At 64.1% G+C, this 47,581-nt stretch carries 50 protein-coding genes, 1 tRNA gene and 2 pseudogenes; 25 read left to right on the top strand and 28 right to left on the bottom strand.

The window, feature by feature from the left end:
• The 3 genes and pseudogenes from J0M27_RS15885 to J0M27_RS15875 form a co-directional block, all read left to right on the top strand.
• Positions 1–224: pseudogene (locus J0M27_RS15885) on the top strand (hypothetical protein); the annotation flags it as partial.
• A 37-nt stretch (positions 225–261) separates the two neighbouring features.
• Positions 262–840, top strand: coding sequence for a c-type cytochrome (locus tag J0M27_RS15880; protein ID WP_294993780.1), 579 nt, complete (start codon positions 262–264; stop codon positions 838–840).
• Positions 841–853: 13 nt separating this feature from the next.
• The gene (locus J0M27_RS15875; RefSeq protein WP_294993774.1) at positions 854–2,134 is read left to right on the top strand and encodes an FAD/NAD(P)-binding oxidoreductase; all 1,281 of its coding nucleotides are present in this window, start codon (positions 854–856) and stop codon (positions 2,132–2,134) included.
• An 86-nt stretch (positions 2,135–2,220) separates the two neighbouring features.
• Here the strand turns inward: J0M27_RS15875 and J0M27_RS15870 are convergent, their stop codons facing one another.
• The 3 genes from J0M27_RS15870 to coaBC are packed head-to-tail and all read right to left on the bottom strand — an operon-like array spanning position 2,221 to position 4,500.
• The gene (locus J0M27_RS15870) at positions 2,221–2,835 is read right to left on the bottom strand and encodes a c-type cytochrome (protein ID WP_294993771.1); all 615 of its coding nucleotides are present in this window, start codon (positions 2,833–2,835) and stop codon (positions 2,221–2,223) included.
• Between the two features lie 17 nt (positions 2,836–2,852).
• Positions 2,853–3,311 (bottom strand): dUTP diphosphatase, encoded by a 459-nt coding sequence (dut, locus tag J0M27_RS15865; protein WP_294993768.1) that lies wholly within the window; start codon positions 3,309–3,311, stop codon positions 2,853–2,855.
• A gap of 1 nt (position 3,312) precedes the next feature.
• Positions 3,313–4,500: a bifunctional phosphopantothenoylcysteine decarboxylase/phosphopantothenate--cysteine ligase CoaBC gene (gene coaBC, locus J0M27_RS15860; RefSeq protein WP_294993766.1), complete on the bottom strand. Its 1,188-nt coding sequence runs from the start codon at positions 4,498–4,500 to the stop codon at positions 3,313–3,315.
• 46 nt (positions 4,501–4,546) lie between these two features.
• Between coaBC and radC the strand changes: the two genes are divergently transcribed.
• From radC to rpmG, 3 genes are all read left to right on the top strand, one after another.
• On the top strand, positions 4,547–5,227 hold the full coding sequence (gene radC / locus J0M27_RS15855; RefSeq protein WP_294993764.1) for a DNA repair protein RadC: 681 nt from the start codon (positions 4,547–4,549) through the stop codon (positions 5,225–5,227).
• Between the two features lie 72 nt (positions 5,228–5,299).
• Positions 5,300–5,536: a 50S ribosomal protein L28 gene (gene rpmB / locus J0M27_RS15850; RefSeq protein ID WP_294993760.1), complete on the top strand. Its 237-nt coding sequence runs from the start codon at positions 5,300–5,302 to the stop codon at positions 5,534–5,536.
• A gap of 14 nt (positions 5,537–5,550) precedes the next feature.
• On the top strand, positions 5,551–5,718 hold the full coding sequence (gene rpmG / locus J0M27_RS15845; RefSeq protein ID WP_294993757.1) for a 50S ribosomal protein L33: 168 nt from the start codon (positions 5,551–5,553) through the stop codon (positions 5,716–5,718).
• Between the two features lie 61 nt (positions 5,719–5,779).
• On the opposite strand, the gene J0M27_RS15840 is transcribed toward rpmG, so the two are convergent.
• Together J0M27_RS15840 and rnr are read right to left on the bottom strand one after the other, a co-directional pair.
• Positions 5,780–6,943 carry a fatty acid desaturase gene (locus tag J0M27_RS15840; protein WP_294993754.1) on the bottom strand — a complete coding sequence of 388 codons (1,164 nt, stop codon included), beginning with the start codon at positions 6,941–6,943 and terminating at the stop codon, positions 5,780–5,782.
• Positions 6,944–6,995: 52 nt separating this feature from the next.
• Positions 6,996–9,194, bottom strand: coding sequence for a ribonuclease R (rnr, locus tag J0M27_RS15835; RefSeq protein WP_294993751.1), 2,199 nt, complete (start codon positions 9,192–9,194; stop codon positions 6,996–6,998).
• 80 nt (positions 9,195–9,274) lie between these two features.
• Between rnr and J0M27_RS15830 the strand changes: the two genes are divergently transcribed.
• Positions 9,275–9,359 (top strand) — tRNA-Leu (locus J0M27_RS15830).
• A 77-nt stretch (positions 9,360–9,436) separates the two neighbouring features.
• Here the strand turns inward: J0M27_RS15830 and J0M27_RS15825 are convergent.
• The 19 genes from J0M27_RS15825 to J0M27_RS15735 all read right to left on the bottom strand — a co-directional run bounded on the left by J0M27_RS15825 (position 9,437) and on the right by J0M27_RS15735 (position 28,098).
• Positions 9,437–10,747, bottom strand: coding sequence for an adenylosuccinate synthase (locus tag J0M27_RS15825; RefSeq protein ID WP_294993748.1), 1,311 nt, complete (start codon positions 10,745–10,747; stop codon positions 9,437–9,439).
• 1 nt (position 10,748) lies between these two features.
• A complete protein-coding gene (locus J0M27_RS15820) occupies positions 10,749–11,912 on the bottom strand; it encodes an ATP phosphoribosyltransferase regulatory subunit (protein ID WP_294993745.1) in 1,164 nt (387 codons plus the stop codon).
• Positions 11,913–11,915: 3 nt separating this feature from the next.
• Positions 11,916–12,101, bottom strand: a complete 186-nt coding sequence (locus J0M27_RS15815; RefSeq protein ID WP_294993743.1) for a DUF2065 domain-containing protein — start codon at positions 12,099–12,101, stop codon at positions 11,916–11,918.
• 21 nt (positions 12,102–12,122) lie between these two features.
• Positions 12,123–12,938 carry a protease modulator HflC gene (gene hflC, locus J0M27_RS15810; protein WP_294993777.1) on the bottom strand — a complete coding sequence of 272 codons (816 nt, stop codon included), beginning with the start codon at positions 12,936–12,938 and terminating at the stop codon, positions 12,123–12,125.
• Positions 12,939–12,997: 59 nt separating this feature from the next.
• Entirely contained in the window at positions 12,998–14,263 is a 1,266-nt protein-coding gene (gene hflK, locus J0M27_RS15805; RefSeq protein ID WP_294993740.1) for an FtsH protease activity modulator HflK, read from the bottom strand.
• Between the two features lie 67 nt (positions 14,264–14,330).
• Positions 14,331–15,446 (bottom strand): ribosome rescue GTPase HflX, encoded by a 1,116-nt coding sequence (gene hflX, locus J0M27_RS15800; protein WP_294993737.1) that lies wholly within the window; start codon positions 15,444–15,446, stop codon positions 14,331–14,333.
• Between the two features lie 45 nt (positions 15,447–15,491).
• Complete coding sequence (hfq, locus tag J0M27_RS15795) at positions 15,492–15,728, bottom strand: RNA chaperone Hfq (protein WP_294993734.1); 237 nt, start codon at positions 15,726–15,728, stop codon at positions 15,492–15,494.
• A gap of 83 nt (positions 15,729–15,811) precedes the next feature.
• Complete coding sequence (gene der / locus J0M27_RS15790) at positions 15,812–17,170, bottom strand: ribosome biogenesis GTPase Der (RefSeq protein WP_294993731.1); 1,359 nt, start codon at positions 17,168–17,170, stop codon at positions 15,812–15,814.
• Positions 17,171–17,218: 48 nt separating this feature from the next.
• On the bottom strand, positions 17,219–18,361 hold the full coding sequence (gene bamB / locus J0M27_RS15785; RefSeq protein ID WP_294993728.1) for an outer membrane protein assembly factor BamB: 1,143 nt from the start codon (positions 18,359–18,361) through the stop codon (positions 17,219–17,221).
• Positions 18,362–18,372: 11 nt separating this feature from the next.
• The gene (locus J0M27_RS15780; RefSeq protein WP_294993725.1) at positions 18,373–19,038 is read right to left on the bottom strand and encodes a tetratricopeptide repeat protein; all 666 of its coding nucleotides are present in this window, start codon (positions 19,036–19,038) and stop codon (positions 18,373–18,375) included.
• Complete coding sequence (hisS, locus tag J0M27_RS15775) at positions 19,025–20,332, bottom strand: histidine--tRNA ligase (RefSeq protein ID WP_294993722.1); 1,308 nt, start codon at positions 20,330–20,332, stop codon at positions 19,025–19,027. Before hisS ends, J0M27_RS15780 begins: the two co-directional genes overlap by 14 nt.
• Positions 20,333–20,377: 45 nt before the next feature.
• Positions 20,378–21,631: a flavodoxin-dependent (E)-4-hydroxy-3-methylbut-2-enyl-diphosphate synthase gene (gene ispG, locus J0M27_RS15770; RefSeq protein WP_294993719.1), complete on the bottom strand. Its 1,254-nt coding sequence runs from the start codon at positions 21,629–21,631 to the stop codon at positions 20,378–20,380.
• On the bottom strand, positions 21,628–22,476 hold the full coding sequence (locus J0M27_RS15765; RefSeq protein WP_294993717.1) for a helix-turn-helix domain-containing protein: 849 nt from the start codon (positions 22,474–22,476) through the stop codon (positions 21,628–21,630). The genes ispG and J0M27_RS15765 overlap by 4 nt, the downstream gene beginning before the upstream one ends.
• Positions 22,469–23,257, bottom strand: coding sequence for a type IV pilus biogenesis/stability protein PilW (gene pilW / locus J0M27_RS15760; RefSeq protein ID WP_294993714.1), 789 nt, complete (start codon positions 23,255–23,257; stop codon positions 22,469–22,471). The genes J0M27_RS15765 and pilW overlap by 8 nt, the downstream gene beginning before the upstream one ends.
• Positions 23,254–24,375, bottom strand: a complete 1,122-nt coding sequence (rlmN, locus tag J0M27_RS15755) for a 23S rRNA (adenine(2503)-C(2))-methyltransferase RlmN (RefSeq protein WP_294993712.1) — start codon at positions 24,373–24,375, stop codon at positions 23,254–23,256. The genes pilW and rlmN overlap by 4 nt, the downstream gene beginning before the upstream one ends.
• A gap of 6 nt (positions 24,376–24,381) precedes the next feature.
• Positions 24,382–24,807, bottom strand: a complete 426-nt coding sequence (gene ndk / locus J0M27_RS15750) for a nucleoside-diphosphate kinase (RefSeq protein ID WP_294993709.1) — start codon at positions 24,805–24,807, stop codon at positions 24,382–24,384.
• 165 nt (positions 24,808–24,972) lie between these two features.
• Complete coding sequence (locus J0M27_RS15745) at positions 24,973–26,256, bottom strand: TRAP transporter large permease subunit (protein ID WP_294993706.1); 1,284 nt, start codon at positions 26,254–26,256, stop codon at positions 24,973–24,975.
• A complete protein-coding gene (locus J0M27_RS15740) occupies positions 26,253–26,993 on the bottom strand; it encodes a TRAP transporter small permease (protein ID WP_294993703.1) in 741 nt (246 codons plus the stop codon). The genes J0M27_RS15745 and J0M27_RS15740 overlap by 4 nt, the downstream gene beginning before the upstream one ends.
• Positions 26,994–27,093: 100 nt before the next feature.
• Positions 27,094–28,098 (bottom strand): TRAP transporter substrate-binding protein, encoded by a 1,005-nt coding sequence (locus J0M27_RS15735; RefSeq protein WP_294993700.1) that lies wholly within the window; start codon positions 28,096–28,098, stop codon positions 27,094–27,096.
• A gap of 151 nt (positions 28,099–28,249) precedes the next feature.
• On the opposite strand from J0M27_RS15735, the gene J0M27_RS15730 reads away from it, so the two are divergent.
• Together J0M27_RS15730 and J0M27_RS15725 are read left to right on the top strand one after the other, a co-directional pair.
• Positions 28,250–30,217, top strand: a complete 1,968-nt coding sequence (locus J0M27_RS15730; RefSeq protein ID WP_294993697.1) for a PAS domain S-box protein — start codon at positions 28,250–28,252, stop codon at positions 30,215–30,217.
• On the top strand, positions 30,214–30,819 hold the full coding sequence (locus tag J0M27_RS15725; RefSeq protein ID WP_294993695.1) for a response regulator: 606 nt from the start codon (positions 30,214–30,216) through the stop codon (positions 30,817–30,819). Before J0M27_RS15730 ends, J0M27_RS15725 begins: the two co-directional genes overlap by 4 nt.
• Before the next feature lie 165 nt (positions 30,820–30,984).
• Here J0M27_RS15725 and crcB read toward each other — a convergent pair whose 3' ends face one another.
• On the bottom strand, positions 30,985–31,368 hold the full coding sequence (gene crcB / locus J0M27_RS15720; protein ID WP_294993692.1) for a fluoride efflux transporter CrcB: 384 nt from the start codon (positions 31,366–31,368) through the stop codon (positions 30,985–30,987).
• Between the two features lie 174 nt (positions 31,369–31,542).
• Here crcB and J0M27_RS15715 point away from each other — a divergent pair, with 174 nt between their 5' ends.
• From J0M27_RS15715 to J0M27_RS15690, 6 genes are all read left to right on the top strand, one after another.
• Complete coding sequence (locus J0M27_RS15715) at positions 31,543–33,336, top strand: glutamine--tRNA ligase/YqeY domain fusion protein (RefSeq protein WP_294993690.1); 1,794 nt, start codon at positions 31,543–31,545, stop codon at positions 33,334–33,336.
• Positions 33,337–33,395: 59 nt separating this feature from the next.
• On the top strand, positions 33,396–34,568 hold the full coding sequence (locus tag J0M27_RS15710) for an MFS transporter (protein WP_294993688.1): 1,173 nt from the start codon (positions 33,396–33,398) through the stop codon (positions 34,566–34,568).
• Positions 34,565–35,383: an orotidine-5'-phosphate decarboxylase gene (pyrF, locus tag J0M27_RS15705; protein ID WP_294993685.1), complete on the top strand. Its 819-nt coding sequence runs from the start codon at positions 34,565–34,567 to the stop codon at positions 35,381–35,383. The genes J0M27_RS15710 and pyrF overlap by 4 nt, the downstream gene beginning before the upstream one ends.
• Before the next feature lie 115 nt (positions 35,384–35,498).
• Positions 35,499–36,452, top strand: a complete 954-nt coding sequence (trxB, locus tag J0M27_RS15700; RefSeq protein WP_294993682.1) for a thioredoxin-disulfide reductase — start codon at positions 35,499–35,501, stop codon at positions 36,450–36,452.
• Between the two features lie 4 nt (positions 36,453–36,456).
• Entirely contained in the window at positions 36,457–37,005 is a 549-nt protein-coding gene (locus tag J0M27_RS15695) for a Smr/MutS family protein (protein ID WP_294993680.1), read from the top strand.
• Between the two features lie 245 nt (positions 37,006–37,250).
• The gene (locus tag J0M27_RS15690; protein ID WP_294993677.1) at positions 37,251–37,817 is read left to right on the top strand and encodes a cyclic nucleotide-binding domain-containing protein; all 567 of its coding nucleotides are present in this window, start codon (positions 37,251–37,253) and stop codon (positions 37,815–37,817) included.
• A 98-nt stretch (positions 37,818–37,915) separates the two neighbouring features.
• Here the strand turns inward: J0M27_RS15690 and J0M27_RS15685 are convergent, their stop codons facing one another.
• The 3 genes from J0M27_RS15685 to ppa form a co-directional block, all read right to left on the bottom strand.
• Positions 37,916–38,254 (bottom strand): P-II family nitrogen regulator, encoded by a 339-nt coding sequence (locus tag J0M27_RS15685; protein WP_294993675.1) that lies wholly within the window; start codon positions 38,252–38,254, stop codon positions 37,916–37,918.
• 151 nt (positions 38,255–38,405) lie between these two features.
• Positions 38,406–40,028, bottom strand: a complete 1,623-nt coding sequence (locus J0M27_RS15680; protein WP_294993673.1) for an NAD+ synthase — start codon at positions 40,026–40,028, stop codon at positions 38,406–38,408.
• Positions 40,029–40,130: 102 nt separating this feature from the next.
• Entirely contained in the window at positions 40,131–40,679 is a 549-nt protein-coding gene (gene ppa, locus J0M27_RS15675; RefSeq protein WP_294993671.1) for an inorganic diphosphatase, read from the bottom strand.
• A gap of 13 nt (positions 40,680–40,692) precedes the next feature.
• Between ppa and J0M27_RS15670 the strand changes: the two genes are divergently transcribed.
• The 10 genes and pseudogenes from J0M27_RS15670 to J0M27_RS15625 form a co-directional block, all read left to right on the top strand.
• Positions 40,693–41,037 carry a hemin uptake protein HemP gene (locus J0M27_RS15670; protein ID WP_294993669.1) on the top strand — a complete coding sequence of 115 codons (345 nt, stop codon included), beginning with the start codon at positions 40,693–40,695 and terminating at the stop codon, positions 41,035–41,037.
• Between the two features lie 13 nt (positions 41,038–41,050).
• Positions 41,051–41,266, top strand: a complete 216-nt coding sequence (locus J0M27_RS15665; protein ID WP_294993666.1) for a bacterioferritin-associated ferredoxin — start codon at positions 41,051–41,053, stop codon at positions 41,264–41,266.
• A gap of 13 nt (positions 41,267–41,279) precedes the next feature.
• Positions 41,280–41,762: a bacterioferritin gene (bfr, locus tag J0M27_RS15660; protein ID WP_294993663.1), complete on the top strand. Its 483-nt coding sequence runs from the start codon at positions 41,280–41,282 to the stop codon at positions 41,760–41,762.
• Positions 41,763–41,889: 127 nt separating this feature from the next.
• The gene (locus J0M27_RS15655; protein WP_294993661.1) at positions 41,890–42,438 is read left to right on the top strand and encodes an iron transporter; all 549 of its coding nucleotides are present in this window, start codon (positions 41,890–41,892) and stop codon (positions 42,436–42,438) included.
• A gap of 2 nt (positions 42,439–42,440) precedes the next feature.
• The gene (locus J0M27_RS15650) at positions 42,441–43,856 is read left to right on the top strand and encodes a carbohydrate porin (protein WP_294993659.1); all 1,416 of its coding nucleotides are present in this window, start codon (positions 42,441–42,443) and stop codon (positions 43,854–43,856) included.
• A gap of 3 nt (positions 43,857–43,859) precedes the next feature.
• Positions 43,860–44,210, top strand: a complete 351-nt coding sequence (locus tag J0M27_RS15645; protein WP_294993657.1) for a cupredoxin domain-containing protein — start codon at positions 43,860–43,862, stop codon at positions 44,208–44,210.
• Between the two features lie 6 nt (positions 44,211–44,216).
• Positions 44,217–45,728, top strand: coding sequence for a 4Fe-4S binding protein (locus J0M27_RS15640; protein ID WP_294993654.1), 1,512 nt, complete (start codon positions 44,217–44,219; stop codon positions 45,726–45,728).
• Positions 45,729–45,738: 10 nt separating this feature from the next.
• Positions 45,739–45,969 carry a hypothetical protein gene (locus J0M27_RS15635; protein WP_294993651.1) on the top strand — a complete coding sequence of 77 codons (231 nt, stop codon included), beginning with the start codon at positions 45,739–45,741 and terminating at the stop codon, positions 45,967–45,969.
• A complete protein-coding gene (locus J0M27_RS15630; RefSeq protein WP_294993648.1) occupies positions 45,966–47,231 on the top strand; it encodes a DUF2325 domain-containing protein in 1,266 nt (421 codons plus the stop codon). The genes J0M27_RS15635 and J0M27_RS15630 overlap by 4 nt, the downstream gene beginning before the upstream one ends.
• Positions 47,228–47,581 (top strand): annotated as a pseudogene (locus tag J0M27_RS15625) (hypothetical protein); the annotation flags it as partial. The gene J0M27_RS15630 and the pseudogene J0M27_RS15625, both read left to right, overlap by 4 nt.

Genomic DNA, 47,581 nt, shown 5'->3' with positions numbered 1-47,581 from the left:
AGAAGGAAGGCAACAAGTGGGTGGTGCTGATGGAACGCACGCTGGCCGCGTCCGGCGGCAAGGGTGACCATGCCATCGGCGCCGACAAGGTATATAACTTCGGCTTCGCCATCCACGAGGATTTCACAAATGCCCGCTATCATTACGTGTCGCTCGGCTATCAGTTCGGCCTTGACAAGGATGACCCGGCGACGAAGAGCTACATCAACGTCCAGAAGCAGTAGGACCGCAGCATCTCTTAAAACCAAGGAGGAAAACTTGATGACGATGAAGTTGAAAGGATGGGCGCTGGCAGGCAGCGTCCTTGCGATGTCCGCAGTAGCACATGCTGCGCCGCCTTCGCCGACGATGCTGGCGAACGCCTGTGCCGGCTGTCACGGCACCAATGGCGGCAGCGCCGGTCCGACCATGCCCAGCCTCTCCAGCCAATCCAAGGCAGCCGTCGTCGACGCGATGAAAAAGTTCAAGAGCGGTGAGCGTCCTTCGACCGTTATGGGACGGCTGGCCAAGGGCTACACCGATTCCGATTTCGAGGCGATGGGCGAGTTTTTCTCCAAACAGAAGCTGCACGTAACCAGCCAGCAAGTCGACGCGGCCAAGGTCAAGAAGGGGGCCAGCCTCCAGGAAGAGCACTGCAATCGCTGCCACAACGAGGACGGGCGCGAAGGCAAGGACGAGACGCCGGTGATGGCCAGTCAATGGCTACCCTATCTGCAAATGCAGATGGAACTCTACCAATCGGGCAAGCGCAAGATGCCGGAGAAGATGGCGGAGAAGGTCAAACCGCTGTCGGCGGGCGACATCGATGCCCTGCTCCACTTCTACGCCAGCGTTAAATAAGGGGGATGACAACATGACACTGGATCGCAGAAGTTTCCTGAAACTGGTCGGCGCAGGCGCCGGCGCCGCGGGGCTGCCGATGATCGGCCGTGCCGCCGAACTGATGCCCAAGGGCGCCAAGCGCGTGGTGGTGGTCGGCGGCGGCTATGGCGGCACCATCGCCGCCAAGTACATTCGCATGATGGACAAGAGCATCGAAGTGGTGATGATCGAACGCAACGATCATTTCATTTCCTGCCCGTTCAGCAACCTGTACATCGGAGGCATCCTCAAGGACCTCAGCCCGCTGACCATCAAGTACGACAAACTGGCCGCCAACCACGGCATCAAGGTCGTCCAGGCCGAAGTCACGGCCATCGACCCGGCGGCCAAGGTGGTCACCACCAGCAAGGGCACCGTCAGCTACGACCGCCTGGTGCTCTCACCCGGCATCGATTTCCGTCTCGAAGACATGAAGGGCTACGACGCCGCCGCCATGGAAATAATGCCCCACGCGTGGAAGGCCGGCCCCCAGACCGTGCTGCTGAGAAAGCAGCTCGAAGCGATGAAGGACGGCGGCACCGTCGTGCTTTCCGTACCGCTCTCGCCCTTCCGCTGCCCGCCCGGCCCCTACGAGCGGACCAGCATGATTGCCCACTACCTGAAGGCCCACAAGCCGAAGTCGAAGATCGTCGTCCTCGACGCCAACCCGGCGATTGCTTCCAAGGGCCCACTGTTCACCAAGGGTTGGAAGGACAACTACGCGGGCATCATCGACTATCGTCCAGCCAAGAAGGTGACCGAAGTGGACGCCGGAAAGATGACGGTTCTGATCGAAGGCCTCGAAGACGTGAAGGGCGATGTGGTGAACGTCATACCGCCGCAGCGTGCCGGGCAAATCGCGGTTGCCGCGGGTCTGGTCGGTGACGACAAGAACTGGTGCCCGGTGAATCCGAACACCTTCGAGTCGACCAAGCAGGCTGGCATTCACGTCATCGGCGATGCATCGAACGCCGGTGCGATGCCGAAGTCGGGCTATTCGGCCAACTCCGAAGCCAAGATTTGCGCGACCAACATCGTTGCACTGATGAATGGCAAGGAACTGACTGACATGTCGGGCATCAACACCTGCTACAGCTACATCACCGACAAGGAGGCTGTCAGCGTCGCTGCGGTGTATGCCGCCAAGGACGGCAAGATCGTCGCCGTGCCGAACTCGGGCGGCGTGTCCCCGGCGGATTTCTCGGCCGCCAAGATGGAGGCGATTTTCGCCGAAAGCTGGCTGAAGAACATCCTTACCGAAATGTCGACCTGATCGAAATGCTTCACACCAAAACAAAACCCCGCTTCGGCGGGGTTTTGTTTTTGCGCGATCGATCTCGGCACAGCGTCGAGGGGATCCTACTGCAAGCCGCCGATGTATACCGCCACGGCCTTGGTTTCCAATTCGGTGAGCTTTGACGCAATCGAGTGCATGATTGAATTGTCGTTGGTGCGCGCGCGACGGTTGAATTCCTTCAACTGCGTTTCGATGTAGGCCGGATGCTGCCCGGCGAGGCGAGGCAATTGCGCCGTGCCGAGACCGCCAGGACCGTGGCAGGAAGCACAAGCCGCCACGCCGGAATAGCCGTTGCCGCGCTGATAGATGTACTTTCCCACTGCGGCAAGGTCTGTATCGCCAGGCTGTCGCGCACCCGCCTTCCTGCCGGCGAAGTACGCCGCCAGTTCCACTATCACATCATCGTTGAGATCCTTGGCCATATCGGTCATCGTCTCGCTCCGGCGACGACCATCGCGAAAATCCCTCAACTGCTTGACCAGGTAGTCCGGATGCTGCGCGGCGATACGCGGATACACGACGCTGGCGCTTTCGCCTTCGGCTCCGTGGCACAAGGCACAGCGCGACTGGATGATTGCTGCAACGCGCGGCGCGGGCGCCGGCGAGGAGGCGGCAGTCGCCGGTAGCGTAACCACGAACAGTGCGACTCCAAGCAGGGATAGGAAAGACCGGATCATTCGGGCTGCCCTGAAAGCTATCCCGCGATCCCGGTGCTGCCAAACCCGCCCGCACCACGCTCGCTCGCCGGAAAATCGTCGACGACATTGAACTTCACCTGAACCACGGGAACGACGACCAGTTGCGCAAGGCGATCCAGCGGATTCAAGGTGAATGTGTCGTGGCTGCGATTCCAGGTCGAAACGAATATCTCCCCCTGGTAATCCGAGTCGATCAGACCGACCAGATTGCCCAGCACGATTCCATGCTTGTGTCCGAGGCCGGAACGCGGAAGGATCATTGCCGCGTAACCCGGGTCGGCCAGGTGCACGGCCATTCCCGTGGGTACCAGTATGGTTTCTCCGGGATGGATCTTGAGCGCCACGTCAATGCACGCCCGCAGGTCAACGCCTGCGGCGCCTGCCGTGGCATAGGCCGGCATGTAGCGTTCATCCTTGAGGCGGGCGTCGAGTATCTTCAGGTCGATCGTTGCCACGTCATTTCTCCAGCAGGGCGGCGATATGCGCAACGATGCCGCGCGCCACCTCGTGCTTGTCCGCCGGCGGCAAGGGGTGCGCACCATGCACATCAAACAGGGTTACCGTGTTGTTGTCGCCGCCCAGGCCGTCTTGTACCAGGTTGCCGACCACGAGCTTGAGGTTCTTCGCCAGGCGCTTGCCTTCGGCATAGGTCGCCAGGTCGCGGCTCTCGGCGGCGAAACCGACGCAAAACGGCGCGTCGGGACGGCTCGCCACTTCGGCCAGGATGTCAGGATTGGCTTCCAGTTCGATCGCCAGACTTTGCGCACCTTTCTTGATCTTGTGCTCCGCCGCCTGGCGCGGGCGGTAATCGGCCACGGCCGCTACAGCGATGAAGACATCCTGCCCCGGCAGTGCCTGCAATACGGCTTCCCGCATCTGCAGCGCATTCTGGACATTTACCCGATGCACGCCGCGCGGCGTCGGAAACACTACCGGACCGGCCACCATGGTGACGTGCGCTCCCGCCTCGGCACAGGCACGGGCAAGCGCAAAACCCATCTTGCCCGAGCTTGAATTGGTCAGGCCGCGCACCGGATCCAGCGCTTCGAAAGTCGGGCCAGCAGTGAGCAGGACGCGCTTTCCGGCCAGCGACTTGACTTGCAGCGCGGCATGGAGATCCTCGAACAGATCCTGTGCTTCCAGCATGCGCCCGTCTCCCACTTCGCCACAGGCCTGGTCGCCGTGCCCTGGACCGAGAACGCTGACACCGTCCGCTCGCAGTTGCGCCACATTGCGGTAGGTGGCAGGGTTGTCCCACATCTGTCGGTTCATCGCCGGTGCCACCAGGAGCGGGCAGGCTCGGGCGAGGCAGAGCGTGGACAACAGATCGTCGGCAAAACCGTGCGCCAACTTGGCGAGAAAATCCGCCGTGGCAGGCGCCACCAGCAATGCCGCAGCGCCTCGGGTCAGGTCGATGTGCGCCATGCCGTTGTCCATCCGCTCATCCCACAAGGCCTGCCACACACGACGACCGGAGAGCGCCTGAAAGGTGGCGGGCCCAACGAACTTGGCCCCGGCGGCGGTCAGTACCACATCCGTCTCGGCGCCGGCCTTGACCAGCAGTCGCACCAGTTCGGCCGATTTGTACGCCGCCACGCCGCCGGTAATACCGAGGACGACACGCTTGCCCTGAAATTCGTTCATGACATTAAAATCCCGCCATTCGGCAACCAGGCAGGGATTCTAAACCATGGCCATACGCGATTGGCCCGAGGCCGAGCGCCCGCGGGAACGACTTGCCAAACAAGGCGCCGCCGCCCTGTCCGATGCCGAACTGCTGGCGATCTTCCTGCGTGTCGGCATTCGCGGCAAGAGCGCTGTGGACCTCGCCCGCGAACTGCTTGCAAGCTTCGATGGAGACCTGGCCACACTGGCTGCGGCGACTCCCAAGGAACTCGCACGACTTCACGGGATCGGCCCGGCCAAGGCCGCCCAGCTTGCCGCCGCTCTGGAACTGGCGCGCCGCGCCCTTGCCTCGCCCATGAAAGCCAAGGATGCCCTTGCCTCGCCCGAGGCGGTGCGAGACTGGCTGCGGCTCTCGCTGTCCAGCTTGCCGCATGAAGTCTTCATTGCACTCTGGCTCGATGCCCAGAACCGCCTGATCGCCAGCGAGGAACTGTTTCGTGGAACCCTTACGCAAACCAGCGTCTATCCGCGCGTCGTGGTCAAAAGCGCATTGGACCACAACGCCGGCGCCGTCATCCTCGCCCACAACCATCCATCGGGTCTGGCCGAGCCATCGCGCGCCGACGAAGTGCTCACTTCGTCGCTGAAACAGGCCCTGGCGATGATCGACGTGAAACTGCTCGACCATTTCATCGTCGCCGGCAGCGCCAGGCCGCTTTCCTTTGCCGAACGCGGATTGATTTAAAAAGGATTGGGCTTTCACGCGATTGTTTGGTAAAATCGCCGACTTTGCGAAATAAGCATTCAGGAGCACATCATGTCTCGCGTATGTCAAGTGACGGGCAAGGCCCCGATGGTTGGGAACAACGTGTCCCACGCCAACAACAAGACCAAGCGTCGCTTTCTGCCTAACCTGCACAGCCGCCGCTTCTGGAGTGAAACCGAAAACCGCTGGGTCAGCCTGCGCGTGTCCAACGCCGGTCTGCGCACCATCGACAAGAAGGGCATCGACGTTGTCCTCGCCGAATTGCGTGAGCGCGGCGAGCGCGTCTAACAGGAGAAACGAACATGGCCAAAGGCGGACGTGAAAAGATCAAGCTGGAATCCACAGCCGGTACCGGTCACTTCTACACGACCACGAAGAACAAGAAAACAACTCCGGGGAAGCTGGAATTCTTGAAGTATGACCCGAAGGCGCGCAAGCATGTCGCCTACAAGGAAGTAAAGCTGAAGTAAGGCAACGCTTCCTTAAAAAAGAACCCGCTGCGGCGGGTTTTTTCTGTTGGACGCGGCAACTTCAGGCCGCATAGCGCCGCAAGCGCAGCGAAAACTCTTCCAGTTGGCGAATCCCGCTCTGCTCGGCGCGCGCCACCCAATCCTGCAACTGCGTAACCAACTGGTCGTGCGATGCGGCCGAGCGAGCCCACAGCGCCTCCAATTCGGCGCGCATGGCGTAGCCGCGGGAAAGCGGTTCGCTTTGGGCAAGCAGTCCCGCCAGACGCTCCCTCTGCGGCGCCGCCAGGACAGCACCGTCCTGACCAAGCAGGCGCTTCATCACGCGCCCTTCGTGCGCATCGATCTTCAGTCGGGAAAACTCCTCGGCCGCCAGTTGGCGCAGCCCCTTTATGTACTTTGCCAGGACGTCGTAGCGGTGTGTGAAAACCGCCTGCAGCAACTCGACGTCTATCGTCGGACGCGCCGCGCCCAGCCGAAGCCGTGGCGCGACCTTCTTCACCCGCGCGAGGCCGAGCTTTTCCATGGCGCAGATGTACATCCAGCCGATGTCGAACTCGTACCACCTGCTGGAAAGCTTGGCCGAGGTTGCGAATGCATGGTGATTGTTGTGCAGTTCCTCGCCGCCGATCAGGATGCCGAGCGGAAAGAAATTGGTCGAGGCATCGGCGCAAGCGAAATTCCGATAGCCCCAGAAGTGCCCAATGCCATTCACCACCCCGGCCGCCCAGAAGGGGATCCAGGCCATCTGCACCCCCCAGATCAAGATGCCCGGCCAGGTGCCGAACAAGCCGACATCGAGGCCCAGCATGAGCACGATTCCGAACTTGAACTTTCGGGCATACACCTTCCGCTCCAGCCAGTCATCGGGTGTCCCGCGCCCGTGGCGCTCCAGCGTATCGGCATTGCGCGATTCCCTGACATATAGAAACACGCCCGTCCACAACACCCGATTGATGCCGAACACCTGCGGGCTGTGCGGATCGGCTGCCGTGTCGCATTTGGCGTGATGCTTGCGGTGGATCGCTACCCATTCCTTGGTGACCATCCCGGTGGTCAGCCATAGCCACAGGCGAAAGAAATGACTGGGAAGCGGGCCGAGGTCCAATGCCCGATGCGCCTGATGCCGATGCAGGAATATGGTGACTGCGGCGATCGTGATGTGCGTAAGCACCGCAGTGACGATCACATAACCCCACCAGGGGAGATCAAGGATTCCGGAGTACATGAAGATCGCCTTCAAGAATTGCGCCCAGTTTGCGCAGCGGACAGTGCCTTTGTCAATGTTTTGCCTTGCGCCGCGCCGGTTCGGCATCAGCAAGGCAAAAGTCGATCTTGTTCGCCTCCATGTCGACCCGGGTCAGCTGCACGCGTACCCGATCGGACAAGCGGAAGCGCTTGCCTGTGCGTTCCCCGACCATGGCGTGCGATTTCTCTTCGAAGTGAAAATAGTCCTGCCCAAGGTCGGAAACATGGACCAGACCTTCGACAAATACGCCGTCCAGGGCGACGAAGATGCCGAAGGGCACCACCGATGAAATGCTGCCTTCGAAGATCTCGCCGACGCGGTCCTTCATGTAGAAGCACTTGAGCCACGCCTCGACGTCGCGCGTCGCGTCGTCGGCGCGGCGCTCGGTCATGGAGCAGTGCAGGCCGATGTCCTCCCACGCATTTGCTCCTCCCGCCGGCTCGAAGCGCCGTACCGCCAGCGCCGACTTTATGGCCCGATGCACCAGCAGATCCGGATAACGGCGGATGGGCGAAGTGAAATGGGTGTAGCTCTCATAGGCCAGGCCGAAGTGGCCGACGTTGTCCGGGCTGTAGATGGCCTGGCGCAAGGATCGCAGCATCACGGTCTGCAATAGCTGCCGGTCCGGGCGCTGGCCGATCTCTTCCAGCAGTTTTGCATAGTCCTGCGCCTTGGGCGCATCACCGCCGGCCAACTGGAAACCGAAGGTGGCAAGGAAATCCCGCAACTTCGTCAATCGCTCCGGCGTCGGGCCTTCATGGATGCGGTAGAGCGACGGATGTCCACGCTCGCGCAGAAACTCCGAGGCGCAAACGTTGGCGGCCAGCATGCACTCTTCGATCAGCTTGTGCGCTTCGTTGCGCTCGTAGGGCTCGATGCGCTCGATCTTGCCGCGGTCATCGAAAACCATACGCGTTTCCGTAGTTTCAAAATCGATCGCACCGCGCTTGACGCGCTCCTTCGCCAACTGCCGGTAGAGTGCGTCCAGCGCCTCGAGATGCGGCAGCAGCGGCGCCAGGCGCTCGCGCGCCGCGGCATCGTTCTCGTAGAGCGCGGCCGCCACTTCGGTATAGGTCAGTCGCGCGTGGGAGAACATCACCGCGGGATAAAAACGGTAGCGCCGGATCGCGCCGTTGCCGGCGATCTCCATGTCACACACCATGCACAGGCGCTCGACCTGCGGATTCAGCGAACACAGGCCATTGGAAATCCTCTCTGGCAGCATCGGGATCACGCGCCGCGGAAAGTACACCGAGTTGCCACGTGCGTAGGCGTCGCCATCCAGCGCGCCACCCGCGGTCACGTAGTGCGATACATCGGCGATCGCCACGACCAGGCGGAAACCCTTGCCCTTGCGCTGGCAATACACGGCATCGTCGAAGTCCCGCGCCGTCTCGCTGTCAATGGTCACCAGCGGCAGGCCGGTGACGTCTTCACGGCCCTTCCAGTCCGATTTGCGTACCGCATCGGGCAGCTTCTTCGCTTCCGCCAGCGCGGCGCTCGAGAACTCATAGGGCAGTTCATGCTTGCGCAGCGCGATCTCGATTTCCATGCCGGGGTCGGCATAGTTCCCCAGCACCTCGACCAAGCGGCCGATGGGCTGTCCATGCTTGCTCGGTTGCTCGATCAGTTCGATCATCACCACCTGGCCCGCTTGCGCCTTGAGCAGCTTGCGGGCGCCCTTCTCAGGCGGTGCCAGCAGGATGTCCTGGCTGATGCGCTTGTTCTCGGCGGCGACAAAACGCACGCCATGCTCTTCGATCACCCGCCCGACCACGAAGCGGTTGGCGCGCTCGGTGACGTCGACGATCTTGCCTTCGGGGCGGCCCTTGCGATCGACGCCGATGACGCGCGCTATGACCTTGTCGCCATGCAGCACCTTGTCCATTTCCTTGGCGGCAAGGAACAGGTCGGTACCGCCATCCTCCGGCGTCAGGAAGCCGAAGCCGTCCGGATGCCCGGTCACGCGCCCGCGCACCAGGTCAGCCTTGTCCGGAATCAGCCAGTCGCCACGGCGGTTCTGCATCAGCTGCGCCTCGCGCGCCATGGCTCCCAACCGGCGCTGGAATGGCTCCAGCTCGTAGGCCTGGATGTCGAGCAGCCCGGCGAGGCGCTCGAATTCCAGCGGCGCGCCCTGGGCATTCAGCGTCTGCAGGATGTACTCGCGACTTGGCAAGGGATGCTCGTACTTGGCCTTTTCGCGCTCGAACTGGGGGTCGGCGCGACGCATTTTGGAAAGTGCTGCGGGCTTATGCGGCTTGTTTGACAATCTGGGTATTTCCTTTAGAATTCGCGCCTCGTTTCGCGCCTGCCCAGGTGGCGGAATTGGTAGACGCACTAGTTTCAGGTACTAGCGCTGCGAGGCGTGGGGGTTCGAGTCCCTTCCTGGGCACCAAGCATGTGATGCGATGACGAAAAAAGCAAGGGCCGCCGGGTTTTTCCCAACGGCCCTTGGCTTTTTCTGCCGTCTGCTCAAAGAAACGGATGCCTCAACACGATGGTCTCCTCCCGGTCCGGTCCGGTCGAAATCATGTCGATCGGCACCCCGCACAGTGCTTCCATGCGCTTGATGTAGTCCTGTGCGGTCTTCGGCAGGCCGTCGAAGGACTTCACGCCCACCGTGCTCTCGTTCCAGCCGGGCATCGACTCGTAGACCGGCTCGCAGCGCTCCAGATCGTCCGCACCCACGGGCAGGATGTCAGTGAATTGGCCGTCAAGCTTGTAGCCGGTGCACAGCTTCATTTCCTCGATGCCGTCCAGCACATCGAGCTTCATCACGCACAGGCCGGAAACACCGTTGATCTGTATCGCGCGCTTCAGGGCCGCCGCGTCGAACCATCCGCAACGGCGTGCACGGCCGGTGGTGGCGCCAAACTCATGGCCCTTGGTCGCCATGTGCTTGCCCACCGGATCCTGCTTGTCGAGCGCATCGTAGAGCTCCGTGGGAAACGGACCGCTGCCGACGCGCGTGGTATAGGCCTTGGTAATGCCAAGGACATAGTGAAGCATTCCCGGCCCGACGCCGGCACCTGTGGACGCACCGCCGGCAACGCAATTCGAAGAGGTGACATAGGGATAAGTACCATGGTCGATGTCGAGCAGGGTACCTTGCGCGCCCTCGAACAAAATGTTCGCGCCACCCTTGTGCGCCTCATAGAGCGAACGCGGCACGTCCGCGATCATTCGCGTCAGCCGCGGCGCCAGGGCCATCGCGCCGTCAAAGACCTGCTGGAAATCGACAGGATCGGCACCAAGGTAATTTTTCAGCGTGAAGTTGTGGTAATCGAGGACTTCCGCGAGCTTTTCGGCGAAGCGCTTCGGTCGCAGCAGATCCTGCACGCGCAGGCCGCGCCGCGCGACCTTATCCTCGTAGGCCGGCCCGATCCCGCGTCCGGTGGTGCCGATCTTCTTCGCTCCCTTGGCCGCCTCGCGCGCCATGTCGAGCGCCTGGTGATAGGGAAGAATGAGCGTGCATGCCTCGGAAATTCGCAGGCGCGCGTCGGCATCCACGCCCGCCGCCTTGAGCTCATCGAGTTCCTTGGTCAGGGCTTCGGGGGACAACACGACACCGTTGCCGATGTAGCAGGTGACGCCGTCGCGCAGAATGCCGGACGGCACCAGGTGCAGCACCGTCTTCTTGCCGCCGATGACCAGGGTATGGCCCGCATTGTGTCCGCCCTGGAAGCGCACCACGGCCTGCGCGTGATCCGTCAGCCAATCGACGATCTTGCCCTTGCCTTCGTCACCCCACTGGGTGCCCACCACTACGACGTTCTTCGCCATTTCAATCTTCCTTCAGGAATTCAATAATCCAGTTGTCGCCGCTGCGCACCAGAATCCGGTCGCAGCCGGCCTCGTGCCATGTGCCTTCGTGCCCCGGCAGGGCCAGCACCACGCGCTCCCCTTGGGCCCGCAAGCGCAAGGCCTCGGCCTGCAGCGCATCATCCTCCGGCCAAGGCGCAAGAATCGCTGCGCGGCCTTGGTCGTGCGGCGCCAGTCGCGCCAGCTCGCGCAAGTCCATGGAAAAGCCCGTGGCCGGCCGCGCCCGACCGAACGCCTTGCCAAAATTGTCGTAGCGGCCACCGAGAGCGAGCGCCCCGGGATTGCCACTGCAATATGCCGCGAACACGACGCCGCTGTGGTAGTCGTAGCCGCGCAGATCGGCCAGGTCAAAACTCAGGGGCAAGTCCGCAAGCGCGTCCGCCAGTCGGCGCAGATCGGACAGAGCCTGGGAAATCTCGGGCAGGTTCGGCAAGATCTTCTCTGCCTGGTCCAGCACATCGCGGTCGCCATAGAGTCCCGGCAATGCCAGAAATGCCTCGCGCAAGGGGCCTGATACGCCCGTGACGAGTTCGCGCACCGTCGGCAGGTCCTTGCCCTGCAATGCGTCGAACAGATCCTCCTCGACCTGCGGCGCCAGTCCGGCATGTCTGGCCAAGGCGCGAAATACCGCGACATGGCCAAGGTCGATTCGCGATGCGGCGATGTTGCAGAGTCCGAGTGCCGCGGCCAGGACGCGGATTACCTCGATGTCCGCCTCCAGCCCTTCATGACCGTAGAGTTCTGCCCCGATCTGCAGGGGTTCGCGCGTTGCGTTGAAGCCGCCCGGCAGGGTATGCAGCGTGCTGCCGCAATAGCAAAGTCGTGCCACGCCACCTCGATTCAGCAAGTGGGCGTCGATGCGCGTCACCTGCGGCGTGATGTCGGCCCGCACGCCCATGCTGCGACCGGACAGTTGGTCCACAAGTTTGAACGTGCGCAGGTCGAGATCGTGGCTGCTGCCGGTCAGCAGGGATTCGACATACTCGAGCAGCGGAGGAATGACGAACTCGTAGCCATGCCGGGAAAACTCGTCGAGCAAACAGCGTCGCAGCGCTTCGATGCGCGCCGCATCGTCTGGCAGCGCGTCTTCGATCGCCTCAGGCAGGAGCCAGCGCCGATTCGCCATGGATCAACGAAAGATGGTGAGCAGAACGACGCCGACCAGCATCGACGTCAGGCCGATGAAGCGGATCTGCCCGTCGCTCAACTCGGTAACCCGCCGGAACATTTCGCGCCAGGCGCGTGGCGCGAGGAATGGCATGAGTCCCTCGATTACAAGCATCAGGGCGAACGCCAGCAACAGAAGATTGAGCATCGCAACCCGGAACCGAAGGGATCACTTGCCCTTGCCGCTGTTCTTCAGGTACTTGAAGAACTCGGAATTGGGTTCGAGAACCATGAGGTCGCTCTTGCTCCGGAAACTGCCGCGATAGGCTTCGAGGCTGCGATAGAAGGCATAGAACTCGGGGTTCTCGCCGAACGCACGACCATAGATCGCCGCACCCTTGGCATCGCCCTCACCCTTGATCTTCTGCGCATCGCGATAGGCCTCGGCCAGGATCACCTCGCGTTGCCGGTCGGCATTTGCGCGAATCTTTTCCGCCTCCGCGGCACCTTCGGCGCGCAACTCGCTGGCCACGCGCTTGCGCTCGGTTTCCATGCGCCGATAAACCGACTCGGAGACTTCCGGCGGCAAATCGACACGCTTCAAGCGAACGTCCACGATTTCCACACCGATAGCACGCATGTCGGCATCGGCTTTCTTCTTTACCACGACCATGATGTCGTCGCGCGCGCCGGAGACCACGTCATGCACTGTGCGCCGGCCGAACTCTTCGCGCAACCCGGCATTGACAGTCTGCGAGAGTCGGGTCCTGGCCAGGGTTTCATCGCCGCCGACCGAAACGTAGTACTGCTTGACATCGTGGATGCGCCATTTGACAAAAGAGTCCACCAGCACCGGCTTTTTCTCGGCGGTCAGGAAGCGCTCTGGCTCGGGGCTATCCATTGTCAGGATGCGCTTGTCGAAAATCCTCACGTTCTGAATCAGCGGCCACTTGAATGCAAGTCCCGGCTCGGAAACGACTTCCTTTATTTCTCCGAGCTGGAAAATGATTGCGAACTGTCGCTGATCGACCGTGAATATCGTCATCGCGAACAGCGCCAGAAGGCCGAAGATGAATGACGCAACGAAAGACAAGTGGCGCTGCATCAACGTTCTCCCCGCTCGCGAGAGCCCAGGTTTCCGCGCGCGCGCGCGTCGCCCGGCGCGGTGCGCTCGGTCTGCGGCGGAGCATCGGGCGTGGCGGTCGCAACGCCGGGCACTACTCGAGGTACAGCTGTTTCGACGGCTACCGGCGTGGCAACTGCAGCACCAGCAGCCTGCATCAGCTTGTCGAGGGGAAGGTAGAGCAGATTGCCAGGACCCTTGGAGTCCAGCATCACCTTGCTGGTATTGGCGTAGACCTGCTGCACGGTTTCCAGATACATGCGACTGCGCGTCACTTCAGGTGCCTTGCTGTATTCCGTCAGGATCTGCTTGAATCGGGATGCATCGCCCTCGGCAGTGACGATGATGCGTTGCCGATATCCAGTAGCCTCCTCCATCAGCCGCGAGGCGGCACCCCGCGCGCGCGGGATCACGTCGTTGGCATAGGCCTGTCCTTCGTTCTTCTGCCGCTCGCGATCCTGCCCTGCCTTGACCGCATCATCGAACGCGGCCTGTACCTGCTCCGGCGGCTGGGTGCTCTGCATATTGACCGAGCGAACCAGGATACCGGTCTTGTAACGATCGAGGATGTCCTGGATCAGCTTCTGCGTATTGGCGGCAATCTGGTCACGCCCCTCGTAGAGCACGAAGTCCATCTTGCTCTTGCCGACCACTTCGCGGATCGCGGTCTCCGCCGCCTGCATGACAGTATCATCAGGATGGCGGTTGTTGAACAGGTAGGCCTGCGGATCCGACAGCAGGTACTGCACGGCAAACTGCACGTTGACGATGTTCTCGTCGTCGGTCAGCATCAGCGCTTCCTTGAGCACCTTGTTCTTGTCCGAACCCCGATAGCCGATTTCCACCGTGCGCACGCCGGTGACATTGACGATCTCGTGGGTCTGGATCGGCCACGGCAGGCGCCAGCGCAAGCCCGGCTCGGTGGCTTCCTTGAAGCGGCCGAACTGCAACACCACGCCGCGCTGAGAGGCATCGACGATGTAGAAGCTGCTGCCCAGCCAGATCGCAACCACCAGCATCACGATGACACCGATGCCACCGCCGAACTGACGGGGGCTGATCGAAGGCATCCGACTTCCCCCATCACCGCCGCCATCACCGCCCCCGCCGGCCTTCCTGCCAAACAGGCCCGACAGGCGCCGATTGAAATCGCGCCAGAGTTCTTCGAGGTCGGGAGGGCCTTGGTTGCCGCCGCCGCGCTTGCCGCCACCGGGTTGATTACCCCAGCCGTGGTCGTTGAGAGACATGAGGATTCCGGCGATCACGTTGTGTTTGTTCAGGAAAGGAAGGATTAGGGATGGATTGCGAATGTCATCAGGCCGCAATAACGCGGAACTCGCCAAGCGGTCCCGCAAATTCGGCGAGGGCCTCCCGCAGCAGCGGTATTCCAGCTCCACTGTGGGCGCTGAGTCGAACGGTCGAAATCTTACCACAGTCGTCCCGCTCGACCCCGGGACTGGCGGCGGTCAGGTCGGTCTTGTTCCAGACCACGATCTGCGGCACATCGAGTGCCCCGATTTCCTTCAGCACTTCAGCCACGGCGTGGATCTGCTGGTCGCGGTCGGGGCTGGAGGAATCGACAACGTGCAGCAGCAAATCGGCCTGCGCGGTCTCTTCGAGGGTGGCATGAAAGGACGCTACCAGGGCGTGCGGCAAATCGCGGATGAAGCCAACGGTATCAGACAACACCATCGGGCAGGAATCGGCCACGAACAAGCGGCGCGAGGTCGTGTCCAGGGTGGCGAAAAGCTGATCGGCGGCATAGGCCCCGGCTTTGGTGAGCGCGTTGAACAAGGTGCTTTTCCCGGCGTTGGTGTAGCCGACCAGGGAGACCGCCAACACTTCGCCGCGCGTGCGTCCGCGTCGTCGGACCGCGCGCTGCCGCTCCAATTGTTTCAGCCGATCCTTGAGCAGCGCGACGCGCTTGCCGAGCAGGCGGCGGTCGGTTTCCAGCTGCTTTTCCCCGGGGCCGCGCAATCCGATGCCGCCCTTCTGCCGCTCCAGGTGGGTCCAGCCACGGACCAGGCGCGTCGCCAGAAACTGCAACTGGGCAAGCTCGACCTGCAACTTGCCTTCGTGGCTCCTCGCGCGCAACGCGAAGATATCGAGGATCAGGCTGCTGCGATCGACGACGCGGCATTCCAGTGCCTGCTCGAGATTGCGCTGCTGCGCCGGCGACAATTCGTGGTTGAAGACCACGACGTCGGCAATATGCAGGCGGACCGCCGCGGCGATTTCCTCGACCTTGCCCTTGCCGGCATACAGCGCCGGGTCGGGCCTTGCGCGCCTGCCGGAAATAACCCCCAGCGCCCGCGCACGGGCACTTCCGACCAGCAGGCGGAACTCCGAGAGGCGCTCTTCATAGTCGCCTTCGCCAAAGTCAAGTTGTACCAGTACCGCATTCTCGCCACTGGCGGGACGTTCGAACATCAGGGCAATCGCCTCATGGCAATCGCCGGAATCCGCGCTGAATCGTCAATCGGTGTCGGCTTCCTGGGCGAAACTCACCGGCCGTCCGGGGACGACAGTCGAGATCGCATGCTTGTAAACCATCTGCGTCACCGTATTCTTGAGTAGAACGACATACTGATCGAAGGATTCGATCTGCCCCTGCAGCTTGATCCCGTTGACCAGGTAAATGGAAACCGGAACGTGCTCGCGACGCAATGTGTTCAAAAACGGGTCTTGTAGCATTTGCCCTTTATTGCTCATGGTGGTGATCCTTTGGGGATTGTTGGTTTTTTGAGTGAATTACTGTAATCGATTTTGCGGTGCCGTGCCACCCGCGCCGACTTTCACTTTTCGCGCCGAAGTTTCGGTTTGACCGGCCGCCCCTCTTGTGAAAAAGGATTCTTGCTGGTCTTGTACTGGATGCGCAATGGAGTGCCCTGCAGTTTGAACGCCTCGAGGAAATAACGTTCCAGATAGCGGGTGTAGGACGTGGGAATGTGTTCGAGCGCATTGCCGTGGATGACGATTACGGGTGGATTGCTGCCGCCCTGGTGGGCATAGCGCAATTTGGGACGAAACGCGCCATGGCGCGGCGGCGCCTGTTTTTCCTGGGCGGCGATCAGCACCCGCGTCAGCTTGGGCGTAGACAATTTGGCCATGGCCGCGGCGTACGCCTTGTCGACCGAGGTCAGGACGCCAGCAATGCCCTGACCTTTGAGCGCCGAGATGTGATGAACCCGGGCGAAACCGAGGAAGTTCAGCTTGCGCGCCACGTCCTGCTTGATCTGCTCGCGCCGGTAGTCGTCCACCACATCCCACTTGTTGACGGCAACGACCAGCGCCCGCCCGGCATCGATCGCGAACCCGGCGATGTGCGCGTCCTGGTCGGAGATTTCCTGGGTGGCATCGACCATCAGCACCACCACGTTGGCCTCCTCCACCGCCTGCAGGGTCTTGATCACCGAAAACTTCTCGATGGTCTCGAACACCCGGCCCTTGCGCCGCAAGCCCGCCGTGTCGATCAGGGTGTAGGCACGGCCATTGCGTTCGAAGGGAACCTCGATCGCATCGCGCGTGGTGCCGGGCATGTCGAAGGCGATCACCCGCTCTTCGCCGAGCAGCGTATTGACCAGCGTGCTCTTGCCGACGTTGGGCCGTCCGGCGATGGCAACACGGGGGCCGGCCGTCGCGTCTTCGGCTTCGCTCTCGCCCGGAAACGGCGCCAGCGCCAGTTCGACCAGCTCGCGCACGCCCTCGCCGTGGGCCGAGGATATGACACAGGGGGCGCCGCAGCCGAGTTCGTAGAATTCGGCTGCAACCACGGCGCGATCCATTCCTTCGCCCTTGTTCGCCGCGAGCAGCACCGGGCGCCCGCTGCGGCGCAGCAGTTCGGCGATGACCCGATCCTGCGGCGCCAGGCCGGTACGCACATCCACCACGAAGACCAGCACGTCGGCCTCGGCGATCGCCGCCTCCGCCTGGCGCGCCATTTCATGGACGATGCCTTCCTTGGCCTGCGGCTCGAAGCCTCCTGTATCGACCACGAGGTAGGGCTTGCTGCCGAGGCGCCCGTGACCGTAATGACGATCGCGGGTCAATCCCGGCTGATCGGCGACCAGCGCATCACGCGAGCGTGTCAGGCGGTTGAACAGGGTCGACTTGCCGACGTTCGGGCGGCCGACGATCACCAGCGTCGGCTTCATCCCGTACCGCCAACCACGGCATTGTGCGTGCGACGAATGCGCACGAAATCAGCGGACTTCAAGCACATGCAGGCCGCCGTTCGCGGTCTGCACCAGCAATCCGCCAGCGAAGCGGACCGGGGCGGCGCGCACCGCGCTGCCATCAGTGCTGGCACGGGCGGCGAACGCGCCATCGTCACCGCGCAGCAGGTGTACCACACCCTGATAGTCGGCGACGGCGACACGGCCATCCAGTGCCAGCGGACGCGTAAGCCCGCGCAGCGCGAGCTTGTCCTGCTTCCAGACGCTTGCCCCGCTGTTGCGATCCAGCGCATGCACGCCGCCCTTGTCATCCACCACATAGACACGGCGGTCGTCGATGTCGACGCCGGCGCTGGACGACATTTCACGCGACCAGAGCGTGTTGCCGGTATTGCTGTCGAAACATGCGACCCGCCCCTGGAAGGCCGCAGCGCAAACGGTGCTGCCGCTGACCACCGGCGCACTGGTGATATCGGCCACACGCTCCAGTTCGGTGGCACCCTTGGGCAGGGCCACCGTGACCTCCCATACCGCCGCACCATTGTTGTTGGCGATCGCCACCAGTTTGCCGCCCGGGAAGCCGGCCAGCGTGAACTTTCCGGCGGGAAGCACGCCGACGTTCGAACGCAGCGACAAGGGCGGCGTACTGCGCTGGTACACCCAGCGCCGTTTGCCATCCACTACATCGAAGCCGAAGATGCGCGAATCCCCGGAACGAACGATGGCCAGTCCTTCCGCCACCGCCGGCGCCGCCAGCACCTCGGAGCTAACCCGTGCCTTCCATGCTTCGCGGCCCGTGGCCGCCTCGAAGGCCAGCACCTCCCCCTTGGGCGTTCCCACCACCACCAGCTTGCCGTCGCTGCCGACGCCGCCGGAGATGGCCTGCCCGGCCGCGATGCGCCAGACCTGGCGGCCGGCGTCGAAACGCGCCACCGAGCCATCGCGCGCCGCTGCATAGACGCTCTCGCCAACCACCGCGGGCGAGAAGGTGAATTCGCCGGCGCTGCCGACACCGGCCTGCCACAAGCCCTTGAGTTCGGCACTGGCCTGGATCGCTGCCAGTTCGGCCGGCTTCACCTTGGGCCCGCTGGAAGCAAAGGGGTTGAGCTTCTCCACGCTCGAGCAGGCGCCCAGGGCAAACGCGCCAGCGACAAGCAGGGAAAACCTCATGGCGGGCAGCCTCACTTGGCCGCCCCGAGCGCGTCGCGTTTGGCTTCGAGCACATCCTTGTAGCCGGCGCGTTGGCTGGCTTCGTCGTCCTTGGCCAGCGCCGCGAGCTTGGTCAGCGCGGAGTCATAGGCGTCCCGCGCCTCGGCGGCTTTCCCCTGGGCGGCAAGGATGTCGCCGCGCAGTTCCGCGAACCGCGGCGCGAACGGCGCCGCCGGTTCCGCTGCAAGCTGCTTCATCGCTTCATCGTAGGACTTTTCGTCGAGCAGCAGTGTCGCCAGGCGTAGCCGGGCCAACTCGCGCAAACCCGGGTCCTTGGCGTTTTCAGCCGCCCACGCAAGCTGCACGCGGGCATTGCGCGCATCGCCAGTATCCACCTGAACCCGCGCCGCGAGCAATGCGCCCATGCCGGCATAAGCCGTCACGGAGTACTTGTCGACCAGTTCTCCGGCCAGTTCGCGGACGCGCTTTGCGTCGCGCTGCATCGCGGCGGCCTGCAAGTTGGCGAACACCGCCGACGCCTCGACGGCCTGCTGGCGCTGCCACCAGTTCCAGCCCTGCCAGCCGGCCATGGCCAGCGCCACGACGAGCAGGAACCCGGTCACCAGGTTGCCGTACATCTTCCACCAGGTCTTCAGCTCGTCGAGCTGTTCCTGTTCTTCCAGGTCATAGGCTGCCATTGTCGTCTTCCATGGGAAAAAGAATATCGCCGAGATGATCGGCCAGTTGGTCAAAACTCACGCGTACCTGCGCCGCCGGATGATCGGCATCCGACCTCAGGGGTTTCACGCTTATCTCGTTTGCGGCCGTCTCGTCATCGCCGACTATCAGCGCAAGCTGCGCGCCAGAGGCGTCGGCCTTTTTCATCTGCGACTTGAAGCTGCCGCCGCCGCAATGCAGGTGGATGGTGAATCCGCCGCTGCGCAGTGCTTCGGCGATGCGAAAGGCAAATCGTCCGGCGGCCTCGCCCTGATGAACAAGATACGCGTCGGGCGCCGGCACTTCATGACGGTGCCCCTGATCCTGCCACAGCGCCAGCAGGCGCTCGACGCCCATGGCGAAACCGCAGGCAGGCTGGGGCTTGCCACCCAGCTGTGCGACCAGTCCGTCGTAGCGGCCTCCGGCGCACACGGTACCCTGCGCCCCGAGCTGGTCCGTCACCCACTCGAACACGGTCAGGTTGTAGTAGTCCAAGCCGCGCACCAGGCGCGGGTTGATCCGGTACGGAATCACCGCATCCTTGAGCAACTGCTGCACGCCTTCGAAATGCTTGAGGGACTCCTCGCCGAGATAATCGATCAGCTTCGGCGCTGCCTCGACCATACCCTGCAGCGCAGGATTCTTGGTATCCAGGATGCGCAACGGATTGCTGTGCAGGCGGCGCTGGGCATCGGCGTCGAGCTGCTCGCGATGCCCTTCGAGATAGGCCTGCAGGTCGGCGCGATGCCGCGCGCGCTCGTCGCTCTGGCCGAGCGAGTTGATTTCAAGGCGGATGCCCTCGAGCCCGAGGTCGTCCCAGAGGCGTGCGCACATGGCGATCTGCTCGGCATCGATGTCGGGTCCGGGAAACCCCAGCGCCTCGACACCGACCTGGTGGAACTGCCGGTAACGGCCCTTCTGTGGCCGTTCGTGGCGGAACATCGGGCCCATGTACCAGAGGCGCTTGGGTCCGTCGTAAAGCAGGTTGTGCTGCAGCACCGCGCGCACGCAGGACGCCGTGCCCTCCGGGCGCAGGGTCAGGCTCTCGCCGTTCAGGGCGTCCTCGAAGGAGTACATCTCCTTCTCGACGATGTCGGTCACCGCGCCGATGGCGCGGGCGAACAGCGGTGTCGGTTCGACCATCGGCATGCGTATCGGACGGTAGCCGTAGGCACGCAGCCAGTCGCGCACGGCCTCCTCGAACTGCTCCCAGAGTTCGGCTTCGACCGGCAGGATGTCGTTCATGCCGCGGATGGCTTGCAATGTCTGGCTCATGTTTTGTCTATTTCGGCAGGCGCGTTGGTACTGCGCCAATCGCGATCAGTGACTCGCTCTTTCCGGATACTTTCTCGAAACGTAGTCGTCAACGATCTGACGGAACTCCGCGGCGATGTTCTCGCCGCGCAGCGTGACGACACGTTCGCCATCGACATATACCGGAGCCACGGGCGCCTCGCCGGTACCGGGCAGCGAGATGCCGATGCTGGCGTGCTTGCTTTCTCCGGGACCGTTCACCACGCAGCCCATCACGGCCAGCGTCATGTTCTCGACGCCGACCCGGGCGAGGCGCCATTCCGGCATGCGCTCGCGCACGTAGTTCTGGATATCCTGCGCCAGCTCCTGGAACACCGTGCTGGTGGTGCGTCCGCAACCGGGGCAGGCCGCCACCAGCGGAGTGAATGCGCGCAGGCCCATGGTCTGCAGGATCTCCTGGGCGACGATCACTTCCCGGGTGCGGTCGCCGTTGGGCTCGGGGGTGAGCGACACGCGGATGGTATCTCCGATGCCTTCCTGCAGCAGCACGCCCAGCGCCGCGGTCGACGCGACGATGCCCTTGCTGCCCATGCCGGCCTCGGTCAGGCCCAGATGCAGTGGGTAGTCGCAGCGCCGCGCGAGTTCGCGATAGATCGCGATCAGGTCCTGCACGCCGGAGACTTTGCATGACAGGATGATTTGGTCGCCGGGCAGGCCCAGTGCTTCGGCCTGGGCCGCCGATTCCAGGGCGGAGGTCACCATCGCTTCGCGCATGATCTCGGTCGCATCCTTGGGCTCCGCACGCGTGGCGTTTTCGTCCATGATGCGGGCCAGCAGCGCCTGGTCGAGGCTGCCCCAGTTCACCCCGATGCGAATCGGCTTGTCGTACCTGCAGGCGATCTCGATCAATTGCGCGAACTGCTCGTCGCGCCGCGCCCCTTTGCCGACATTGCCCGGATTGATGCGCAGCTTGGCCAGCGCCTCGGCACATGCCGGATGCTCGGCGAGGAGCTTGTGCCCGTTGAAATGGAAGTCTCCGATCAGCGGCACGTCGACGTTCATCTGCGCCAGTCGGTCGCGAATCTTCGGCACGGCGGCGGCGGCTTCGCGTGTGTTGACGGTGATGCGCACCAGTTCGGACCCGGCGCGCGCCAGTTGCGCCACCTGCATGGACGTCGTGAATACATCTTCGGTGTCGGTATTGGTCATGGACTGGATGACCACCGGTGATGCGGGCGCCGTACCACCAACGCTGACTTTCGCCACCATGACGCGGCGACTGCTCCGCCGCGCCGCCAAGCCCCGGGAAACGCCGCTCATTCGAGTGTAAACCGCGCGACTTCTTCGCGGGTATGCGGCTTGAGGTCGATGCTGCGCTCACCCATGAACAGTCGCACGCCGGATGCCTTGCCTATCCAGATCTGGAACGGCGCCTTGCCGTCGACGTCCTGCCGGGTTCCGGCCGGGTACTCGCCGACAAATACGATCTTTTGCGTCGCGTCGCGTATTTCGACCCAGGACCGGTCGTCGAATTCAACGCGCAGTCCGCCCGCCGGTGGCGCGACGACCGGCGCGCCCTCGACGGTCGTCGGCGGCGTCGGCACGACCACGGGAGCCACGGGCGGCGAGGTCGGCGGATTCGTTGCCGGCGCCACGATGCCGGAGACGGCGGACGTGCCCGGCGGCTCGTCGGAACCGGACATGACGAGAAACCAATAGGCTCCCAAGGCAAGGAGCACAAGTACCGCGACGATGGCCGGCAGGCTGGCGGAGCTTTTCTCGACAAGGGTCGAATCCTCGGCCTCCCCCATGTTGGCGGGCGGACGGACGTCGGATTCCGGAATCGGTACCGCCGGATCGAGCTGGGCTAGCAGTGGAGTCGGATCGAGCTTGAGGAACTTCGCGTAGTTGCGCACCAGCCCGCGAACAGCGGTGGGACCCGGCAAGGCGGCGTAGTCGTCGCGCTCCAGCGCCTCGATCTGGCGTGCGCTGAACCGGATTACCTGCACCACGTCGGAAATCGACTGGCCGCGCTCTTCCCGCGCGCGATGCAAGACCGCGCCCGGCGTGTTCGACAGCGCCGGTTCGGCCGAATTGTCGGCGGGCGTCGCGCCGGGTTGTTCCGCTTCGGGTACGGCGGATTCCGTCACTGGTGCCTCAGTCATACTGCCCCTGGTTCATCAGGCGCTGTTCCGGCGACCCGGGAAAGCGGCGGCGCAATTGCGATGCGTAGCGCGCTTCCGTATCCCGATTGCCAAGCTTGCGCTCGATGCGCAAGGCCAGCCAAACGAGCTCGGCCGTCGGTTCCATCATTCTTTCGATATCGGTCGCCCACTGGCGGGCTTCCGCAAGGCGGCCCTTGCGATAGGCGATGTCCGCCAGCCAGTACAGAGCCTGCGTATTGGTCGGCGACAAACGCAGCGCCAACAGCAGGTAATCCTCGGCGGCCTTGTCGTCCTTCATGCGCAGGGAACAGATTCCGGCGTTGGTGTAGGGCTTGGTCGGCGTCGGATACAGCGGGTTCTTTGCCGCCGCCGTGAAATAGCCGATCGAATCCTTTTCTCGACCATTGTGGCAAAGGAACCAGCCGTAGTTGTTGTTGATTTCCGGATCGCCGGGAGCCAGACCGAGGGCTTTCCGAAAATTTTCGTCGGCCAGTCCGGGCTCGTTCATCCCCATGTGGGTAAGGCCCAGCAGGTTGTAGGCCGGCGCATAGCCGGAATCGGCCGCGAGCGCGATGCGCGCCTCCTCGAGCGCAATCGCAAAGCGTCCGTCGAGCAGGTAGAGGGAGCCCAGTTCGACATGGACCCTGGCCCGTTGCTGCTGTTCGCTGGCCGCGGGCTGTGCCGAGACCGCCTGCTGCGCGCCCTCGCCGGAACCGGACCCGGACGTGGTGCAGGCCGCCAGCAGGAACGCCATCGAAAGAACCAGGATCGTATTGTTCATGGGTGCAGTTCAACTCCAGCAAGGCTGCCAGCCGTCACGCTGGCCGAAGCGGCAAGACGAACCACACGCCGCGACTTGTCCTGCACCCGTCCCGCCAGCTGTCCGCAAGCGGCATCGATGTCGTCGCCGCGCGTCTTGCGGATCGTGGTAACGATGCCGGCATCGATGAGCAGGGTGGCGAAGCGCCGCACCCGTTCCGCCGGGGAACGACGGAAACCGGAATCTTGGAACGGGTTGAAGGGGATCAGGTTGAACTTGCAGGGTACGTCGCGCACCAGGTGCAGCAGCGCGCGGGCATCGGCGTCGCTGTCATTGACCCCGTCGAGCATCACGTACTCGAAGGTGATGAAATCGCGCGGCGCATGGACCAGGTAGCGCCGGCACGCCGCCATGAGCTCAGCCAGCGGATATTTGCGGTTGATCGGGACGAGCCTGTTGCGCAGGCCGTCGGTCGGCGCGTGCAGCGAAACGGCGAGCGCCACCGGGCAGGCCTCGGCCAGCCTGTCCATGGTCGGCACGATACCCGAGGTGGACACCGTGACGCGCCGCCGCGACAGGCCGTAGGCGTTGTCGTCCAGCATCAGGCGCAGGGCGGGCACCAGGTTGTCGAAGTTGGCCAGGGGTTCGCCCATGCCCATCAGCACCACGTTGCTGATGATGCGTTCGCCCCCGGGGGCAAACCCCAGGGCGCGATTGGCCTGCCACAGTTGGCCGATGATTTCGGCCGTGGTCAGATTCCGGTTGAAGCCCTGGCGCCCGGTGGAGCAGAACGCGCATTCCAGCGCACAGCCCGCCTGCGAGGAAACACACAGCGTGCCGCGGTCATCCTCGGGAATGAACACGGTTTCCACCGCGTTGCGATTGCCGACATCGAACAGGAACTTGCGCGTGCCGTCTTCAGACAGCTTGTCGCTGACAGTCGGCGCCGGCGACACGGCGGCCGAGGCCAGGAGCTTCTCGCGCAGCGACCTGGCAATGTCGGTCATTGCATTGAAATCGCCCTCCCCGCGTTGATGGATCCAGCGCAGCACCTGGCGCGCGCGGAAGGGCTTCTCGCCCTGCCGTGCGAACCAGGCGCTCAGGCCTTCTGCATCGAAATCGAGGAGGTTGACGCTCATTTCTGCTTAGCGCGAGTAGACGTTCAGCGCCGGGAAGAAGTAGGCGATCTCGACCGCGGCGGTTTCCGGCGCATCCGAGCCATGCACGGCATTGGCGTCGATGCTGTCGGCGAAGTCGGCGCGGATGGTGCCGGGAGCCGCCTTCTTCGGGTCGGTGGCGCCCATCAGTTCGCGATTCTTGGCAATGGCGCCCTCGCCTTCGAGCACCTGAACCATCACGGGGCCGGAAATCATGAACTCGACCAGGTCCTTGAAGAAGGGACGGTCCTTGTGCACGGCATAGAAACCCTCGGCATCCTTGCGCGAAAGGTGAATCATGCGGGATGCGGCGATCTTGAGACCGTTGGTCTCGAATCGGGAATAGATCTTGCCGATCACGTTCTTTGCAACTGCATCGGGTTTGATGATCGACAGGGTACGCTCGACAGCCATTACTTTCTCCAGAACAGGTTGAACTACAAGAATAAATTGCGCAAAAAACCTAACTTGATATTTTATCTCAGTTTCCTGCCCATTTTCGGGCATGACGGCCCGCCGGACGCAGAAAAGACAAGGGCCCGGTAATGCCGGGCCCTTGTCGCCGAGGCAGTCGGATTGCTACATCATGCCCAGATACTTCGGGAACCAGATCGACAGGCCGGGCCAGTAAGTCACCACGACCAGGAATCCCAGCATCGAAAGCAGCCAGGGCCAGACCGCAACCGTCAGCTCGGTGATGCCCATCTTGGTGATACCCGAGGCTACATAAAGATTGAGGCCCACCGGCGGATGGCACATGCCGACTTCCATGTTGACTACCATGATGATGCCGAAATGTACCGGATCGATGCCCAGCTTGACCGCCACCGGGAAAAGGATGGGCGCAAAGATCAGCACGATCGATGACGGTTCCATGAAGTTGCCGGCCAAGAGCAGGATGATGTTGCAGGCAAGCAGGAAGGTGATCATGCCCAGGCCGTGGCCCAGCATCCAGTCCGCCAGCGCCTGCGGGATGTTCTCGTTGGTCATGATGAAGGAGAACAGCACGGCGTTGGTAATGATGTAGAGCAGCATCGCCGACATGTTTGCCGAATTGAGCAGCACTCGCGGCACATCCTTCGGGCCGAGATCTTTATACACAAACACGGCCACATAGAAGGCATACACCGCGCTCATGGCCGCCGCCTCTGTCGGCGTAAACATGCCCGAATAGATGCCGCCCATCACGATCACGATCAGCAGCAGGCCCCAGGCAGACTCTTTGAAGGCCTTGAGTTTCTCGGGAAAAGTGGCCTTGGGCAACCGCGGATAGTCGAACTTGCGCGCCCGGTAGTAAGTTACCCCGCCGAGAACCATGGCCAGGCCTATGCCAGGCACCACGCCGGCCATGAAAAGGGCACCGACCGAAGTATTGGTCGCCACCGAGTACATCACCATGACGATGGACGGCGGGATCAGGATTCCCAGCGCGCCCGAGGTGGTGATCACGCCGGCGCCGAACTTGTTCGGGAACCCCGCCTTGACCATCGCCGGCAGCAGGATCGAGCCGATCGCCACCACGGTTGCCGGCGACGAACCGGAAATCGCCGCGAACAAGGCGCAAGCGACCACGCCCGACAGGCCCAAGCCTCCATGCCAGTGTCCGACCATTGACGAAGCGAAGCGGATCATGCGTTTCGCCACCCCGCCATGGGTCAGGAAGTTACCGGCGAGGATGAAGAACGGGATCGCCATGATCTCGAACTTCTCGATGCCGGTGAAAAGCTTCAGTGCAACGGACTCCAGAGGTACCTGGGTGAAGAGGAAGAGAAAACTGAGCACCGTGAGGCCGAGCGAAATCGAAATCGGCATGCCGGTCAGCATCAATCCCAGCAGGATCACAAAAATGATGGTGGCGTTCATTTCGGTTGTCCTCCCAGATCTTCCTTGCGCCGATCCGGGTCGGTCGGAACATTCCGCGAGCGACGGTCGTCGCCCACCATGGTGTGCTTGAGATCCCGCATGTGCAGGTTGTCATCCATTTCGTAAGGATTGACGTCGACCGGCGGTGTTTCCTCCTCGAGACCATCGACGTGGCCATGATCGTGATGTGGCAGATCACCCGTACGGATGAAGCTCACCAACACCTGCAGGAAGCGGAAGCACATCAGGCTGCTGCCGAGCGGAATCGCCGAATACACGATCCACGTCGGCCATTCCAGGTCAGGCGTGGTCGGGCCTTCGGGTACGTCGCCGACCGACATGCCCAGGGTCGTGAATATCGCGTAGTGCGCGCCGTTCTCCCAGACAAAGTGAGCGCCCAGCGTACCGACGATGCCGGTAAACAGTGCGCCGGCAGCCAGGCCGAATATGATGAACTTGCTGCGCATGCTGTCTTCGAGCCGATTGATCAGCACGTCGACGCCGACGTGGATGCCGGTGCGCACGCCGTAGGCGGCGCCGAACTTGGCCATCCAGACGAACATGATGATGCAGAGTTCCTGCGCCCAGCTGAAGTTGAGCGACAGCAGCCAATCCTGCACCCCGGGGATTCCGGCGCTGGCGGCATAGCGATGGACAACCGCGGCGAATATGATCAACGTAGCGGCGCCCATGAGGAATGTGATCAACCACTCCTCAAGATGATCGAGAAATTTCATGGAAATGCTCCCCCGGGATTGACGGTAGCCTGCTTGATGCTCTACGAGTTGAGGCTACCGCCGGCAGCATGGCATGCCGGCGGTTTGATGCCGATCTGTCTTAAAGCTTGTTGGGATCGAACCCGGTTTCCTTGTAGATCGACTGGAGCAGGTCCTTGCCGACACGGTCGGCCATCTTCACGTGCACCGGAGCCATGGCCTTCTTGAACGCCATGCGTTCTTCCTTGGTCGGCACATAGACGGTCGTCTTGCCGCTCTTCTTGACACCTTCGAGCGACATGTCGTTCTCTTCCTGCGCGATCTTGTTGGCGTAGGCCGTAGCCTCCTTCATGGCCGCTTCCAGCTGACCACGAACATCCGCGGGCAAGCCTTCCCAGAACTTCTTGTTGGTGATGACCGCGTAGCCGAGGTAACCGTGATTGGTCAGCGTCAGATGCTTCTGAACTTCATGCATCTTCTGCGTGTAAAGGTTCGAGATCGGATTTTCGGTGCCATCGACGACGCCGGTCTGGAGTGCCTGATAGACCTCGGAAAAGGCCATAACCTGAGGCAGGCCGCCGACCGAGCGAATCTGCTCTTCGAGCACCTTCGATGACTGGATGCGCAGCTTCTTGCCCTTGAGGTCGGCCGGTGCCTTGATCGGTGTATTGGCGGAGAAGGACTTGAAGCCGTTGTCCCAGAAGGCCAGCCCCTTGATACCCTTGGGCTCCAGCTTGGCCAGCATGCCGGCTCCTATCGGTCCCTGCGTGATCTTGTGCAGATCGGCCGTGTCGTCGAAGATGTAGGGGAAATCGAATGCCTCGAATTCCTTGACGCCCAGCGGGCCGAATTTTGCCAAGGATGGTGCCAGCATCTGCACGGCACCGAGTTGCAGCGCCTCCATCTCTTCCTTGTCCTTATACAACGCACTGTTGGCATAGACCTCGACCTTGGCCTTGCCCTTGGTCAGCTCCGCGGCCCTCTTGGCGAAAAATTCCGAGGCCTTGCCCTTGGGCGTATCGGCGGCCACCACGTGACTGAACTTGATGACGATCGGGGCCTGGGCCATGGCGATCATCGAGAACGTGGCGGCAACTAGGCCGACAACCATGGTATGCATTTTCATGTTCCATCCTCCTGTTGGTGTTGTGGTGCGCGAAAGATTACCACTCCGCACGCTGCGGTGAGGCGAATTCTCCATGTCCCCGCTTGGGCTGCCTATTGTGGATTTCCGCAAACGTGCCACCCGGTGCGGCGGGCCGCGCTAATATCGTGGCGTGAACCTTCACTCGCCCAGTCCACCGCCAGAGCGCACCAGCCGACGGAGCTGGCTGTGGATCCTGCCGCGACTGGCCTTTGTCCTGTTCGTCAGCGGCGTCGCCCTGCTGCTCTGGATGTCTGATCGCGCCGACAAAGAGGAAAGGCGCGCGACGCTCATCAGCGACATCCTGTGGCTGGAACAGAATCTTCGCTTTCATCTGACGCGCAACCAGGAAGTCCTCGGACGCATCGACCTGGCGCACACGCTCGACGCCAGGGCCTTCGAGTCCTTCGCCCGTACCGTATTCGGCTTCGAAAGCGGGCTGCGGCAACTGATCTGGCTGGGAACCGACGGCAGCTTGCGACAAGCGCATCCGATCACCATGGATCCCAGTCTGGTAGGCGAAGCCGGGGAAGCCCTTCCGTCCCGACAAAGCTTTCGCCTCGCGCGCTCGCTGGGCAAGCCTGTCTACAGCAAAGCCTATCCCTACTTCACGGACGACTGGCAGTTCGAAGTCCACGTCCCTGTTTCGCGCGAGGGCAAGATCGTCGGCGTGGTCGTAGGCGTCTACCGCATCCGCGAGCTTCTCGGCGACAGCGTGCCATGGTGGCTGGCCGAGCGCTATCGCATCAGCATCGTCGGCGATTCCGGCAAGGTGCTAGGCACACGTTCCAAGATTGAATCCGCGGTGACCGAAGAGGGCTATCAGGTCGCCTTTGATCCTCCCGGCTGGGGCCTGAGCATACACGCCGTGCCCTATCACGCGCCGCGGCCCCTGGCCAGCGTGCTGCTCTCGGTCAGCCTGGTCATCCTGGCGCTGATCGTGCTGTGGAGCCTCTGGATCCTGCGCCGCCACGTCCTGCGTCGCCAGGCCGTGGAGGAGCAGTTGCAGCGGGAACACGCATTCCGCAAGGCGATGGAGGATTCGCTCGATACCGGGATGCGCGCACGCAACCTCGACGGGGAGATCATCTACGTCAACCCGGCCTTCTGCCGCATGGTCGGCTGGTCGGCGGCGGAACTGATCGGCCGCCGTCCGCCGATGCCTTACTGGGCTGACGACTATCTCGACGAAACCCGCGCCATGCATGACCGGGTCCTCGCCGGACAGGGCCCGGAAGAAGGCTTCGAGCTGAAGTTCAAGCGCCGCAACGGCGACGTAATCGATGTGCTGATCCACGAGGCGCCGCTGATCGACGCCCAGGGCCGGCACTCCGGCTGGATGGGCTCGATGGTCGATATCACCGAGCGCAAGCACGCCGACGAACGCGCGCGCCAGCAGCAGGATCGCCTGCAATCCACGGCGCGGCTGGTCGCCATGGGGGAAATGGCGTCGAGCATCGCGCATGAACTGAACCAGCCGCTGGCCGCCATATCGAGCTATTGCACCGGGGCGGCCAACCTGCTGCGCAAGCAGACGCCGACGACCGACGTGCTGCCCGCGCTGGACAAGGCGGTGGAACAGGCACACCGCGCCGGACAGGTGATCCGTCGGATCTACAGCCTCGCCCGACCGGGCGAAAATCACTTCGAAAAAGTTCATCTTGCGCAGCGCATCGAAGCCGCGCTGGCGCTGATGGACGGCGAGATCCGGCAAAAGGGCATCCGCGTCTCGCTGGCGCTTTTCCCGCAGGTGACGGTCGAGGGCGATCCGGTCCTGCTGGAGCAGGCCCTCTTCAACCTGCTGCGCAATGCGATCGAATCCATGCGCGACACCGCGCCCGATCAGCGGCAACTGGTCATTGCACTCGACTGCGCCGATGGCTACGCCAGGCTCGCAATCGCCGATCGCGGCTGCGGAATCGATCCCGGCGTGGCCGATCAGTTGTTTGACCCGCTATTCACCACCAAGACCGAAGGCCTTGGCATGGGGCTGGCAATTTGCCGTTCGGTGATTGAGAATCACCGGGGCCGCCTCTCGTTCGAGGCCAACCCGGAAGGAGGAACCGTATTCCGCATCCTGCTACCCCTGGCGCCGCCGTGAGCAGCCCCGTCACGCATATCGTCGACGACGATCCGGCGGTACGCGATGCGCTGCAATGGCTGCTGAAGTCGCGCGGTGTCCAGTCCCAAACCTGGGCATCAGCGGAGGAATTCCTGTCGGCGGACAGTCGCGAACTGTGCGGCTGCCTGCTGCTCGATGTGCGGATGCCCGGCATGAGCGGCATCGAACTGTTCGATCGCTTGCGCGGTATCGGCTGCCACCTGCCGGTAATATTCCTCACCGGGCACGGCGACGTGCCGATGGCCGTTCAGGCACTCAAGGACGGCGCCTTCGATTTCATCGAAAAGCCCTACGATGACAACGCCCTGGTGGACAAGGTGCTGGCCGCGATCGGGCACGACGCGAAGCGTTGCGCCCACGCCAACGCAATTCGCGCTCTGCGCCAAAAACTGGAGCAACTTACGCAGCGCGAGCAGGAAGTTATGCAGATGATCCTCGCCGGCAAGCTGAACAAGGTCATCGCCGATGACCTGGGCATCGCAATGCGCACCGTCGAGGTTCATCGCTCCCACATCTTCGAAAAGATGCAGGTGCGCTCGGCAGTGGAGCTTTCACAGCTGCTGAGCACGCTCGGCGGATAGCCGTCCGCCCGGAAACTCTCGCGACAAAACCGGATCGAAACCAACGGGGCCGCTCGGGCGAGGTTGCGCCGGTCGACGCCAGGATGGCTGGAGTGAATACCCGGTTCCGGAACCGGAATCAAGCGCGGCTGGCCAATAGTCGGCGCTGGCGCGACGGCACCAAAACTATTGCGCCAGCTTGTGGATGGTGAAAATGCCAAGCCCGGTCAGCAACAGCGAACCGAACAGGTGCAGCGAGGCGGTGCCGAGGGCCCAGCCATAGTCGGCACGCTGGATCATGGCCACGACTTCGGCGGAAAAGGTCGAGAAGGTGGTCAGCGCGCCGAGGAAGCCGGTGACGAAGAACAGCTTGAATTCCGGCGCCAGATCGACATTGATATGGAAGGCCATGACCGCCGCGCCGACCAGGTAGGCGCCGACCAGGTTGGCGGCCAGCGTACCCAGCGGCATGGCGGGCAAGACCGGGTTGAGCCAGAGTCCGAGGACATAGCGCAGCCACGCCCCGAGCATTGCGCCGCCGCCGATGGCGAGAAGACTGGTCCAGTTCATGTTGCCTGCGCCGGGCCGCCCCAAGCAGGCAGCGAGCCATTGAACCGGAGCGGGTGCAGTACGCGACCCGGTGTCGCCTCCTTCAATTCCAAGGGGGATGGGGGGAAGGAATCCATTGTTTGGATTTTACGCCTGCCGGTAGAATCGCCGCTTTGCCACCTGCTGCCGCCGATCATGGCCGAACCGGACAACAAACCCTCCAACTTCATCCGCCACATCATCGATGGCGACCTCAAGTCCGGCAAGTACGCCGCGCGGCGCTGGAGCGGCAAGCCCGGCCCGGCCGAACAGCAAAAAGTTCCCGAAGGGACGCACAGCGCTGGCGCTGGCACCGCGGTGGATGGGGCGAAAATCCGCACCCGCTTCCCGCCGGAGCCGAACGGCTACCTGCATTTCGGCCATGCCAAGTCGATCTGCCTGAATTTCGGCCTGGCGCTGGACTACCAGGGCGCCTGCCACCTGCGCTTCGACGACACCAATCCGGAAAAGGAAGAGCAGGAGTATGTTGATGCCATCATCGACGCCGTGCATTGGCTCGGCTTCGAATGGCGCTTCGGCGACGAAATCAACCAGTACCTGGCGTCGGACTACTTCGAGTGGATGTACCAGTTCGCCGAAAAGCTGATCGAGGCCGGCCACGCCTACGTCGATTCGCAGACGGCGGACGAAATGCGCGCCAGCCGCGGCACGCTGACCGCAGGCGGCCGCAACTCGCCCTACCGCGAGCGCATGCCGGCCGAGAACCTGGCGCTGTTCCGCGCCATGCGCGGCGGCGAATTCGCCGACGGCACGCACGTGCTGCGGGCGAAGATAGCCATGGACTCGCCCAACATCAACCTGCGCGACCCGGCGATCTACCGCATCCGCCACGCCACGCACCACAATACGGGTGACACCTGGTGCATCTACCCGATGTACACCTACGCGCACCCGATCGAGGACGCGCTGGAGAACATCACGCATTCGATCTGCACCCTGGAGTTCGAGGACCAGCGGCCGTTCTACGACTGGCTGCTGGCGCGCCTGGCGGAACTCGGTTGCGTCAATACCCCCCTGCCGCAGCAGATCGAATTCGCCCGCCTCAACCTGTCCTATGTGGTGCTCTCGAAGCGCAAGCTGATCCAGCTGGTGGACGAGAAGCACGTCGATGGCTGGGACGATCCGCGCCTGCCGACCCTGGTCGGCGCGCGCCGCCGCGGCTTCACGGCGGAGGGCTTCCGCGCCTTCAGCGAGATGATCGGCGTCACCAAGTCGGATTCCTGGATCGACATCAGCGTGCTGGAGGAATGCCAGCGCGAACACCTCAACGAAACCGCGCCGCGCCGCATCGCCGTGCTCGACCCGGTGAAGCTCGTCATCGACAATTACCCGGAGGGCCAGGAGGAGGAATGCCTCGCCCCCAACCACCCGCAAAAGCCAGAGTGGGGCAAGCGCCCGGTGCCCTTCTCGAAGGAGTTGTGGATCGAGCGCGAGGATTTCATGGAGGCGCCGAGCAAAGGCTACTTCCGCCTCTTCCCGGGCAACCGCGTACGCCTGCGCTATGGCTTCGTCGTCGAATGCACCGGCGCCGACCGCGATGATGCCGGCAACATCACTGCCGTGCATTGCAACTACTTCGCCGACTCGAAATCCGGCACGCCCGGGTCCGACGCCTACAAGGTCAAGGGCAACATCCACTGGGTCTCGGCCAGGCATGCCTGTGCCGCCGAGATACGCCTCTACGACCGGCTGTTCTCGGTCGAAGCGCCGGGCAGCGGCGACCGCGACTTCATCGCCGACCTCAACCCGACATCCAAGCGGGTGGTCGCCGCGCAACTCGAGGCCGCGTTGAAGGACGCCGCGGCGGAAGAACGCTTCCAGTTCGAGCGCCACGGCTACTTCGTCGCCGACCGCGTCGATTCCAGACCCGGCGCACCGGTGTTCAACCGTGCCGTGACGCTGAAGGATTCCTGGAGCAAGGGCAAATAGGCGAGGCGAAGGCCAACGCTGGCGACCGGGGCCGGGAGAACAGCGCCCTGGCCGTCGTGGTGGTCGCCCAGCTGCTGGGCACCTCGCTGTGGTTTTCCGCCAACGCCGCCGCGCCCGACCTGGCCCAGGCCTGGGGCCTGGGCAACGCCGAGATCGGCAGCCTGACCAATGCGGTTCAACTCGGCTTCATCCTCGGCACGCTGGGCGCCGCCACCAGCGGCCTGGCCGACCGCTACGCCGCGAGCCGCATCGTCGCCGCCAGCGCACTGGCCGGCGCTGCCGCCAACGCCGCCTTCGCGCTGTTCGCCGCCAGCCTGGAACAGGCCTTGGTCTGCCGCTTCTGCGTCGGCCTGGCGCTGGCCGGCATCTATCCGCTGGGCATGAAGCTGGTGGTGGGCTGGGCGCCCGAGCGTTCGGGACAGGCGCTGGCCTGGCTGGTCGGCATGCTGACGCTGGGCACCGCCCTGCCCCACGGCCTGCGCGCGCTGGGCGGCGGCGGGTCCTGGCGGTACGTGGTGCTGGCGTCCTCGGCGTTGGCCGTGGTCGCCGCGCTGATGATCTTCCGCCTCGGCGACGGGCCGCACCTCAAATTGCGCGGGCGCGGCCAGCGCATCGCCTTCGGCCACGTGCTGCATGCCTTCTCGATCGCGGATTTCCGCGCTGCGGCGGGCGGCTACTTCGGCCACATGTGGGAGCTGTATGCCTTCTGGACGCTGGTACCACTGCTGCTGGCGGCGACCGGCCTGGCGGCGCGACTCGGCCTCGACCCGACCTGGGGCACCCCGCTGCTGGCCTTCGCCGTGATCGGCTGCGGCGGGCTGGGCTGCTTCGCCGGGGGGCAACTGGGCCTCGCCATCGGCGGCGCGCGCGTCGCGGCCTGGGCGCTGGCCACCTCCGCCGCCTGCTGCCTGCTGTTCCCCTTCGCCGCCGCGGCACCGGCGTCAGTGCTGCTGGCGCTGCTGCTGCTCTGGGGTTTCGCCGTGGTCGCCGATTCGCCGCAGTTTTCGGCGCTCTCGGCGCGCGCCTGCCCGCCGCAGGATGTCGGCAGCGCGCTGGCGATCCAGAACAGCATCGGCTTCGCCATCACGCTGGCCTCGATACACCTCGCCACCGCGCATGTGGAACAATGGGGCGCCAGAATCGCCTGGTGGCTGCTGCCGGGTCCGCTGCTGGGTCTCGTGCTGCTGGCACCGCTGTGGCGCCGCCCTTACGCTCAGGAACGCAGATCATGACCTTCATCGAATCGCTCACCGCCGCCTGGAAGACCAACAACTCGCTGCTCTGCGTCGGACTCGATCCCGACCCGGCGAAATTTCCCGCCCACCTCAAGGACAAGCCGGACGCCATCTTCCGCTTCTGCAGCGAAATCGCCGACGCCACGGCGGACCTGGCCTGCACCTTCAAGCCGCAGATCGCCTATTTCGCCGCGCGCCGCGCCGAGGACCAGCTCGAAGCCCTGATCGCGCACATCCACGAGAAGCACCCCGGCGTGCCGGTGATCCTCGACGCCAAGCGGGGCGACATCGGCAGCACCGCCGAGCAGTACGCGATCGAGGCCTTCGAGCGCTACCGGGCCGACGCGGTGACGGTGAACCCCTACATGGGACGCGATTCGGTCGAGCCCTGGCTGGCTTACAAGGGCAAGGGCGTGATCCTACTCTGTCGCACGTCGAATCCCGGCGGCAGCGACCTGCAGTTTCAAAGAGTCGGCGCTGGCGACACGGCGATTTACGAGCTGGTCGCGGAGAAAGTCGCCGCGGAATGGAACACGACGGGCCAGTGCGCGCTGGTGGTCGGCGCCACCTTCCCCGGCGAGATCGCCCGCGTGCGCCAGATCGTCGGCGAGATGCCGCTGCTGGTGCCCGGCATCGGCGCCCAGGGCGGCGACATCGAGGCCACGGTCATGGCCGGCAAGACCGCCGCCGGCAGCGGCCTGATGATCAATTCCTCGCGCGCCATCCTTTACGCCGGCAAGGGCGAAGACTATGCCGCCGCCGCGCGCAAGGTGGCGCTGGAAACCCGCGACGCGATCAACCGCTGGCGCTAGCGCCGGCGGCGCTTGAAAGCGTCGCGATGCGGCCCATCTATATCGTTGCCATGCCGTCCCTGCCGAATGCAGGGACATATAATTCCCCGCTCGTTCATTCCGGAAAGTTGCCGCCATGAGTTCCCGCCACGTTCGCCTGCTGATCCTTGGTTCCGGCCCCGCCGGCTACTCCGCCGCCGTTTATGCCGCCCGCGCCAACCTCGATCCCGTGCTGATCACCGGCATGGCGCAGGGCGGCCAGCTGATGACCACCACCGACGTCGACAACTGGCCGGCCGACGCCGACGGCGTGCAGGGTCCGGACCTGATGGCGCGCTTCGAGAAGCACGCCGCGCGCTTCAATACCGAAATGATCTTCGACCACATCCATACCGTGAAGCTGGCCGAGAAGCCGATGCGCCTGATCGGCGATGCCGGCGAATACACCTGCGACGCGCTGATCATCGCCACCGGCGCCTCGGCGCAATACCTCGGCCTGCCTTCCGAGGAAAAGTTTTCCGGCAAGGGCGTCTCGGCCTGCGCCACCTGCGACGGATTCTTTTACAAGAACCAGCACGTCGCGGTAATCGGCGGCGGCAACACGGCGGTCGAGGAAGCGCTGTACCTGGCCAACATCGCCAGCCACGTCACGGTGGTACATCGCCGCGACAAGTTCCGCGGCGAGAAAATCCTGCAGGACAAGCTGTTCGAGAAGGAAAAGGCCGGCAAGGTCACCATCAGATGGGACAACACGCTGGACGAGGTGCTGGGCGACAAGACCGGGGTCACCGGCATGCGCATCAAGAACGTGAAGACCGGTGCCACCGAGGACATCGCGCTGATGGGCGTCTTCATCGCCATCGGCCACAAGCCCAACACCGACATCTTCGCCGGCCAGTTGGCCATGGAAGGCGGCTACATCGTCACCGGGGGCGGGCGCAACGGCAACGCCACGGCGACCAGCGTTCCCGGCGTGTTCGCCGCGGGCGACGTGCAGGACCACATTTACCGCCAGGCGGTGACCAGCGCCGGCACCGGCTGCATGGCCGCCCTCGACGCCGAGCGCTACCTCGACAGCCTGGACGGCTGATCCCATGCGGCGGCGGTCGCCCCCCGCCGAGGAAGACCGCGCCGCGTTTCGTGCCGCGGTGGCCGATGCGCAGCCCCTCACCTGGGACCGGGTGCATCACGAACCGCCCCTGCCGCCCGCGATCCCGCGCTATTCGCAGCTGGACGACGCGGCGGTGCTGCGCGAGGCGATCGACGGCGCCGACCTGCTGGACCTGCAACTCGACGGCGGCGACCAGGCGGCCTGGGCGCGCCCAGGCCTGCAACGCTCCGTGCTGCGTGACCTGCGCCGCGGGCGCTGGGTGGTACAGGGCAAACTCGACCTGCATGGCATGAACCGCGACCAGGCGCGCCGCGCCGTCGCCGAATTCCTGCACGACTGCCATCGCCGCGGGCTGCGCTGCGTGCGCGTGGTGCACGGCAAGGGCATCGGTTCGCCGGGACGCGAACCGGTGCTGAAGAAGCTGGTGCTGGGCTGGCTCAGCCAGCGCCAGGAGGTGCTGGCCTTTTGCCAGGCGCGCACCATGGACGGCGGAGCCGGCGCGGCGCTGGTGCTGCTCGCCGCCCCGAGATGAATCCCCGGGCGGCTCCCGATGCCCCTGATCCGACCCGCACCCTCCTTGGCCAGAAAGCCCTTGTATTACTATTGGCATAGCCCCGGAATTCCATCAAGGGACCTGGAACAGGCATCGAAACATGGTTGGGGTCCGCCCCGGCTCCCTGACCCGTTAGTCCGAACGGGCCGTTGACGCGCCAATGAATCCGGGGAAAATAGGCCGAAAGTAGCAATATATGAAATGTTTAATACTCAGCCAAATTCATGAGCGATAACGCTGTCACCGAAGTTGCCGTCCTCAACATCAGAAGGCCTTTGTTGCCTGCCCTGGAGGGGCTCGTCCACCTTGGCAAAGGCTCCCGTTACGAGGAGGAAATCTTCGAACTCGTCGACCGGATTTCGCTGTTCCAGGAATTGACCCACCATGATATTTCGCGCCTGTGCGCCAAGATGGAGTGTTTTTGCGCCAGGCGCGACGAGGTCATTGCAAGGGAAGGCGATGACGGTGACTTTCTGGGCATCGTGCTGACCGGAGAAGTTTCGATACTCAAACAGCACGCCGATGGCCAGCAAAGGCTGTTGTCGGTCATCGGTCCGGGCGCCACGTTTGGCGAGATGTCGATCATCGATGGCAAGCCGAGGTTTGCCACCTGCGTCGCGCGGGAGCCAACGGATTTCGCCGTTCTGACCCGCGATACCGTCTATGACATCCTGCTGCTCGAGCCCTCGCTGGGCAGCAAACTGCTGCTGCTGCTCCTGTACCACAGCCTGGAACGGCTACGTGAAACGGGCGAAAGGCTGCTGCCTTTCATTGACGGCTCGAAGAAATAGCCGAGCGCAGCGGACTAGCTCGGTCACCCCCTTCCACGGGAAGGGGGCCGGGGGGATGGCCAACCAGTTTGCCGCAGGCGAAGCCAACGAAGCAGCGATCAAATCGCTGCTTCGTTGGCTTCGCCGGTCCTGATCCGCACCACCTGTTCCACCGGCGAAACGAAGATCTTGCCGTCGCCGATCTTGCCGGTGCGCGCCGCCTTGATGATGGCTTCGATAGCGGGTTCCACGGTTTCGTCGGCGACCACGATTTCGATCTTGATCTTCGGCAGGAAGTCGACCACGTACTCGGCGCCGCGATACAACTCGGTATGGCCCTTCTGCCGGCCGAAGCCCTTGACTTCGGTCACGGTCAGGCCCGTGACGCCGACGTCAGACAGCGCCTCGCGCACTTCGTCGAGCTTGAACGGCTTGATGATGGCTTCAATCTTCTTCATTTCCCTGGTCCTCGTTGTCAACAATTCGAAGCCGCCCCGCGGCTGAGCCGCCGTCACCCCCTTCCGCGGAAAACACCGTCTGGTGTTTCAGTGCAGGCCAATGCCCGCGCAGCGGGCGTTGGCCTGCACTAAAGGGGGCCGGGGGGATGGCTCACCATTCGTCGGCGTAAGCCGATGTTATCGGATAGCGCCAGTCCTTGCCGAACCCGCGTTGCGTGACGCGGATGCCGACCGGCGCCTGGCGCCGCTTGTATTCGTTCTTCTTGAGCATGCCGACCACCTTGCGCACGTCGGCTTCGGGGTGGCCCGCGGCGATGATCCGGCGCGGGCTTTCGTCGCGCTCCATGTAGGCCTCGATGATGGCGTCGAGCACCGCGTAGGGCGGCAGCATGTCCTGGTCGGTCTGGCCGGGCTTGAGTTCGGCCGAGGGCGCGCGCGTGATGATGTTGCGCGGGATCGCCTCCGACAGCGTGTTGCGGTACTCGGACAGGCGATAGACGAAGGTCTTGAACACGTCCTTGATCACCGCGAATCCGCCCGCCATGTCGCCGTAAAGCGTGGCGTAGCCGACCGCCATCTCGCTCTTGTTGCCGGTGGTCAGCACGATGCGTCCGGTGCGGTTGGAGAGCGCCATCAGCAACATGCCGCGGATGCGCGCCTGCAGGTTCTCGTCGGTGGTGTCCCACTCCGGCTTGGGGCCCAGTGACGCAAAAGTCGGCGCCAGCAGCACGGCGAACTGCTCCATCGCGGCGGCGATCGGGATCTCGTCGTATTGCACGCCGAGACGCTTCACCATCTCGCGGGAATCGTCGAGGCTCATCTGCGCCGTCCACGGCGACGGCATCATCACCGCACGCACCTTGTCGGGGCCGAGGGCGTCGGCGGCGATGGCCAGTGTCAGGGCGGAGTCGATGCCGCCGGAAAGGCCGAGGATGGCACCGGGAAAACCGTTCTTGCCGAGATAGTCGGCGACGCCCAGCTTCAGCGCCGCATAGACTTCCGCCTCGACTGGCAGCGTTTCGGCGATCCGGCCGGGCAGCAGTTGGCCGTCGGCAAAATCGATGATCGCCAGGTCCTCGACGAAGGCTGGCGACTGGTGGGCCAGGCGGCCCTGGCCGTCGAGCGCGAAGGACGCGCCGTCGAACACCAGTTCGTCCTGGCCGCCGACCAGGTTGGCATAGATCACCGGCTTGCCGGTCGCCGTCACCCTGTCGCGCAGCACCTCGTAGCGCCGCGCCTGCTTGTTCATGTGGAAGGGCGAGGCATTCAACGTCAGCATCAGCTCCGCACCGGCCAGCGCCGCCGCCTCGGCGGCGCCGTATTCCCAGACATCGGCGCAGATCGCCAGCCCGCAGCGGATACCGTTGATGTCGATCACGCAGGGCTCGCTGCCCGCCGCGAAATAACGCTCCTCGTCGAAGACCTCGTAGTTCGGCAGGCGATGCTTGCGGTAGTTGGCGCGCACCTCGCCGCCGTCGAGCAGGGCCGCCGCGTTGTAGCGGCGGCTGCCGGACTGCTCCGGATAGCCGAGTACGATGGGCAGCGGCGCGGCGCGGGCGAGCACCTCGACCTGCGCGGCGCAGGCCCGATAGAAATCCGGCCGCATCAGCAGGTCTTCCGGCGGATAGCCGCAGAGCGCCAGCTCCGGCGTCAGCAGCACCTGCGCGCCGGCCTCGCGGGCGCTCCGCGCGAACTCCAGTATGCGGGCTGAATTGCCGGCCAGGTCGCCGAGGACGGCGTTGAACTGGGCGACGGCGATGCGCAGGCGGGTCATGGGCGATCCTGGGATGGCGTGGCCGCCCAATCGAGCGGGGCCATAACTATAGCGGATAAAAAAACCCGCCATGCGGCGGGCTTGGGTGGCCGGACGCGCGCCTCAGTATGCCGGCTTTTCCTTGGCGGCCTCGTAGGCGGCGACGCCGTCCATGATTTCCTTTTTCGCTTCCTCGACATTGACCCAACCGTTGATCTTGACGAACTTGCCGGGCTCCAGGTCCTTGTAGTGGGCGAAGAAGTGCGAGATCTGGTCGAGCACCAGTTGCGGCAGGTCGCGCGGACTGGAAACGCTGCGGTACATGGGCGTCAGCTTGTCCACCGGCACCGCCAGCAGCTTGGCATCCTCGCCGGCCTCGTCGGTCATCTTGAGCATGCCGATCGGCCGGCAGCGCACCACGACGCCCGGCGGGAGGGCAAATTGCGACAGAACCAACACGTCCACAGGATCGCCGTCGCCGGAAATGGTGTGCGGGATATAGCCGTAGTTGCACGGATAGTGCATCGAGGTCGACATGAAACGATCGACGAAAATCGCGCCCGACTCCTTGTCGACCTCGTACTTGATCGGCTCCGAGTGCATCGATATCTCGATAACCACATTGAAATCATTGGGCAAATCCTTGCCTGACGTAACGCGATCGAGACCCACGGCAGACTCCTTCTTGTTAAAGCTTGAATTATACCGTCGCCAAGATTTCGCCTTCCTGACGAAAACCATCGGCAAAAAATCACGGGCTGGCCACATACGCCCCATTTCCCTGTTGACAAAACGGTTCAAGTCAATGAGAATCATTCCCAATACGATTTACCGAGACGAAGAACCCATGAAGCCCACGCCCCAAGTGCCGACCGGAAAGCCGGAACCCCAGCCCCTCCCGGCGCGGGATGGTTCCCTGCTGGAAAGCGCCGCGCTGCTCGGCGAGCGGGATGAAGTCCTGATCGCCCACGGCGACGAAACCTATCGGCTGCGCCGCACCCGGCAAGACAAGCTGATCCTGACCAAATAGACCTGGAGCCACCATGTACGTCTGTATTTGCAATGCCGTGACCGAACGCGATATCGGCAGCGCCGTCGCCGAAGGCTGCTGCAGTCTGCGAGAATTGCGCGAGCAACTGGGCGTCGGCGCCTGCTGTGGTCGCTGCACCGGTTGCGCGCGCGACGTGCTGAAGAACAACCTTCATGCCCGTGCGCCTCATCAACTGTCCGTCTCGGGTTCGCAGCCCCTGGCGGCGTGATCGGGAGATCGACATGAAAGGCGACAAGAAGGTCATCCAACTGCTCAACAAGTGCCTGGTCAATGAGCTGACCGCGATCAACCAGTACTTCCTTCACGCCCGCATGTACAAGAACTGGGGCTTCGAGGCACTGGGCAAGCACGAATACAAGGAATCGATAGAGGAAATGCACCACGCCGACCACCTGATCGAGCGCGTGCTGTTCCTCGAAGGCCTGCCCAACCTGCAGGCGCTGAACAAGCTGATCATCGGCGAGAACGTGCCGGAATGCCTGGCCGGCGACCTGACCCTGGAACGCGGCGCCCACGCCGACACCAAGGCCGCGATCACGTATTGCGAAAGCGTCAATGACTACGTTTCGCGCGAGATCCTCGAAGACATCCTCGAAGACACCGAAGAACACATCGACTACCTCGAAACCCAGCTCGAGCTGATCGAGAAGGTCGGCATCCAGAACTACCTGCAGACACAAATGGGAGCGCCGTCCGGCTCCTGATTCAGGCATTACAGGCGGCGGGCGCAGCGCGCCCGGTCCGCCACCCACGCATTTCCAGCCAGCCAGCCGCGCCCCCCGCGCACGGCAAGCCAGCCAAAGTCCGATTTATTTCCTTTGGAGGTTTGCCATGCGCTTTTCCCAGTCCCTGCTCGCCATCACCGCCACGCTCTGGACCGCCTCCGCCGCCGCGCTGGAATATCCGATTGGCACGCCCAAGCAGCTCGCCGGCATGGAAGTCGCCGCCGTGTACCTGCAAGCCGTCGAGATGGAACCCGAGGGCCACATGCGCAAGGCATCCGAGTCGGACATCCATCTCGAAGCGGACATCCACGCCCTGGGCAACAATCCCAACGGCTTTGCCGAAGGCATGTGGGTGCCCTACCTGCTGGTCAAGTACGAGCTGACCAAGGTCGGCGGCAACGAGGTCATCAAGGGCGACATGATGCCCATGGTCGCCAGCGACGGCCCGCATTACGGCGACAACGTCAAGCTCAAGGGACCGGGCAAGTACAGGGTCAAGTTCACCATCTACCCGCCTGGCGCCAAGGAAAATGCCAGCGGCAACCATTTCGGCCGCCACACCGATCGCGCCACGGGCGTGCGCCCCTGGTTCAAGGCGGTCGAAGCCGAATGGGAATTCACCTACGCCGGCGTCGGCAAGAAGGGGGGCTACTGATCATGCGCGTCAAGCTGATCGCCGCCCTTCTGGCGGCCGGCTTCGCCATGCCCGCCGCGGCCAACGACATGGCATCCGTGCTGGCGGAAATGAAACGGCTGGCCGCCCGTATCGAAGCGCTGGAACGCCAGAACAAGGATCTCGAAAAGGCCCTCGCCAGCGAACGCATTTCCGAAAAAGAGCCAGAACTCGCCACCCGGCTGAAGGCCACCGAAGCCCAGACCCTGGCGATGCAGGGGCCGTTCAAGAAATTGGCCGAGGCGCTCGAAGGTATCGAGGTCGGCGGCAGCCTCACCGGCGTAGTGCAGAAAGTCGGCGCTGGCCACACGGCGAGCGCAAGCGACGAAACCCGCGCCAGCTATCGCGGCGACCTGACGGTGACGCTCCCCGGCGGCGAGATGGGCGATGCCGAGGGCAAGATCTTCAGCCACTTCCGCTTCGGCCAGGGCACCGGCACCGGCTTGCGCCCGACCTACACCAGCACCGCCAACACCGCGGCGTTCCAGACCAACGCCGGCGCCGACGACTCCTTCGCCATACTGGCCCAGGCCTGGTACCAGCTCAAGGTTCCGCTGCGGGATGACGGCATCAAGGCCAATGCGCGCGAGCATCTGTACCTGACGGCCGGCAAGATCGATCCCTTCGTCTTCTTCGACCAGAACGGCATCGCCGACGACGAGTCGTCGCGCTTCCTCAACAATGCCTTCGTGCACAACCCGCTGCTCGATTCCGGGGGCGACATCCGCGCCGATGCTTATGGCTTCGCGCCCGGCGTCATCGTCAAGTATGAGAACAGCGCACGGAAGGGCGGCGAATGGGCGCTCTCGTTCGGCATGTTCGGATCCGGTCCCGGCGCCAATTTCAGCGGCTCGCTGGCCGGTCCCCTCGTCATCGCCCAGGCCGAAACCGCCGCGCGTTTCAACCACCTGGCGGGCAACTACCGCATCTATCTGTGGAACCAGGGGCGTGGCAGCAACTACGAGCAGATCGAGCGCCGGCATTCGGGCATCGGCTTCTCCGCCGACCAGAAAGTCACCGACGACCTGGCGCTGTTCGGCCGCTACGGTCACCAGCTCAAGGGCAAGGTGCGCTTCGACCGGGCGCTGACGGTGGGCGCCGAGCTGGCCGGCAATCCCTGGTCGCGCGCCGCCGACAGTATGGGGCTCGCGTTCGGCGCACTGCGCACCAGCGCGGATTTCCGCAACGACTCGCCGACGATCGATGCCGACGGCGATGCGGTACCCGATTTTGGCTACCAGGCCGGCGGATCGGAAAAGCTGGTCGAGCTCTACTACCGCTACAAGCTCAACAGCCATGTCGAGCTGACGCCGGACTTCCAGTGGATCCGCCAGCCCGGCGGCAACGCCACGGCGCCGACGGTAAAGGTGCTGGGCCTGCGCGCGAAGATCGGCTTCTAGGCCATGCCGGCGGCGCTCGCCCATCTCCTTTTCGTGGCCACGCTCTGGCTCGGCCTCGGCTGGGCGACGCATGGCCACGCCCAGTCGTCGCCCTTGCCGGCCTGGACCATCACCGTCAGGGACGGCGTGTTCGCGCCGAAGCGTGTCGAAGTGCCGGCCGGCCAGCGCATCAAGTTCATCCTCAAGAACGAAGGCCCCGGGCCGCTGGAATTCGAGAACGCCGACCTGCACGTCGAAAAGATCGTCGCCGCCGGCGCGGAATCCTTCGTCGTCTTCAAGCTGCCGCCCGGCGAACACATGTTCGTCGACGAGTTCAACATCGCCACCGGCGAGCTGCTGGTCATCGCCAAATAGTTCGTCATGCAGACCGCAACCATCACCCTGCATCCCCGCCGCCCGCGGCAACGTCCGCGGCTGGCGCGGCTCGGCGACTGGATGGCCGCGCATCGGCGCGCCATCCTCGGCGTGCAATGGCTGATCGTGGTCTTCTACCTGGCGCTGGTGGCCCTGCCCGCCTTCCTGCCCCATCCGCACCCGGAAGCCCGGCTGTTCTCCTCGGATTTCGGCGCCACGTCGGCGATCGATCGCAGCGTATGCACCACGGGTACGCCGACCCCGACCGAAAAGGCCGCCTACCTCGCCTGCTGGCAGGACCGCCTGGTGCTCCTGGCGCAGTACCTGTTCTGGGGCGTCTGGTGGCCCTTCGTGATCCTGTCGATCATGCTCATGGGCCGCGTCTGGTGCGGCGTGCTCTGCCCGGAAGGCGCGCTGGCCGAGTTCGCCAGCCGCCACGGGCGCGGCGGCGCCATCCCGCGCTGGATGCGCTGGGGCGGCTGGCCGGTGCTGGCCTTCATCCTCACCACGGTCTACGGCCAGCTGGTCAGCGTCTATGACTACCCGCAGGCCGCGCTGCTGATCCTCGGCGGCTCCACCGTCGCCGCCGTCGCCGTGGGCTGGCTCTATGGCCGAGGCAAGCGCGTCTGGTGCCGCTACCTGTGCCCCGTCTCCGGCGTTTTCAGCCTGCTGGCGCGCATCGCGCCGCTGCATTTCCGCATCGACCGCGCCGCCTGGGACGCCCATCCGCAGCGCAGCGCCGCCGTCGATTGCGCGCCGCTGCTCGACGTCAAGCACATGAAGGGCGCCGGCCAGTGCCACGCCTGCGGCCGCTGCAGCGGCCACCGCGATGCCGTGACGCTCGCCGCGCGCTCGCCCAACGCCGAGATCCTCGGCGCCGGCGGCGACCGGCCGCGCACCAACGAGGCCGTGCTGCTGCTGTTCGGCATGCTCGGCGTCGCCATGGGCGCCTTCCAGTGGACCGTCAGCCCGTGGTTCGTGCGCGGCAAGCAGGCCGCCGCCGAATGGCTGGTGAACCGCGACATCCTCTGGCCGCTGGGCGACAGCCCGGCCTGGTGGCTGCTGACGCGCTACCCGGAGGCGGGTGACGTATTTACCTGGCTCGACGGCACTGCCATCCTGGCCTGGATCGCCATTTATTCAATCGTGCTGGGCGGCTTCGCCTGGCTGTTGGTGCGCGCCGCAGCGCATCTCGCCGGCGTCGACTGGCGGCGCCTGGCGCTGGGCCTCGTGCCGCTGGCCGGCATCGGTTTGTTCCTCGGCCTGTCGATGATGAGCGTGACCCACCTGCGCGCCGAGGGCATTGCGCTGGGCTGGCTGCCCGGATTGCGCGGCGCGCTTCTGGCGCTAGGTCTGTCGTGGTCGGCATGGCTCGGCTGGCAACTGATCAAGGTTCCCGAAGCGACGCACCACGCTGGTGCTGCCGCGACGGTGGCGCACCTGCTCGCCGGCCTGCTCTGGCTGCTGCCACTGGCCGCCGTCGGCGGCACCTGGATTCTGGCGTTCTACGTCTGGTAAGGAGAGCTTCATGAGCGAAGACATTCAACTCGAACAACCGCCCGCGCGCATGGTCGCCGGCGCCCTGGCGCATCTGGCGCGGCACATGGAAACCGGCTGCGCGCGCGCCGGGCATCTCGCCGCGCTGCTGCTGGACCAGGTCGCCAACGACCCCGAGGCCGACGGCCACCTGCGCACCCATGCCCGCGAACTGGTCGAGATCCTCGAACGTGACGCGGCCGGGGAGAAAGTGGCCGCATGACCCTGGCGCAAATGATCAGCAGCGCCTTTCCGGGCGGTCCGGACTGCCTGTGCTCGCCCGACGAGGTTCCCGTGGCGCGCCCGGGCCGTCGCCGCAAGCTATGGGAGCTGCCGCACGCCTTCCACTGCGCGCTGATCGGCACCTGCCTGCCGGTGCCCGACATGCGCAGGCTCGCCCCCCACTCCGGCTACGACGTCGGCTACATGAGCGACTACAGCCTGCATACCGTGGTGGTCGGTTACTGCGAAAAACGCGACGCCCTGAGCGAGGCCATCCAGCGCTTCCTCGACAAGCGCCATGCCGGAGCGCTCGCACGCTTCGCACCGGCCGCCGATGCCGCCGCGATCGCTTTCCTTTGGCGCGAGGCGCTGGCGCGCGGCGACGACATCCCCGGCGCGCTGTGGGCCGCCTGGACGCATCCGGCCATGGACGACGACCTCGGCCGCGATATCCACGGCGACATCCACATGCTCTCGCACCAGGTGGGAGCCAGCGTACGCGCGGACTTGCGCCAGGTCGAGCAATTCAAACGCGAAGCGCAAGCCCTGCGCCAGGAACTCGATGCGCTGCGGCGAAGCAGCGCCGACGAGCGACGCAGCCACGCCGCCGAACTCGCCGCCCTGCGCGCCGAACTCGACCAGAACCGGCGGCGCGCAACACAAGCCGCCGCGCTGGAACGCGAACTGGCGGCCGCCGCACGCGAGCGCAAGGAGCACGCCGCCTTGCAGCAGCGCGCCGCCATGCTGGCCGCGCGCGCCGAGGCGCTCGAGGAATGGAACACCGCCAACGTACGCCGCGCCGCGCAGCTCGAAATCGAACTCCAGCAGGCGCGTATGGCGCTCGCCGCCGCGCAGGCCACGCCGGCCGCAAGCGGCGACGCCCCGGAATGTGGCCGCGACTGCCCGCCAGGTCCGGCCCTGGAAGGGCGCTGCGTGCTCTGCGTCGGCGGCCGCAGTGGCCTCGTGGACGGCTACCGCAAACTCGTCGAACAACGCGGCGGACGCTTCCTGCACCACGACGGCGGGCAGGAGGAGCACCTGCATCGCATCGATGCGGCGATCGCCAGCGCCGATGCCGTCGTCTGCCAGACCGGTTGCGTTTCGCACGCGGCCTATTGGCGGCTCAAGGACGCCTGCAAGAAGCTGGGCAAGCCTTGCGTCTTCGTCCAGTCGCCCGGAGTCGGCAGCTTCGCGCGCAGCCTGACCGCATTGACCAACGCGGCGCCGACCGACCAGGTCATCCGCCTTGCTCCGCGCCAATGAACGCCGCCGCATCCTCCTGTGAACAAGGCCTGCGGCCGCGCCTGTCGGCAACGGGTCTGGCGATCGTCATCGCCATTCACCTGCTGGTACTGGCGGCGCTGCTGCGCCTGAACGTCATCGCCCTGCCGGCGCCGCTTGCCGTGCTCAGCGTCAGCCTGCTGCCGCCGGCGCCCGAGATCCGGCCGCAACCGGACATCCTGCCGCCGAAGCCGCTGCCGGTGGCGCGCAAACCGGTACCGGCGCCGGTGCCGGACCCGACCGTACTCGCCGCGCCTGCCGATTCGCCCTCGCCCTCGCCAATCGCCGTGCCGCCGGCGCCGACTCCCGTGCCGGCGCCCGCGCCGGTGGCC

The sequence above is a fragment of the Sulfuritalea sp. genome (assembly GCF_017302275.1).
Classification (GTDB): Bacteria; Pseudomonadota; Gammaproteobacteria; order Burkholderiales; family Rhodocyclaceae; genus Sulfuritalea.
The sequence above is the reverse complement of the archived record's forward strand: the minus strand, read 5'-3'. Positions and strand labels throughout refer to the sequence as shown.

Excerpts from the sequence above, each read along its gene's own strand:
- J0M27_RS15880 (WP_294993780.1), top strand. The coding sequence starts at position 262 with ATGACGATGAAGTTGAAAGGATGGGCGCTGGCAGGCAGCGTCCTTGCG.
- J0M27_RS15875 (WP_294993774.1), top strand. The coding sequence starts at position 854 with ATGACACTGGATCGCAGAAGTTTCCTGAAACTGGTCGGCGCAGGCGCC.
- J0M27_RS15870 (WP_294993771.1), bottom strand. The coding sequence starts at position 2,835 with ATGATCCGGTCTTTCCTATCCCTGCTTGGAGTCGCACTGTTCGTGGTT.
- coaBC (WP_294993766.1), bottom strand. The coding sequence starts at position 4,500 with ATGAACGAATTTCAGGGCAAGCGTGTCGTCCTCGGTATTACCGGCGGC.
- radC (WP_294993764.1), top strand. The coding sequence starts at position 4,547 with ATGGCCATACGCGATTGGCCCGAGGCCGAGCGCCCGCGGGAACGACTT.
- rpmB (WP_294993760.1), top strand. The coding sequence starts at position 5,300 with ATGTCTCGCGTATGTCAAGTGACGGGCAAGGCCCCGATGGTTGGGAAC.
- rpmG (WP_294993757.1), top strand. The coding sequence starts at position 5,551 with ATGGCCAAAGGCGGACGTGAAAAGATCAAGCTGGAATCCACAGCCGGT.
- J0M27_RS15840 (WP_294993754.1), bottom strand. The coding sequence starts at position 6,943 with ATGTACTCCGGAATCCTTGATCTCCCCTGGTGGGGTTATGTGATCGTC.
- rnr (WP_294993751.1), bottom strand. The coding sequence starts at position 9,194 with ATGCGTCGCGCCGACCCCCAGTTCGAGCGCGAAAAGGCCAAGTACGAG.
- J0M27_RS15825 (WP_294993748.1), bottom strand. The coding sequence starts at position 10,747 with ATGGCGAAGAACGTCGTAGTGGTGGGCACCCAGTGGGGTGACGAAGGC.
- J0M27_RS15820 (WP_294993745.1), bottom strand. The coding sequence starts at position 11,912 with ATGGCGAATCGGCGCTGGCTCCTGCCTGAGGCGATCGAAGACGCGCTG.
- J0M27_RS15815 (WP_294993743.1), bottom strand. The coding sequence starts at position 12,101 with ATGCTCAATCTTCTGTTGCTGGCGTTCGCCCTGATGCTTGTAATCGAG.
- hflC (WP_294993777.1), bottom strand. The coding sequence starts at position 12,938 with ATGACGATATTCACGGTCGATCAGCGACAGTTCGCAATCATTTTCCAG.
- hflK (WP_294993740.1), bottom strand. The coding sequence starts at position 14,263 with ATGTCTCTCAACGACCACGGCTGGGGTAATCAACCCGGTGGCGGCAAG.
- hflX (WP_294993737.1), bottom strand. The coding sequence starts at position 15,446 with ATGTTCGAACGTCCCGCCAGTGGCGAGAATGCGGTACTGGTACAACTT.
- hfq (WP_294993734.1), bottom strand. The coding sequence starts at position 15,728 with ATGAGCAATAAAGGGCAAATGCTACAAGACCCGTTTTTGAACACATTG.
- der (WP_294993731.1), bottom strand. The coding sequence starts at position 17,170 with ATGAAGCCGACGCTGGTGATCGTCGGCCGCCCGAACGTCGGCAAGTCG.
- bamB (WP_294993728.1), bottom strand. The coding sequence starts at position 18,361 with ATGAGGTTTTCCCTGCTTGTCGCTGGCGCGTTTGCCCTGGGCGCCTGC.
- J0M27_RS15780 (WP_294993725.1), bottom strand. The coding sequence starts at position 19,038 with ATGGCAGCCTATGACCTGGAAGAACAGGAACAGCTCGACGAGCTGAAG.
- hisS (WP_294993722.1), bottom strand. The coding sequence starts at position 20,332 with ATGAGCCAGACATTGCAAGCCATCCGCGGCATGAACGACATCCTGCCG.
- ispG (WP_294993719.1), bottom strand. The coding sequence starts at position 21,631 with ATGAGCGGCGTTTCCCGGGGCTTGGCGGCGCGGCGGAGCAGTCGCCGC.
- J0M27_RS15765 (WP_294993717.1), bottom strand. The coding sequence starts at position 22,476 with ATGACTGAGGCACCAGTGACGGAATCCGCCGTACCCGAAGCGGAACAA.
- pilW (WP_294993714.1), bottom strand. The coding sequence starts at position 23,257 with ATGAACAATACGATCCTGGTTCTTTCGATGGCGTTCCTGCTGGCGGCC.
- rlmN (WP_294993712.1), bottom strand. The coding sequence starts at position 24,375 with ATGAGCGTCAACCTCCTCGATTTCGATGCAGAAGGCCTGAGCGCCTGG.
- ndk (WP_294993709.1), bottom strand. The coding sequence starts at position 24,807 with ATGGCTGTCGAGCGTACCCTGTCGATCATCAAACCCGATGCAGTTGCA.
- J0M27_RS15745 (WP_294993706.1), bottom strand. The coding sequence starts at position 26,256 with ATGAACGCCACCATCATTTTTGTGATCCTGCTGGGATTGATGCTGACC.
- J0M27_RS15740 (WP_294993703.1), bottom strand. The coding sequence starts at position 26,993 with ATGAAATTTCTCGATCATCTTGAGGAGTGGTTGATCACATTCCTCATG.
- J0M27_RS15735 (WP_294993700.1), bottom strand. The coding sequence starts at position 28,098 with ATGAAAATGCATACCATGGTTGTCGGCCTAGTTGCCGCCACGTTCTCG.
- crcB (WP_294993692.1), bottom strand. The coding sequence starts at position 31,368 with ATGAACTGGACCAGTCTTCTCGCCATCGGCGGCGGCGCAATGCTCGGG.
- J0M27_RS15715 (WP_294993690.1), top strand. The coding sequence starts at position 31,543 with ATGGCCGAACCGGACAACAAACCCTCCAACTTCATCCGCCACATCATC.
- pyrF (WP_294993685.1), top strand. The coding sequence starts at position 34,565 with ATGACCTTCATCGAATCGCTCACCGCCGCCTGGAAGACCAACAACTCG.
- trxB (WP_294993682.1), top strand. The coding sequence starts at position 35,499 with ATGAGTTCCCGCCACGTTCGCCTGCTGATCCTTGGTTCCGGCCCCGCC.
- J0M27_RS15695 (WP_294993680.1), top strand. The coding sequence starts at position 36,457 with ATGCGGCGGCGGTCGCCCCCCGCCGAGGAAGACCGCGCCGCGTTTCGT.
- J0M27_RS15690 (WP_294993677.1), top strand. The coding sequence starts at position 37,251 with ATGAGCGATAACGCTGTCACCGAAGTTGCCGTCCTCAACATCAGAAGG.
- J0M27_RS15685 (WP_294993675.1), bottom strand. The coding sequence starts at position 38,254 with ATGAAGAAGATTGAAGCCATCATCAAGCCGTTCAAGCTCGACGAAGTG.
- J0M27_RS15680 (WP_294993673.1), bottom strand. The coding sequence starts at position 40,028 with ATGACCCGCCTGCGCATCGCCGTCGCCCAGTTCAACGCCGTCCTCGGC.
- J0M27_RS15665 (WP_294993666.1), top strand. The coding sequence starts at position 41,051 with ATGTACGTCTGTATTTGCAATGCCGTGACCGAACGCGATATCGGCAGC.
- bfr (WP_294993663.1), top strand. The coding sequence starts at position 41,280 with ATGAAAGGCGACAAGAAGGTCATCCAACTGCTCAACAAGTGCCTGGTC.
- J0M27_RS15655 (WP_294993661.1), top strand. The coding sequence starts at position 41,890 with ATGCGCTTTTCCCAGTCCCTGCTCGCCATCACCGCCACGCTCTGGACC.
- J0M27_RS15650 (WP_294993659.1), top strand. The coding sequence starts at position 42,441 with ATGCGCGTCAAGCTGATCGCCGCCCTTCTGGCGGCCGGCTTCGCCATG.
- J0M27_RS15645 (WP_294993657.1), top strand. The coding sequence starts at position 43,860 with ATGCCGGCGGCGCTCGCCCATCTCCTTTTCGTGGCCACGCTCTGGCTC.
- J0M27_RS15640 (WP_294993654.1), top strand. The coding sequence starts at position 44,217 with ATGCAGACCGCAACCATCACCCTGCATCCCCGCCGCCCGCGGCAACGT.
- J0M27_RS15635 (WP_294993651.1), top strand. The coding sequence starts at position 45,739 with ATGAGCGAAGACATTCAACTCGAACAACCGCCCGCGCGCATGGTCGCC.
- J0M27_RS15630 (WP_294993648.1), top strand. The coding sequence starts at position 45,966 with ATGACCCTGGCGCAAATGATCAGCAGCGCCTTTCCGGGCGGTCCGGAC.